52 protein-coding genes (1 of these 52 only partly in view) are annotated in these 55,344 nt (G+C 71.2%); 31 read left to right on the top strand and 21 right to left on the bottom strand.

Annotated features, from left to right (window positions below):
* The 3 genes from Acy02nite_RS03870 to Acy02nite_RS03860 form a co-directional block, all read left to right on the top strand.
* Positions 1 to 1,171: the 3' portion of an MFS transporter gene (locus tag Acy02nite_RS03870; protein ID WP_203738390.1), read on the top strand. 431 nt of this gene lie to the left of the window's left edge; 1,171 of the gene's 1,602 nt are visible here — the last part of the coding sequence; the start codon falls outside the window, past its left edge; the stop codon is at positions 1,169 to 1,171.
* Positions 1,172 to 1,245: 74 nt separating this feature from the next.
* Positions 1,246 to 2,835 carry a methyl-accepting chemotaxis protein gene (locus tag Acy02nite_RS03865; RefSeq protein WP_203738389.1) on the top strand — a complete coding sequence of 530 codons (1,590 nt, stop codon included), beginning with the start codon at positions 1,246 to 1,248 and terminating at the stop codon, positions 2,833 to 2,835.
* A 67-nt stretch (positions 2,836 to 2,902) separates the two neighbouring features.
* A complete protein-coding gene (locus tag Acy02nite_RS03860; protein WP_203738388.1) occupies positions 2,903 to 3,409 on the top strand; it encodes a GAF domain-containing protein in 507 nt (168 codons plus the stop codon).
* On the opposite strand, the gene Acy02nite_RS03855 is transcribed toward Acy02nite_RS03860, so the two are convergent.
* Positions 3,393 to 4,034 carry a maleylpyruvate isomerase N-terminal domain-containing protein gene (locus Acy02nite_RS03855; protein ID WP_203738387.1) on the bottom strand — a complete coding sequence of 214 codons (642 nt, stop codon included), beginning with the start codon at positions 4,032 to 4,034 and terminating at the stop codon, positions 3,393 to 3,395. The genes Acy02nite_RS03860 and Acy02nite_RS03855 overlap by 17 nt on opposite strands.
* A gap of 51 nt (positions 4,035 to 4,085) precedes the next feature.
* Between Acy02nite_RS03855 and Acy02nite_RS03850 the strand changes: the two genes are divergently transcribed.
* Genes Acy02nite_RS03850 through Acy02nite_RS03825 form a run of 6 tightly spaced genes read left to right on the top strand, consistent with a single transcriptional unit; the run spans position 4,086 to position 9,948 of the window.
* Positions 4,086 to 4,505, top strand: a complete 420-nt coding sequence (locus Acy02nite_RS03850) for a hypothetical protein (RefSeq protein WP_203738386.1) — start codon at positions 4,086 to 4,088, stop codon at positions 4,503 to 4,505.
* A 43-nt stretch (positions 4,506 to 4,548) separates the two neighbouring features.
* Positions 4,549 to 5,613, top strand: coding sequence for a carbohydrate kinase family protein (locus Acy02nite_RS03845; protein WP_203738385.1), 1,065 nt, complete (start codon positions 4,549 to 4,551; stop codon positions 5,611 to 5,613).
* Positions 5,614 to 5,615: 2 nt separating this feature from the next.
* Positions 5,616 to 6,527 (top strand): carbohydrate ABC transporter permease, encoded by a 912-nt coding sequence (locus Acy02nite_RS03840; protein ID WP_239174165.1) that lies wholly within the window; start codon positions 5,616 to 5,618, stop codon positions 6,525 to 6,527.
* A gap of 2 nt (positions 6,528 to 6,529) precedes the next feature.
* Positions 6,530 to 7,345: a carbohydrate ABC transporter permease gene (locus Acy02nite_RS03835; RefSeq protein ID WP_203738384.1), complete on the top strand. Its 816-nt coding sequence runs from the start codon at positions 6,530 to 6,532 to the stop codon at positions 7,343 to 7,345.
* Positions 7,346 to 7,349: 4 nt separating this feature from the next.
* Positions 7,350 to 8,633 (top strand): ABC transporter substrate-binding protein, encoded by a 1,284-nt coding sequence (locus Acy02nite_RS03830; protein WP_203738383.1) that lies wholly within the window; start codon positions 7,350 to 7,352, stop codon positions 8,631 to 8,633.
* Between the two features lies 1 nt (position 8,634).
* On the top strand, positions 8,635 to 9,948 hold the full coding sequence (locus tag Acy02nite_RS03825; RefSeq protein WP_203738382.1) for a family 4 glycosyl hydrolase: 1,314 nt from the start codon (positions 8,635 to 8,637) through the stop codon (positions 9,946 to 9,948).
* Here Acy02nite_RS03825 and Acy02nite_RS03820 read toward each other — a convergent pair.
* A complete protein-coding gene (locus Acy02nite_RS03820; protein ID WP_203738381.1) occupies positions 9,936 to 10,322 on the bottom strand; it encodes a hypothetical protein in 387 nt (128 codons plus the stop codon). The two genes, Acy02nite_RS03825 and Acy02nite_RS03820, sit on opposite strands and share 13 nt — an antisense overlap.
* Positions 10,323 to 10,506: 184 nt before the next feature.
* Here Acy02nite_RS03820 and Acy02nite_RS03815 point away from each other — a divergent pair, with 184 nt between their 5' ends.
* Positions 10,507 to 10,830 (top strand): hypothetical protein, encoded by a 324-nt coding sequence (locus Acy02nite_RS03815; RefSeq protein WP_203738380.1) that lies wholly within the window; start codon positions 10,507 to 10,509, stop codon positions 10,828 to 10,830.
* Between the two features lie 80 nt (positions 10,831 to 10,910).
* Here Acy02nite_RS03815 and Acy02nite_RS03810 read toward each other — a convergent pair whose 3' ends face one another.
* Positions 10,911 to 12,065, bottom strand: a complete 1,155-nt coding sequence (locus tag Acy02nite_RS03810; protein ID WP_203738379.1) for a fatty acid desaturase family protein — start codon at positions 12,063 to 12,065, stop codon at positions 10,911 to 10,913.
* A 43-nt stretch (positions 12,066 to 12,108) separates the two neighbouring features.
* Entirely contained in the window at positions 12,109 to 13,215 is a 1,107-nt protein-coding gene (locus Acy02nite_RS03805; RefSeq protein ID WP_203738378.1) for a ferredoxin reductase, read from the bottom strand.
* A gap of 77 nt (positions 13,216 to 13,292) precedes the next feature.
* Here Acy02nite_RS03805 and Acy02nite_RS03800 point away from each other — a divergent pair, with 77 nt between their 5' ends.
* From Acy02nite_RS03800 to Acy02nite_RS03780, 5 genes are all read left to right on the top strand, one after another.
* Positions 13,293 to 14,489, top strand: a complete 1,197-nt coding sequence (locus tag Acy02nite_RS03800) for a PucR family transcriptional regulator (protein ID WP_203738377.1) — start codon at positions 13,293 to 13,295, stop codon at positions 14,487 to 14,489.
* A 143-nt stretch (positions 14,490 to 14,632) separates the two neighbouring features.
* A complete protein-coding gene (locus tag Acy02nite_RS03795; RefSeq protein ID WP_203738376.1) occupies positions 14,633 to 15,298 on the top strand; it encodes a YqeB family protein in 666 nt (221 codons plus the stop codon).
* Positions 15,295 to 16,491 (top strand): sensor histidine kinase, encoded by a 1,197-nt coding sequence (locus Acy02nite_RS03790; protein WP_203738375.1) that lies wholly within the window; start codon positions 15,295 to 15,297, stop codon positions 16,489 to 16,491. Before Acy02nite_RS03795 ends, Acy02nite_RS03790 begins: the two co-directional genes overlap by 4 nt.
* 178 nt (positions 16,492 to 16,669) lie before the next feature.
* On the top strand, positions 16,670 to 17,392 hold the full coding sequence (locus tag Acy02nite_RS03785; protein ID WP_203738404.1) for a response regulator transcription factor: 723 nt from the start codon (positions 16,670 to 16,672) through the stop codon (positions 17,390 to 17,392).
* A 13-nt stretch (positions 17,393 to 17,405) separates the two neighbouring features.
* Positions 17,406 to 17,588: a hypothetical protein gene (locus Acy02nite_RS03780; protein WP_203738374.1), complete on the top strand. Its 183-nt coding sequence runs from the start codon at positions 17,406 to 17,408 to the stop codon at positions 17,586 to 17,588.
* Positions 17,589 to 17,864: 276 nt separating this feature from the next.
* Here the strand turns inward: Acy02nite_RS03780 and Acy02nite_RS47595 are convergent, their stop codons facing one another.
* The 7 genes from Acy02nite_RS47595 to Acy02nite_RS03750 form a co-directional block, all read right to left on the bottom strand.
* Complete coding sequence (locus tag Acy02nite_RS47595) at positions 17,865 to 17,984, bottom strand: MYXO-CTERM sorting domain-containing protein (protein WP_369009910.1); 120 nt, start codon at positions 17,982 to 17,984, stop codon at positions 17,865 to 17,867.
* 124 nt (positions 17,985 to 18,108) lie between these two features.
* Positions 18,109 to 19,437 carry a pectate lyase family protein gene (locus Acy02nite_RS03775; RefSeq protein ID WP_203738373.1) on the bottom strand — a complete coding sequence of 443 codons (1,329 nt, stop codon included), beginning with the start codon at positions 19,435 to 19,437 and terminating at the stop codon, positions 18,109 to 18,111.
* A gap of 51 nt (positions 19,438 to 19,488) precedes the next feature.
* Complete coding sequence (locus tag Acy02nite_RS03770; protein WP_203738372.1) at positions 19,489 to 19,824, bottom strand: cupin domain-containing protein; 336 nt, start codon at positions 19,822 to 19,824, stop codon at positions 19,489 to 19,491.
* Positions 19,802 to 20,899, bottom strand: a complete 1,098-nt coding sequence (locus tag Acy02nite_RS03765) for a Gfo/Idh/MocA family protein (protein ID WP_203738371.1) — start codon at positions 20,897 to 20,899, stop codon at positions 19,802 to 19,804. The genes Acy02nite_RS03770 and Acy02nite_RS03765 overlap by 23 nt, the downstream gene beginning before the upstream one ends.
* Positions 20,896 to 22,350 carry a mannitol dehydrogenase family protein gene (locus Acy02nite_RS03760; RefSeq protein ID WP_203738370.1) on the bottom strand — a complete coding sequence of 485 codons (1,455 nt, stop codon included), beginning with the start codon at positions 22,348 to 22,350 and terminating at the stop codon, positions 20,896 to 20,898. Before Acy02nite_RS03760 ends, Acy02nite_RS03765 begins: the two co-directional genes overlap by 4 nt.
* On the bottom strand, positions 22,347 to 23,759 hold the full coding sequence (gene uxaC, locus Acy02nite_RS03755; RefSeq protein ID WP_203738369.1) for a glucuronate isomerase: 1,413 nt from the start codon (positions 23,757 to 23,759) through the stop codon (positions 22,347 to 22,349). The genes Acy02nite_RS03760 and uxaC overlap by 4 nt, the downstream gene beginning before the upstream one ends.
* Positions 23,760 to 23,830: 71 nt before the next feature.
* Positions 23,831 to 25,120 carry a Gfo/Idh/MocA family protein gene (locus Acy02nite_RS03750; RefSeq protein WP_203738368.1) on the bottom strand — a complete coding sequence of 430 codons (1,290 nt, stop codon included), beginning with the start codon at positions 25,118 to 25,120 and terminating at the stop codon, positions 23,831 to 23,833.
* Positions 25,121 to 25,330: 210 nt separating this feature from the next.
* Here Acy02nite_RS03750 and Acy02nite_RS03745 point away from each other — a divergent pair, with 210 nt between their 5' ends.
* From Acy02nite_RS03745 to Acy02nite_RS03725, 5 genes are read left to right on the top strand one after another with little or no spacing between them, the layout of a single operon-like run.
* Positions 25,331 to 26,356, top strand: a complete 1,026-nt coding sequence (locus Acy02nite_RS03745) for a LacI family DNA-binding transcriptional regulator (protein WP_203738367.1) — start codon at positions 25,331 to 25,333, stop codon at positions 26,354 to 26,356.
* A gap of 9 nt (positions 26,357 to 26,365) precedes the next feature.
* On the top strand, positions 26,366 to 27,649 hold the full coding sequence (locus tag Acy02nite_RS03740) for an ABC transporter substrate-binding protein (RefSeq protein WP_203738366.1): 1,284 nt from the start codon (positions 26,366 to 26,368) through the stop codon (positions 27,647 to 27,649).
* A 5-nt stretch (positions 27,650 to 27,654) separates the two neighbouring features.
* Positions 27,655 to 28,629, top strand: coding sequence for a carbohydrate ABC transporter permease (locus Acy02nite_RS03735; protein ID WP_203738365.1), 975 nt, complete (start codon positions 27,655 to 27,657; stop codon positions 28,627 to 28,629).
* Positions 28,629 to 29,486 (top strand): carbohydrate ABC transporter permease, encoded by an 858-nt coding sequence (locus Acy02nite_RS03730; RefSeq protein WP_203738364.1) that lies wholly within the window; start codon positions 28,629 to 28,631, stop codon positions 29,484 to 29,486. Before Acy02nite_RS03735 ends, Acy02nite_RS03730 begins: the two co-directional genes overlap by 1 nt.
* Entirely contained in the window at positions 29,483 to 30,076 is a 594-nt protein-coding gene (locus Acy02nite_RS03725; protein WP_203738363.1) for a hypothetical protein, read from the top strand. The genes Acy02nite_RS03730 and Acy02nite_RS03725 overlap by 4 nt, the downstream gene beginning before the upstream one ends.
* 244 nt (positions 30,077 to 30,320) lie before the next feature.
* Here Acy02nite_RS03725 and Acy02nite_RS03720 read toward each other — a convergent pair whose 3' ends face one another.
* Positions 30,321 to 30,788, bottom strand: a complete 468-nt coding sequence (locus Acy02nite_RS03720; RefSeq protein WP_203738362.1) for an Lrp/AsnC family transcriptional regulator — start codon at positions 30,786 to 30,788, stop codon at positions 30,321 to 30,323.
* Between the two features lie 142 nt (positions 30,789 to 30,930).
* Here Acy02nite_RS03720 and ald point away from each other — a divergent pair, with 142 nt between their 5' ends.
* Entirely contained in the window at positions 30,931 to 32,049 is a 1,119-nt protein-coding gene (ald, locus tag Acy02nite_RS03715; RefSeq protein WP_203738361.1) for an alanine dehydrogenase, read from the top strand.
* Positions 32,050 to 32,180: 131 nt separating this feature from the next.
* Here ald and Acy02nite_RS03710 read toward each other — a convergent pair whose 3' ends face one another.
* A complete protein-coding gene (locus Acy02nite_RS03710; protein ID WP_203738360.1) occupies positions 32,181 to 32,900 on the bottom strand; it encodes a hypothetical protein in 720 nt (239 codons plus the stop codon).
* Positions 32,901 to 33,051: 151 nt separating this feature from the next.
* A complete protein-coding gene (locus tag Acy02nite_RS03705) occupies positions 33,052 to 33,774 on the bottom strand; it encodes an NUDIX hydrolase (RefSeq protein ID WP_203738359.1) in 723 nt (240 codons plus the stop codon).
* A 123-nt stretch (positions 33,775 to 33,897) separates the two neighbouring features.
* Here Acy02nite_RS03705 and Acy02nite_RS03700 point away from each other — a divergent pair, with 123 nt between their 5' ends.
* The gene (locus Acy02nite_RS03700) at positions 33,898 to 34,821 is read left to right on the top strand and encodes a 5'-methylthioadenosine/S-adenosylhomocysteine nucleosidase family protein (protein ID WP_203738358.1); all 924 of its coding nucleotides are present in this window, start codon (positions 33,898 to 33,900) and stop codon (positions 34,819 to 34,821) included.
* Positions 34,818 to 36,794 (top strand): hypothetical protein, encoded by a 1,977-nt coding sequence (locus tag Acy02nite_RS03695; protein ID WP_203738357.1) that lies wholly within the window; start codon positions 34,818 to 34,820, stop codon positions 36,792 to 36,794. The genes Acy02nite_RS03700 and Acy02nite_RS03695 overlap by 4 nt, the downstream gene beginning before the upstream one ends.
* An 86-nt stretch (positions 36,795 to 36,880) precedes the next feature.
* Here Acy02nite_RS03695 and Acy02nite_RS03690 read toward each other — a convergent pair whose 3' ends face one another.
* The gene (locus Acy02nite_RS03690) at positions 36,881 to 37,594 is read right to left on the bottom strand and encodes a DUF1963 domain-containing protein (protein WP_203738356.1); all 714 of its coding nucleotides are present in this window, start codon (positions 37,592 to 37,594) and stop codon (positions 36,881 to 36,883) included.
* A 360-nt stretch (positions 37,595 to 37,954) separates the two neighbouring features.
* Here Acy02nite_RS03690 and Acy02nite_RS03685 point away from each other — a divergent pair, with 360 nt between their 5' ends.
* The 3 genes from Acy02nite_RS03685 to Acy02nite_RS03675 all read left to right on the top strand — a co-directional run bounded on the left by Acy02nite_RS03685 (position 37,955) and on the right by Acy02nite_RS03675 (position 41,682).
* A complete protein-coding gene (locus tag Acy02nite_RS03685; protein ID WP_203738355.1) occupies positions 37,955 to 38,770 on the top strand; it encodes a hypothetical protein in 816 nt (271 codons plus the stop codon).
* 225 nt (positions 38,771 to 38,995) lie between these two features.
* Complete coding sequence (locus Acy02nite_RS03680; RefSeq protein ID WP_203738354.1) at positions 38,996 to 39,379, top strand: hypothetical protein; 384 nt, start codon at positions 38,996 to 38,998, stop codon at positions 39,377 to 39,379.
* Complete coding sequence (locus Acy02nite_RS03675; RefSeq protein ID WP_203738353.1) at positions 39,376 to 41,682, top strand: TrbL/VirB6 family protein; 2,307 nt, start codon at positions 39,376 to 39,378, stop codon at positions 41,680 to 41,682. The genes Acy02nite_RS03680 and Acy02nite_RS03675 overlap by 4 nt, the downstream gene beginning before the upstream one ends.
* Positions 41,683 to 41,733: 51 nt before the next feature.
* Here the strand turns inward: Acy02nite_RS03675 and Acy02nite_RS03670 are convergent, their stop codons facing one another.
* Positions 41,734 to 42,177, bottom strand: a complete 444-nt coding sequence (locus Acy02nite_RS03670; protein ID WP_203738352.1) for a hypothetical protein — start codon at positions 42,175 to 42,177, stop codon at positions 41,734 to 41,736.
* A 105-nt stretch (positions 42,178 to 42,282) separates the two neighbouring features.
* Between Acy02nite_RS03670 and Acy02nite_RS03665 the strand changes: the two genes are divergently transcribed.
* A complete protein-coding gene (locus tag Acy02nite_RS03665; protein WP_203738351.1) occupies positions 42,283 to 42,648 on the top strand; it encodes a hypothetical protein in 366 nt (121 codons plus the stop codon).
* A gap of 65 nt (positions 42,649 to 42,713) precedes the next feature.
* Here the strand turns inward: Acy02nite_RS03665 and Acy02nite_RS03660 are convergent, their stop codons facing one another.
* The 3 genes from Acy02nite_RS03660 to Acy02nite_RS03650 form a co-directional block, all read right to left on the bottom strand.
* Complete coding sequence (locus Acy02nite_RS03660) at positions 42,714 to 43,721, bottom strand: LacI family DNA-binding transcriptional regulator (RefSeq protein ID WP_203738350.1); 1,008 nt, start codon at positions 43,719 to 43,721, stop codon at positions 42,714 to 42,716.
* A 596-nt stretch (positions 43,722 to 44,317) separates the two neighbouring features.
* The gene (gene gap, locus Acy02nite_RS03655; protein WP_203738349.1) at positions 44,318 to 45,310 is read right to left on the bottom strand and encodes a type I glyceraldehyde-3-phosphate dehydrogenase; all 993 of its coding nucleotides are present in this window, start codon (positions 45,308 to 45,310) and stop codon (positions 44,318 to 44,320) included.
* A 52-nt stretch (positions 45,311 to 45,362) separates the two neighbouring features.
* Complete coding sequence (locus Acy02nite_RS03650; protein WP_203738348.1) at positions 45,363 to 46,310, bottom strand: GlxA family transcriptional regulator; 948 nt, start codon at positions 46,308 to 46,310, stop codon at positions 45,363 to 45,365.
* Positions 46,311 to 46,542: 232 nt separating this feature from the next.
* Here Acy02nite_RS03650 and Acy02nite_RS03645 point away from each other — a divergent pair, with 232 nt between their 5' ends.
* Positions 46,543 to 47,550: a LacI family DNA-binding transcriptional regulator gene (locus tag Acy02nite_RS03645; protein ID WP_203738347.1), complete on the top strand. Its 1,008-nt coding sequence runs from the start codon at positions 46,543 to 46,545 to the stop codon at positions 47,548 to 47,550.
* Positions 47,551 to 47,714: 164 nt separating this feature from the next.
* Here Acy02nite_RS03645 and Acy02nite_RS03640 read toward each other — a convergent pair whose 3' ends face one another.
* Positions 47,715 to 49,190: a serine/threonine-protein kinase gene (locus tag Acy02nite_RS03640; protein WP_203738346.1), complete on the bottom strand. Its 1,476-nt coding sequence runs from the start codon at positions 49,188 to 49,190 to the stop codon at positions 47,715 to 47,717.
* A 127-nt stretch (positions 49,191 to 49,317) separates the two neighbouring features.
* On the opposite strand from Acy02nite_RS03640, the gene Acy02nite_RS03635 reads away from it, so the two are divergent.
* Positions 49,318 to 49,992, top strand: a complete 675-nt coding sequence (locus Acy02nite_RS03635; protein ID WP_203738406.1) for a hypothetical protein — start codon at positions 49,318 to 49,320, stop codon at positions 49,990 to 49,992.
* Here the strand turns inward: Acy02nite_RS03635 and Acy02nite_RS03630 are convergent.
* On the bottom strand, positions 49,989 to 51,005 hold the full coding sequence (locus Acy02nite_RS03630; protein ID WP_203738345.1) for a hypothetical protein: 1,017 nt from the start codon (positions 51,003 to 51,005) through the stop codon (positions 49,989 to 49,991). The two genes, Acy02nite_RS03635 and Acy02nite_RS03630, sit on opposite strands and share 4 nt — an antisense overlap.
* A 157-nt stretch (positions 51,006 to 51,162) precedes the next feature.
* On the opposite strand from Acy02nite_RS03630, the gene Acy02nite_RS03625 reads away from it, so the two are divergent.
* Positions 51,163 to 53,013, top strand: a complete 1,851-nt coding sequence (locus Acy02nite_RS03625) for a sensor domain-containing diguanylate cyclase (protein ID WP_203738344.1) — start codon at positions 51,163 to 51,165, stop codon at positions 53,011 to 53,013.
* A complete protein-coding gene (locus Acy02nite_RS03620; protein ID WP_203738343.1) occupies positions 53,010 to 55,298 on the top strand; it encodes a putative bifunctional diguanylate cyclase/phosphodiesterase in 2,289 nt (762 codons plus the stop codon). The genes Acy02nite_RS03625 and Acy02nite_RS03620 overlap by 4 nt, the downstream gene beginning before the upstream one ends.
* Positions 55,299 to 55,344 lie beyond the last annotated feature (46 nt).

Genomic DNA, 55,344 nt, shown 5'->3' with positions numbered 1-55,344 from the left:
GGTCTTCCCGCCGAAGCGGTTCGGCATGGCGGTCGGCATCTGGGCGATGGTCTCGTCGGTCTCCACCGCGCTCGGGCCGATCGTCGGCGGGCTGCTCGTCCAGCACGTGGGCTGGGAGTCCGTCTTCTACATCAACGCGCCGATCGGGGTGATCGCGCTGATCGTCAGCGCGCTGGTGCTGCCGGAGAGCAAGAGCCCGACGGGCCGGCACCGGTTCGACGTGGCCGGTGTGCTGCTGCTCGCGATCGGGCTGCTGGTCCTGGTGTTCGCCGTGGTCAAGGGCGAGGCGTGGGGCTGGGGCTCGGCGCGGACGCTCGGCACGATGGCGGCCGGGCTGTTGATTCTGATCATCTTCGGCTGGTTCGAGACCCGGCTGGAACATCCGCTGCTCCCGATGCGGCTCTTCCGCAGCCCGGCGCTCACCATCGGCGCGATCATCACCGCGATCAACTTCTTCACGCTGCTCGGGTCGATCTTCTACATCATGCTGTACCTGCAGAACGTCCGCGGATACAGCCCGGTCTGGTCCGGTGTGCTGACCCTGCCGCTCAGCCTCGCCTCGGTGGTCGCCTCGCCGCTCGGCGCCGCGCTCACCGACCGGTTCGGCCCTCGGCTCTCGATGCCGCTCGGCATGGTGCTGCAGGGCGCCGCGTCGTTCGGCCTGATGGCGCTCGGCACGCACTCCGGCTACTGGGCGATGTGGCCGTCGTTCATCGGGCTCGGCCTCGGCGTCGGCATGGTGATGGCCGCGTCGAGTGAGGCGATCGTCGGCAACGCCCCGGTCAAGGACGGTGGCGTGGCCGGTGGCCTGCAGGCGACCATGCTGCAGATCGGCGGGGCGCTCGGCACCTCGGTGCTGATCTCGATCATCAGTGCCCGGGTGAGCGGCACCCTCGCCGGCTCGCTGACCGAGGCGGGCGTGCCCGCCCCGCTCGCCGAGGGCCTGACCGCGGCGAAGGACGTGGTGGCGATGGGCATCGCGCCGGTCAGCGCGGATCTGACCGGGAACGTTCGCGCCGCGGTGATCGAGGGCGCCGGCACGGCGTTCCTGCACGGCGTGCACGCGGCGGCCCTCGTCTCCGGCGTGCTCTGCCTGCTCGCGGCGGTGGTCGCGGTCGTCGGCATCCGGCGCGGGGCGAAGCCCGAAGGTGTCGTCCCGCCGGCACACTGACCGATTCGTGCACCTCTGAGTGGCGGGCGTGGCCCGCCACTCAGCCGGACGGTTCCCGTGCCGAAAGGTGAGGTATGAGGCAGTTCTGGGCGGATCTCAGCGTGAACGTCAAGATCATGGTGGCGATCGGTGTCGCCGCCGTCGTGGCTCTGGTGATCGGGACGACCGGCCTGCGGGCACTCAGCCGGGCCAGCGGGTCGGCCACCGGCATCTTCGAGGACAACGTCGCGAGCGTCACGGTGCTCGGCGAGCTGCAGAACGCCATGACCCAGTCCCGCCTCGACCTGACCAACCAGGCGATCTACTCCGACGCCACGAACAAGGCCAAGTACGAGCAGGCGTTCAGCGACGACCTGGAGGTGGCCGCCGGCGCGCTCTCCCGGTACGAGGCGGCCAGCCCGGCCGGTGACGCGGCGGTGATCGAGAAGCTGGACAGCACCTGGCGGCAGTACGTAGAGGTGGCCCAGAAGCACCTCATCCCGCTGTCCCGGGCCGGCGACCTCAGCGGGTGGCAGCAGGTCCGGACCGAGCAGGTCACCCCGCTGATCACCACGCTCAAGGAGACCCTCGCCGAGCTCAGCGAGGCGGAGCGGGCCGACGCGGCCGCGGCCGCCGCGGAGGCTCGCGACGGCTACGAGGACAGCCGGCTCGACTCGATCCTCGTCCTGACCATCGGCATCCTCGCGGCGCTCGCGCTCGGGGTCATGGTGGCCCGGGGCATTGTCCGCGCGCTGCGCCGGGTGACCACCGTCTGCGAGGGCCTCGCGGCCGGCGATCTCACCCAGAGCACCGGCATCACGTCGGCCGACGAGCCGGGACGGATGAGCCGCGCGCTGGACGCCGCGATCCTGCGGCTGCGCGAGACGGTCAGCACCATCGGCGACTCCGCGGTGACCCTGGCCAGCGCGTCCGAGGAGCTCACCGCGGTCAGTTCGCAGCTGGAGAGTGGCGCCGGCGACGTCGCCGAGCGGGCCGGCTCCGCCAGCGCCGCCAGCGCGCAGGTGAACGCCGGCGTCCAGTCGATCGCCGCGGGCGCCGAGCAGATGAGCGCCTCGATCACCGAGATCGCGTCGAACGCGGCCGAGGCCGCCCGGGTCGCGACCGAGGGCATGAGCGTGGCCGAGCGCACCAACCGGCAGGTCGCCGAGCTCGGCGCGGCCAGCGCGGAGATCAGCGACGTGGTCCGGCTGATCACCACCATCGCCGAGCAGACCAACCTGCTCGCCCTGAACGCGACGATCGAGGCGGCCCGCGCCGGTGAGCTGGGCAAGGGCTTCGCGGTGGTGGCCGGCGAGGTCAAGGAGCTCTCCCAGCAGACCGCGCGGGCGACCGAGGAGATCACCGCGCGGATCGGCGCGATTCAGGCGTCGAGCACGTCGGCGACCTCGGCGATCGGCGAGATCACCGAGGTCATCCAGCGGATCGGCGACTACACCACGACGATCGCGTCGGCGGTCGAGGAGCAGACCGCGACGACCGGGGAGATGAGCCGCTCGGTCGCCGAGGCCGCGTCGGGCAGCGGCGAGGTGGCCCTCACCGTTACCGGTGTGGCGCAAGTCGCTGCCGCGACCGCCGAGGGAGCGCGCACCACGCAGCAGGCCGCGGCAGACTTGACCAGGCTGGCCGGTGACCTCACCACCCTGGTGGGTGGTTTCCGTCACTGACCCTCAAGTCTGGTCCCGCCGTGTCGTCGTTCCCGGCAACGGCGCGTCATCCCCCGGGGAGGTTCCGATGAAGACCGATCTCTACGACCGCCTGGCCGAGCCCGCCCGGCTGACCGAGCTGGCCCGCTACGACCTCGCCGACACCACGCTGCGGGCCACGCTGGACGAGGTGGCCAAGCGCAGCGCCAAACTGCTCGAGGCGCCCGTCTCGCTGGTGTCGGTGCTGGGCGCCGACGCGCAGCAGATCGTCGGCGCCTACGGGCTGCGCGACTGGGTCGCCACGCCGCAGGGCGCGCCGGCCGAGTGGGCGGTGTGCAGCCGGACGGTGCTCAACGGCGAGCCGTACTGTGTGGCCGACTTCAGCGACGACCCGGTGCACGCGGCCAACCCGTTCCTGGCCAGCACCGGGCTGCGCAGTTACCTCGGGGTGCCGCTGGTGGCGCCGGGCGGGGTGATGCTCGGGGCGCACTGTGTGGTGGACACGCGGCGGCGCATCTACACCGGCGTCGACCTGGCCGTGCTCTCCGACAGTGCGGACGAGGCGATGGAGGCGCTGCTCACCTTCCGGCGCTGAGCACGTCACCCTGCCAGCGCCAGGACGTCTGCCGGGGGTGGCCGGGCAGCTCCGTGCGGCCGGTCGCCCAGAGCAGCGCCGGCCACGGCTCGAAGCCGGACGGCGCGTCCGGGAAGAGGCGTCGCAGGACACGGGCGCACACGTCCGCCTCCGGCGTCCACCGGAATGTCATCGTCCGGGCCAGGTCGTGCAGGTGGACCAGCACCTCGACGACGCCCATCGCGGCGAAACCCGAGGCATCCGAGATTCCGTACGGATGAAAGGCCCGCCGTGACGCGGGACTCGACCGGACGACGGCGGCGAGCAGGCCCCCGGCCGCGTCGAGCACCTGGAGCAGGCCGTCGACGCCGTGCTCCGGGTCGACGTACACCGTGAGCGCGGGCGCCGCCGGCCGGCTCCGCCGGTAGCCGAACGGCACGTAACGGTCGGTGGGCGGCTCCTCGGCGGCGAGCTGGCCCGCGTAGGCGAAAAGGTCGTCGGCGACGTGCTCGACCGTCTCCCAGCAGGACCAGTCGAGGTCGCCGGCCGGGGCCTGCCAGTCCTGCCCGGCGACCTCTCGCAGCGCCACGACGGCCTGCGTGACCACCGTGCGCACGTCGCCGGAATCCACAAGTGAATCACCCATGGCGCGGAAGCTATCGCAAAAGTGTCGTACCCCGCGCGCATCATCGGCGGTATGGGAGAAGCAGCCATGCCGATCCGCCGCCGGATCGAGTTGTCCATCGCCGAGACCCGCCTGCGTTTCCAGCAGCTGGTCCGGCTCACCGGGCTGACCGGCCAGGTCACCGTCGTGGTCGACGGCGGCCGCCCGATCGCCGCGATCGTCCCCGCCGCCGACGTCCTCGAGCCTGCGCCTCCGCCGTCGCCCCCACCGCCCCCACCGCCCCGCCCGGCCGCCGAGAGCAGCGCCGGCTGGCTCCGCCGGATCGAGAAGGTGCGGGAGGACGTGCGCCGCCAGCACGCCGGCCGGATCCACGAGTTGTCCCAGGCGCTGGACGAGGCGTGGCGCATGCTGGACCAGCTCCACCCGCCGGGCACCGACCGGCACGTCGACACCCTGCGTGCGGCCCACGGAGACCTGCGCCGGACTCGATGATCAATCTCCACTTGACCTATCGGGGCGGAGGTAAGATCGGCCAATGGCGCGCCAGCTCGATCTGTTCGTCCCCGGGGTGGTGTTCCTTGACGTCATCTTCACCGGGCTGCGTGAGCTGCCCGGGCCCGGCACCGAGGTCCGGGCCTCCGGCATGGGGTCGTGCCCCGGCGGGGTGGCGAACCTCGCCGTCGCGGCCGCCCGGCTCGGCCTGCGCACCGGGCTCGGCACGGCGCTGAGCACCGACGCCTACGGCGAATTCTGCCATCAGGTGCTCAGCCGCCAGGAGGGAATCGATCTCTCCGCGTCCCGCCGGCTCGACGACTGGCACTCGCCGGTCACCGTCTCGCTGGCCTATGACCGCGACCGCAGCATGATCACGCACGGGCATCCGCTGCCGACCGACGACGAGGGCCTGGTCAACGGGCTGCCCGCGGCCCGCGCGGCGGCCGTCAGCCTGGGCGGCTCCAGCACCGCGTGGGTGCCCCGGGCGAGTCGCAACGGCACGCTGATCTTCGCCGATGTCGGCTGGGACGAGACCGATCAGTGGGATGTCGACGCGCTCGCCGTGCTGCCCGACTGCCACGCGTTCCTGCCGAACGCGGTCGAGGCGATGCGCTACACCCGGACGGACACCCCGGGCGCCGCTCTCGACAAGCTGGCCGGCCTGGTCCCGATCGTGGTGGTGACCGACGGCGGGGACGGCGCGCTCGCTGTCGACTCGGCGACCGGGGAGGTGGCGACCGTGCCGGGCGTGCCCGTGGAGGCACTCGACCCGACCGGCGCCGGGGACGTCTTCACCGCCGGGTTCATCGCCGGGACGGTCGGCGGGTGGCCGCTCGCCGACCGGGTGGCCTTCGCGAATCTGGTGGCCGCGCTCTCGGTGCAGCATTTCGGCGGGTCGCTGTCGGCGCCCGGCTGGGGGGACATCGCCGACTGGTGGCAGGCCACGCTGCGGGCCGCGGAGCAACGGCATCCCGAGTCGAGCGAGGGGGAGCTGGCGCGGCGCTTCGCGTTCCTGCCCGACGTCATCCCGCCGGGGAGGCGGAACGCCGTGCACCGGGCGACGGCGACGATCGCGCGGCTCTCCGACGCGCACGCCGAGCCGTGACGGTGGCTCCCGCACGCCGGGCCGTGCCGGCGGCTCGCGCACGGCCGGGCCGGTCGCGGCGGGACACGCTCACGGGTCTCGCGTTCCTGGCGCCCAGCCTGGTCGGGGTCGGCGGTTTCCTGCTGGCGCCGGTCGTCGTCGTGCTCGGCATCAGCCTCACCCGGTGGGATCTGATCGACCCGGCCCGGTGGACCGGCCTCGACAACTACCGGTCGATCCTGGGCGACCCGGCGTTCGGCCGATCGCTGGCGGTCACCGCGGTCTTCGTGCTGCTGGTCATCCCGCTGCAGACCGCGCTCGGCCTGGCCGCCGCCCTGCTGCTCGATCAGCGGCTGCCCGGTTCCACCTGGTTCCGCGCGATCCTGGTGCTGCCGTGGATCAGCGCCCCGCTCGCGCTCGGCGTCGTCTGGCGCTGGCTCTTCGACCCGTCCGACGGCGCGATCAACGAGTTGCTCGGCCACCGGATCGAGTGGCTGACCAGCCCGGCGCTCGCCCTGCCGTCGGTCGCCGCGGTCACCATCTGGACCAATGTGGGCTATGTGGCGCTGTTCTTCCTGGCCGGCCTCGCCGGGATCCCCCCGCAGTACGGGGAGGCCGCCCGCATCGACGGTGCCGGCCCGTGGCAGGGCCTGCGGCGGGTCACGCTGCCGCTGTTGCGCCCGACCACGTTCTTCGTCCTCGCGACCGGCGTGATCAGCAGCTTCCAGGTGTTCGACACGGTCTACGCGATGACCGGGGGCGGGCCTGCCGGGCGCACCGAGGTGGTGGCGTACACGATCTACCGGGAGGCGTTCGTCAACTTCCGGATGGGCCGGGCCGCGGCCATGTCCGTGGTCCTGTTCCTGCTGTTGATCACGGTGACGATCGCCCAGCAGACGTACTTCCGCCGGCGCACGACGTACGAGATGGGGTGATCATGCGCCGTGCCGTGCTGACCTACCTCGCGCTGAGCCTGGCCGCGGTGGTGATCCTCGCGCCCTACCTGATGAGCGTCCAGACGTCGGTGAAGACGCCGCGGCAGTTCGCGCAGCAGCCGCCGCTGGCCCCGCCCCGCCCGCCGACCGGGGAGAACTACGCGGAGCTGACGGTCGGCGGGCACACCCTGATCCCGCCGCTGGTGATCACCGTCCAGGTCGTGCTGGTGGTCGTTCTCGGACAGCTCGTCTGCTCGGTGCTGGCCGCCTACGCGTTCGCGCGCCTGGACTTCCCGGGCCGGGACGCGATCTTCTGGGTGTACCTGGCGACGCTGATGGTGCCGGCCGTCGCGGTGCTGGTGCCCCGGTTCGTGCTGCTCAGCGAGGCGGGGCTGGTGAACACGTTCTGGGGGATCGTGCTGCCCTCGATGTTCGGCTCGCCGTATGCGATCTTCCTGCTGCGCCAGTTCTTCCGGGCCGTCCCGCAGGAGCTGCTGGACGCCGCGCGGATCGACGGGGCCGGGCATCCACGGGTGCTGCGGCACGTGATGCTGCCGCTGAGCCGTCCGGTCCTGGCCACCCTGCTGATCATCACGGCGGTCACCCACTGGAACGACTTCCTCTGGCCGCTGGTGGTCACCAGCGGCGCGCGCTGGGAGGTGCTGACCGTCGCGGTGGCCGGCCTGCAAAGTCAGTACCAGGGCAATTGGACCCTGGTCATGGCCGCCACGACACTCGCCACGATGCCGCTGCTCGTGCTCTTCACGATCTTCCAGAAGCACATCGTCAAGTCGATCACCATCACCGGGATGAAGTGAGCACATGCGACGACTGTTCCTGACCATCACGGCCCTCCTGCTGACCGCGGGCTGCTCGATCGCCGGCAACGACGACGCCGACGGGAAGACCACTGTCACGTTCCGGCTCTGGGACGAGCAGGTCGCCACGGCGTACGAGCAATCCTTCGCGGCCTTCGAGAAGACACATCCGGAGATCACCGTCGACGTCCAGGTGGTGCCGTGGGCCGACTACTGGACCAAGCTGCCCGCCGACGTCGCCGCGGGCACGGCCGCCGACATCTTCTGGACGAACACGTCCAACTTCGGCCTCTACGCCGACAACGGGCATCTGCTGCCCGTCGACGTCAGCGGCGACTGGACGAAATCGGTCGTCGACCTCTACACGCGCGGCGGAAAGCTGTGGGGCGTGCCGCAGCTGTGGGACTCGATCGCGCTCTACTACAACAAGGACCTCGTCACGAAGGCCGGTGTCGACCCGGCGGCCCTGACCTGGGATCCGTCCCGTCCTGACGACCCGTTCCGCGCGGCGCTGCGGCGGCTCACGGCCGACGGCGCGGGCCGGCATCCCGGCGAGGCGGGCTTCGATCCCAAGGACATCACGACGTACGGGTTCAACGCCGCCCTCGACCAGCAGGCGATCATGTGGGATTTCGTGGGGTCCAACGGTGGCACCTGGCAGACGGGTGACGCCTTCACCTTCGCGGACCAGCCGAAGACCGCGCAGGCCGTGCAGTACGTCGTGGACCTGATCAACAAGGAGCACGTGGCCCCCTCGGCCGCGGACACGAACACCAACAGCGACAAGGCGCTCCAGCTGTTCACCCAGGGCCGGATCGCGCTGTTCCAGTCGGGGCCCTACCACCTGAAGGCCGTCCATGACGGCGCCGGCTTCCCGTGGGGGATCGCGCCGCTGCTCGACGGCCCGGCCGGCCGGGTCGGCGTGGTGCACGGCGTGGCCGCTGTCGCGTCGGCGAGGACCGCGCACAAGGAGGCGACCACCGAGGTGCTGAAGTGGATCGGCTCGGCGGACGGGCAGCGGCCGATCGCCGCGGGCGGCTACGCGTTCCCGGGGGTCACCTCGGTGCAACCGGCGTTCGTCGACCATTGGCGGCAGCGGGGCGTGGACCTGCAACCGTTCCTCGACTCGGCGGGCGGGACGACGTTCCCGGCGCCGGTCGGCCCGCGCGTCGGGTCCGGCGGGACGGCGTATGCGCCGGTGCTGCAACAGGTCTTCCTGGGGCAGCTCGGCGTCGTGGACGGTCTGCGCAAGGCGCAGAACGCGGGCAACGAAGCGATGAAGGGCTGACATGCGGCTGACGATCCTCGGCGGTGGCGGGTTCCGCGTTCCCCTGGTGTACCGGGCGCTGCTGGCCGACCCGGAACGGACCATCACCGAGGTGGTCCTGCACGACGTGGACGCCGGGCGCCTCGACGCGATCGGGCGGGTGCTCGCCGCGCTGGGCTCACTGCCCGTGCGGACCACCACCGATCTGACGGAGGCGCTGACCGGGGCCGCGTTCGTGTTCTCCGCGATCCGGGTCGGCGGGCTGCGCGGGCGGGTGGTGGACGAGCGGGTCGCGCTGGCCGCCGGCGTGCTCGGGCAGGAGACGGTCGGCGCGGGCGGCATCGCGTACGGGCTGCGCTCGGTCCCGGAATCCCTCCGGATCGCCGCGCTGACCGCCGAGGTCGCGCCGGACGCCTGGCTGATCAACTTCACGAATCCGGCGGGGCTGGTCACCGAGGCGATGTCCGGGCTGCTCGGCGATCGGGTGATCGGGATCTGCGACTCGCCGACCGGGCTGGTGGACCGGGTGCTGCGGGCGCTCGGGGCCGACCCGGGCGAGGTGCGGATCGATTACGCGGGGCTGAACCATCTCGGCTGGCTCTACGGCGTGCACGACGCGGCTGGGCGTGACCTGCTGCCGGGGCTGCTCGCCGACGACAAGCTGCTGGAAACGATCGAGGAGGGCCGGCTCTTCGGCAACCTGCGCGAGCTGGGAGCCGTGCCGAACGAGTACCTGCACTACTACTACGACCCGGCGGGGACCTTCGAGGCGCTGCGCTCGGCGCCCCGGACCCGTGGCGCGTTCCTGCTCGAGCAGCAGGAGCGGTGCTATCACGACATCGCCTCGCGGGAGCCGCTGCAGGCGTGGCGGGACGCGTGGCGGGAGCGGGAGGCGACGTACATGTCGGAGAACCGGTCGCTGACCGGCGCGGGGGAGCGCGAGCAGGACGAGTCGCGCCCGGCGGGGTACGAGGGGGTGGCGCTGGCCGTCATGCGGGCGCTGGCCCGGGACGAGCCGGCGACGCTGATCCTGAACGTCCGCAATCGGGGGACCCTGTCGATCCTCGACGACGACGCGGTGGTCGAAGTGCCGTGCCGGGTCGACGCGCGCGGGGCCGTGCCGTTGCCGGTGGCTCCGCTGCCGGGGCACGCGGTGGAGCTGGTGCGGGCGGTGAAGACCACCGATCGGCTGATCCTGTCCGCGGTCGCGACGGGCTCGCGGGACGCGGCGGTCCGGGCGATGGCGGCGCATCCTCTGGTGGGGGACGCGGAGCTGGGCGCGCGGCTGGTCGACGCCTACCGGGCCGAGCTGCCGGAGCTGGCCTACCTGGCCTGATCCGGAGCACGTCCGGCGGCCGCCAGGCCGACCCTGGTGATCACGGCGTAGACCTGGCTGGCGGCCAGTGCGCCCAGCAGCGCCCCGCCCACGTTGCCGGGCAGTCCGGCGTCGGGGATCGGGAGGGTGCCCAGCCAGACGACCGCCGCGGTGACCGCGGCGGCGGCGCAGGCGATCCGGCGATGCCGGTCGCCGCCGTTGTACAGGGCGCAGGTCGACCAGATCAGCACGCTGACGCCGACGAAGTCACCGACCGGACGCCCGGCCAGGCCGATCAGGACGGTGGCCGCGATGGCCAGCCCCGCGCCGGTGGCGGCGCGGCGCAGAGTCACCCACCCGGAGACGGCGGGGGCCGGGGCGGCGTCGGTGACCATCGAATGATCTTGGGGCCTGGGGGTTGCCCGGGGATGTCCGGAAGTTGAACAGTCTCTCCGGATCCGGCTCCCGTGGAAGGTGGCGGGCCGCGGACGTCGCCGGGAACCTCTGGCGCTTCGGGGATACCGACGAGTAACCTGCGAGGACCTTGGTGGTCGTCGATGGGTGCAGGGGGTGGGCCGGGTGCCGCACGTCGAGGTCTCCGCCGGGACCGTTCTCCTGCTGCTGGGCATGATCGTGCTGGTGGTGCAGCCGGGCGCGATCCCGTTCACCTACGCCGTGGCGACCCGTCATGTGCGGCGCGGCGGGCAGCGGCCGCCACTCGTCGCGACCGGGGCCTACCTGCTCGGCTGCCTGTTCACGCTGGTGTGCGTGGCCGCGTTCTTCTGCTCGGAGTTCCCGATGCTGTGGGCCGCGGTGCTCGGTTACGTGCCGATGTGGCTCTTTGCCTACCTGATCCTGAGGCAGCCGGACGTGCAGCCCGGCGGGCGGCACCTGCGCGGCTGACCGGCGGCGATCGGTCCGGGGCCACAACGAGTCCAGGCCGCAGCCGGGTGGGGCTGCGGCCTGAACGGATCCGGGGTGGATCAGGCGGTGGCGGGCTCGGTCGCCGGGATGCGCGGCGGGCGCGAGTGGTCCGGCGCCGCGGTCGGTTTGCGGTTCGGCAGGGAGAGGCGGATGACCTTCGCCCACGCCGACGCCACCTGGACCGGGAGCGGCCCCGTCACGTACGGCAGATCGTACTTCTCGAAGAGTGCCCGCACCTTGACCGCGACCTCGGCATAACGGCTGCTCGGCAGGTCGGGGAAGAGGTGGTGCTCGATCTGGTGGGACAGGTTGCCGGTCATGATGTGCATCAGCTTGCTGCCGGAGATGTTGGCCGAGCCGAGCATCTGCCGCAGGTACCACTCGCCGCGGGTCTCACCCTTGATCGAGGTGCGCTCGAAGGTGGAGACGCCGTTCGGGAAGTGACCGCACATGATCACCGAGTGGCTCCACAGGTTGCGCACGATGTTCGCGGTGAAGTTCGCGGCGATCGTGTGCAGGAAGGACGGGCCGGACAGCGCCGGGTGGATGATGTAGTCCTTCAGCACCTGGCGGCGGATCTTGCGGCCGACCGCCTTCACGTTCGCCTTGAACTCCGGGTCGCTGCGGCGCTTCTTGGACTTCAGGTTGCGGCCCAGGTTCAGGTCGTAAGCCGCGATCCCGTACTCGAAGAAGAGCGCGTTGATGAAGTTCCACAGCGGCTGGGCCAGGAAGAACGGGTGCCATTTCTGGTTCTCGTCGACCCGCATGATGCCGTAACCGAGGTCGTTGTCCTTGCCGACCACGTTGGTGTACTTGTGGTGGATCTCGTTGTGCGAGTGCTTCCACTGGTCGGCCGGGGTGACGTGGTCCCACTCCCAGGTCGTGGAGTGGATCTTCGGGTCCCGCATGAAGTCGTACTGCCCGTGCAGGATGTTGTGGCCGATCTCCATGTTCTCGAGGATCTTCGCCACCGAGAGGCCGGCCGTGCCGACGATCCAGGCCGGCGGGAAGAGCGAGAACAGCAGGACCGCCCGGCTGCCCATCTCCAGGCTGCGCTGGACCTTGATCACCTTGCGGATGTAGGCGGCGTCGCGTTCCCCCCGGTTCGCGAGCACCTCGTCCCGGATGGCGTCCAGCTCGCGGCCGATGGCCTCGATGTCCTCGGCGGTCAGGTGGCCGATCGGGTTCACTTCCTGGCGTTGCAGAGTCGTCACGAGTTCCTCTTGTTCTCTACTGGGGGGTCGTGATCAGGAATGGTCAGGCGTCCAGGTGGCACGGCCCGGCGGCGGCCGAGATGCACGTCTGGACGAGCACGTTGTCGCCTTCCACGGCGGTGGTGACGGTGCCGTCGCGCATGTCGCGGACGATGCCCTCGCGCATCGGCAGCACGCACGAGTAGCAGATGCCCATCCGGCAGCCGGACGGCATGAGCTGCCCCGCCGCCTCGCCGGCGTCCAGGATCGACACGCCGCCCGGCGCCTCGACCGTCGTGCCGGAACGCTCGAAGGTGACAGTGCCACCCTCGCCGGCGACCAGCACCGTCGGCCGGAACCGCTCGACGTGCAGGCGCTGCGCGGCGCCCGCCTCGGCCCAGTTCTCCGACAGGGCGTCCAGCATCTCGCCCGGGCCGCACGCCCAGGTCTCGCGCTCGAAGCGGTCGGGGACCAGCATGTCCAGGTCGGCCGGCTTGAGCCGCCCGTCGGCGCCGGTGTGCCGCTCGATCAGCGTGATCCGGCCCTGCTCGGCGAGAGCCCGCAGGTCGGCGCCGAAGACCACGTCCTCGGCGGTGCGGGCGGAATGCACGACGACCACGTCGGTGAGCTCGTGGACCAGGCTGCGCAGGATGCCCATGACCGGCGTGATCCCGCTGCCGGCGGTCACGAACAGGCTCTTCGCCGGGCGCCGGCTCGGCACGACGAAATCGCCGGCCGGCAGGTCCAGGTTCATCACCATGCCGCGGCGGGCGTTGGCCAGCAGATAAGAGCTGACAACCCCGTCGCGTACGGCGTTGACGGTCACGCTGATCCGCCCGGAGGGCTGCCCGGCCGGGCTGCTCACCGAGTACGAGCGCCACAGGCGGATGCCGTCCACGTCGACGCCGAGACGCACATACTGCCCCGGCTCGTGCGGGCGCCAGCCGCGGCCCGGCCGCAGCTCCAGGGTGACCGCGTTCGCGGTCTCCCGGTGAACCGCCTCGACCCGGGCGCGCAGTACGTTCGGATTGCGCAGGGGAGCGATCACGTCGAGGTAGTCGGTCGGCACCACCGGAGTGGTGATCAACTCGACGACCCGCCACGCGCCGTTGCGCAATGTCTGTGTAACAGCCACGTGAACAAGACTGCTGGTTCCGACGAACGAAAGCATGACCAGGGGAAGTGAATCGAAGCGCCATAATTGTTCGGCGGAGACAAGCGCCGGACCTGAAACCTGGGGAGCCCTGTGTGATCGAGCCCTTGCGTGACGTCCGGTCGTACCAGTTGCCGGACGATCTCGTCCATCCACTGCGGCAGGGGCTGGCCGAGGTCTCCGTGCAGACCATCGCGGCCATCACCGAGGAGGTGCCGGCCTACGCCGAGGCGTTCGCCGGAGTGCTCGGCCACAAGATCGAGCGTGCGGTGCAGGCCGCGCTCGGCACCTTCCTGAGCCTGGTGGCCCGCTCCAGCGGCGACCCGGGCACCCCGCTGGCGTCGGCGCTGGAGGGAGCGTACGCGCTGGGCCGCGGCGAGGCACGGTCGGGCCGCAGCCTCGACGCGCTGCTCTCGGCGTACCGGGTCGGCGCCCGGGTCGCCTGGCGGGAGCTCGCGGCGATCAGCGTCCGCTGCGGGCAACCGGCCGCGACCATCGCGGACTTCGCCGAACTGGTCTTCGCCTACATCGACGAGCTGTCCGCGGCGAGCGTCGCCGGGCACGCCGACGAGCTGGCCACCACCGGCCGGCTCCGGCTGCGCCACCTGCAACAACTCGCCCAGGCGCTGGTCGCGGGGGAGCCGGTGCACGTGCTGCAGGCCGCCGCCGAGCGCGCCGAGTGGACGCCGCCGCAGACCCTCACCGCCATCCTGCTGCCGGAACGCTCGGCGCGCTCGCTGATCGACCTGCTCGACCCCCGGACGCTGCCGCTCGCCGGCGCGCTGCCGGACCTGCCGGAGACCGCGGTCCTGCTCGTGCCGGACCCGCAGGGCGCCTCCCGCCCGCATCTGACCCGGCTGCTGACCGGCCACAACGCGGTGATCGGCCCGGCCCGGCCCTGGCTGCGGGCACAGGACTCGGTCGAGCGTGCCGTCCGCGTGCACCAGCTGCACACGCCCGTGGGCAACACGGTGGTCGACACCGAGGACCACCTGGCGGAGCTGGTCGTCTCGGCGGACCCGGTCGCCCTGGCCGACCTGCGCGAGCAGGCCCTCGCGCCGCTCGCCGGGGAACGCGGGACCGCGGCGGCGAAACTCGTCGAGACACTGCGCAGCTGGTTGCTGCACCACGGGCGGCGCGAGGACGTGGCGGCGGAGCTGTTCGTGCACCCGCAGACGGTGCGGTACCGGATGGCGCGGCTGCGGGAGTTGTACGGGGAGAAGCTGAAGGATCCGCAGTGGGTGCTCGCGCTGACCATCGCGCTTGCGGTGCCGGTTCCCGAGACGTCGTGACACGTCCTGACACGTCCGCCGGGGGCCGGTTCCCGAGACGTCCTGACGCGCCCGTGCGGAGCCGGCCGGAGTCGTATACCAAAGTTCGGCGTCCCCTACTTTCGGCCGGTGGCAAGGCATCCGGGGCCGGTTAGCGTCGGGGCATGAACAGGGAGCTCGACTTCACGCCGGTGGACCGCGTGCTGGTGGCGGCCGGGCCGGCTGCGGCCGGGCTGCTGCTCGCGGCGGTGCTGCCGATCGCCGCGCGGTGGCTGCTCGGGCTGCACATCGTGTTGCCGTTCCGGGCGATCGTCCGGGTCATCGGGGCGATCGACCGGCCGTGGGAGCTGGCGATCGAGGCGGCGGTCCTGGTCCTGGCCGGGCTGTTCGTCACCGTCGTGCTCTTCGAGCGGCTCGTCGTCGTCACGGTCGACCCGGTGCAGGCACGGCTCGGCGAGACGGTGATCCCGCGCAACGACGTGGCGGCGCTCTATCCGGAGGGGGACTCGCTGGTCGTTCTCGACCGGGAGTCCCGGCAGGCGGCTCGGTGCATGACCCGGGCGCGGCGCGGGGCGCTCGCCGAGGCGTTCCAGCAGTTCGGCTATCCGTGGCGCGACACCGATCCGTACGCGAATCTCTACCAGCCCTGGAATTCCGCCGCGGACTCCCTCCCGCCGGCCGTCGACGCGGTGCTCGCGGCCCGGGCCGTCGCGGTGCGCAAGAAGGCCGCCAAGGAGGCCGGGGAGCTGCGGGCGACGCTGGAGAAACTGGGATACGCGGTCCGCGACGACGGCGGCAAGCAGTTCTGGCGTCCCCTGGTGCGCTCGTGAGCCGGGTCGAGCGGGCGCTGGCGGCGTCCGGCGAGCGGGTCTTCGACCTGGTGGCGATCGGGGCGTCCGGGTTCGCCGCGCTGGTGATCGCGGGCGAGGCCGAGTCCTCCGGGCGGATCAGCGGGGACGCGACGTTCGTCAACCTGGTCCTCGCGGCGCTGGCGACGCTGGCGCTGTGGTGGCGGCGCTCGCACCCGGTCGCGGTCGCCGCGCTGTTCGTGCCGGTCCTGGTCGTGACCGACTTCGTCGGCCTGGCCAGCCTGGTCGCGCTCTACACCCTGATCGTCCGGCGCCGCGGCCGGGTGATCCCGGTGATGCTGGCGCTGCACCTGCTGGCCGCGGTCGCCTACAGCGTGATCCGGCCCGACCCGGCCCTGGCGCCGCCGGTCGAGTTCCTGTTCACGCTGGCGTTCCTCACCGCGACCGTCGCCATCGCGGTCGCGATGCGCGCCCGGCGGGATCTGGTCGAGGTGCTGCGGGAGCGCGCGGCGCGGGCGGAGGAGGAGACGAGGATCCGTGCCGAGCGGCTGCGCGCCCTGGAACGCGAGCGGATCGCGCGCGAGATGCACGACGCGCTCGCCCACCGGATCTCCATGGTCAGCCTGCACGCCGGCGCCCTGGTGATCCGTCCCGACCTCACGCCGGAAGAGGTGGCGAAGGCGGCGACGACCATCCGGGACAGCGCACACCAGGCGCTGGAGGATCTGCGCGAGATCCTCGGTGTGCTGCGCGTGGGGGACAGCGACGGTCTGCGCCCCCAGCCGGGGATCGAGCGGCTGGACGAGCTGGTCGAGGACGCGCGGGCCGCCGGTGTGCCGGTGGAATGGGCCAACGACCTGGGGGACTCCGTGACCGGGGCGGGACTGGGGCGCACCGTCTACCGCCTGGTTCAGGAAGGCCTGACAAATGCCGGAAAACACGCTTGTGGTACGCAGGTCCGCCTCGTCCTGTCCCGCACCCGCGACGACCTGCTGCACGTGCTGGTCGCGAATCCGTTGTCCCCGGCGAACAACGGTGGCGTGCCGGTCGGGAGCCTGCCGGGCGCCGTGCCCCCCGGGGCCGGCGCGGGGCTGGTCGGTCTCGCCGAGCGGGTGGAGCTGGCCGGTGGCCGCTTCGAGCACGGCATCCGCCGCGACCCGGACGGCGTGCTGACGTTCCGGCTGGAGGCGTGGCTGCCATGGCCGGAGTGCTGAGCCGGGTGGTGTGGTGGTCGCCGTTGCGCGCGGCGCCGAGCCGGGTGGTGTGGCGGCCGCCGTTGCGCGTGGCGCTGAGCCGGGTGGCGTGGCGGTCGCCGTGGTCGGTGACGCCGCGCGGGGTGGTGTGGCGGTTACCGTGGTGGACCATGTCGGGCGGAGCGGTGGGGCGGTTACCGTGTCCGGCGTGATCCGGGTGCTGATCGCGGACGATGATCCGCTGGTGCGGGTGGGGCTCGGGCTGGTGCTCGGGGCCGGGCAGGACCTGACGATCGTCGGCGAGGCCGGGGACGGCGCCGAGGCGGTCGAGCTGACCCGGCGGCTGCGGCCCGACGTGGTGCTGATGGACATCCGGATGCCACGGATGGACGGGCTCGCCGCCACCCGGGAGATCCGGCGTGCCGGGCCGGAGCCGGCAGTGATCGTGCTGACCACCTTCGACACCGACGAGCACCTGCTCGGGGCGTTGCGGCTCGGGGCGAACGGGTTCCTGCTCAAGGACATCGCGCCGGCGTCGATCCTGGACGCGGTGCGGCGCGCGGCGGCCGGCGAGTCGATCCTCGCGCCGTCGGTGCTGCCACGGCTGATCGGCTACGCGGTCGGCCGGGACGAGAAGGCGTCGCGGTCACCCGGTGGCGGCGGGGCGAAAGGATCCGACGCGGCAGGGCGGGCCGGCGGGGATGACGTGGCACGGCGGGCGCGGGCCGCTCTGGAACGGCTCAGCGAACGCGAGCGTGAGGTTGCCGAGGCCGTGGCGACCGGCGGCTCGAACGCGGAGATCAGCGCCGAGCTGCACATGAGCGTGGCGACCGTGAAGGCGTATGTGTCCCGGCTGCTGGAGAAGCTCGGCTGCGCCAACCGGGTGCAGGTCGCGATCCTGGTGCACGAGTCCCGGCGATGACACGATGGAGGACATGGAGAACGAGCCGATGACGGCCGAGGAGGCCGAGCTTTCCCGGGTCGAACGGTTCGGCGCGCTGCCGCCGCGCGTCCGGCCGGACGACATGGTCGAGCTCGCCGAGACACGCAGCGCGCAGGGCCGGCCGGTGTCCGCGCTGAACGAGGACGAGCAGGCGATCCGTTACGCCGCAGGCTGATCGCGCGGCGCGCAGCTGGGTGCGGGCGTGTGGGCGATCCGTTACGCCGCAGGCTGACCGGTGTGATCGGGCCGGTGCCGACCCGGGGCAGGGTGCAGCCCACGCCCGGCAGTTGGCGCTCACAGTTGCATCAACGCCCACCCCCGCCAGCTCCAGCACTCACCCCCGCATCCCGGCTGGCGCTCATGGTCGGAACAACGCCCGGAAACAACCCTCAGCACCAGCCGAAGCCCGGCGGCTGGCGCTCACGGTTGGAACAACGCCCCAAAACAACCATCAGCACCAGCCGGGGCGGCGGCGCAGCGGGGCGGCGGCAGCGGCACCGGCAGCGGCGGCGAGTGCGGGTTCTTCGATCGGGTCGGGCGGCGGCGCGGGGGTGGCCCGGCACCGGGGAATGGTCGCGGGCCGCGAGGCGGGCGTGGCTTCTGCGTGGGTGGGCCCTTATCGGCGTACCGGAAAAGAAAGCGGAAGAGGACCGCCCGCGCCGCGGCAGACAGGCGGTCCTTTCCGTGGGAATGCGTCAGGCGAGGCTGAGGCGGCCGGCGCCGGATTGCGCGTCGACGACGGCCGGGACCTGGGCGGTCGGGGTTAGCGGGCCGGGCCGCAGCGTCGGCGTCCAGCCGGCGTCGGTGCCCAGGTCGGGGTCGTGGGTGGCGTTGAACTCGTCGAGCAGGCTGACCGGTGTGATCGGGCCGGTGCCGACCCGGGTCAGGGTGCCTTTCTCGGTCATCGCCGTGCCGCCCCAGTTGTAGACGACCGCGTCGAGCGGAATGTCGGCGCTACGCAGGAAGAAATTGTTCTCCGCGTAGATCGCCGAATAGACGCCGGCGCCCCAGGAGTACTGATAGGCGTCCTCGTCGGTCTCGTAGTAGTAGTTGTCGTAGACGTCGACCTGGCCGAACCGCACCCGCGGCGCGCGCTGGCCGACATTGGCGAACTTGTTGTGGTGAATCGTCACCCGCAGCTTTCCGACGTCCGCGCCGACCGTGTTGGTGGAGCCGATCAGCATCGTCTTGTCGTGTTCCTGGAAGACGTTGTAGGAGATCGTCACCAGGTCGGAGGCGCGGATGACGTCGAGCGCGCCGTCGTGCACCTGATAGGGGCGGCCGAAGTACTCCGGCTGCAGCGAGTCCACATTGTTGCCGTCGCTGAACGTGTTGTGGTCGGCCCAGACGTGCGTGGCGCCGGTCAGCGTGATCAGGTCGTAGGCGGAATTCCAGTTACCGGCCGCGCCGTCGGTCGGATCCCACAGCGGGAAACAGTCGGCGGCGTCCTCCAGGCGCAGATTGCGGATGATGACGTTGTCGGCGCCGGAGACGAGCAGATTGAGGCCGACGAGGCGGGCGTTCGCCAGTCCGAGAATGGTCGTGTTGGACGGCACTTTGAGCTGGACGTCGAGCGCCTGGTTCTTGGCCGACCGGACCCGGGCGTCCTCCAGCGGACCGGCGGGTTTGGTGGTGACGCCCTGGTAGGCGGCGAGGAACGCGTCGAGCGAGTACTCCGGGTCGGCGTAGGACGCGCAGTCACCGTTGGGCCGGAGAGTGCCCGCGACCAGCACGATCCTGGGCGCGGTGCCGGTCGCGGCGAGCGCGGTGGCGAACTCGTCACGGGTCCGCACGACGTAGACGCGATCGTCCGTGGCGGCCGATCCGCCGGTGGTCCCGGCGGCCCATCCGTCATTGACGGGGAGCACGTCCCGGGCGATAGCGGGGACTTTCGCGGCGGCGGAAGCGGAAACGGTGGCGGCGGAAGCGGTGGCGGCGGAGGCGGGAATGGCGGAGGCGGGAATGGTGGTGACGCCGGCGAGGAGAAGGCCGGACGTCACCGCGAGAGCGGTTCTTCGAAGCATCGTCACTCCAGAAGCGACATCAGCGGAATCAGCGGAATCAGCGGATTGAGGTCAGGAAACGGGCTCCAGATGCATCCATACGAAGATCAGCGGCTCGTCACCCCGGCTGATCAGGTGGTGGTCCTCGCCCGGTTCGAAGAGCACCGCCTCGCCCGCCCGGAACTTCTCCACCTCGTTCCCGTCGACCTCGATCGCGCCGTTTCCCTGCACGATCACGAAGATCTCGGGAACGGTGTGGACGTGCCGCCCGGGTTCGTCGTGGGTGCGGAAGTTCGGCTCGGCGTAGACCCGGAATCCGCCCTTCTGCACGACGTGCCCGGGCAGCACGCTGGTGAAAGTCGGCCCGCGGTGGTGTGCTTCGAGTTCAGCGATGCTCAGCTTGCGCATGGGTTGCTCCTTCCTGCGATGACAGCGACACCCGATGCGGGGGAACCGCCCACGGAATGTCGCTTTCGGACGGCAGGAGGCCGGTGGCGGCGACCTGCCGGACGAGCTGATCGATACCGGGCAGGGTCATCCCGCCACCGTCGGGGTGCGGGGTCGTCACCGGGATCCGCGCCGGCGGCGGTGACGCGACGATCGCCGCGGCGACGGCGGTGAACGTCCGGGTCCGTTCGAGCGGCGCTATGAGCGGTCCGCCGCTCAGCAGGTTGCCGAGAAGGCCGATCCGACCGGGGATCTCGGTGTATTCGGGGTTGCCGGGCAGCCGCACCCGATCCGTCGGGTACTCCAGCACCGCGTCCCCGGCCCGGATCTCCCCCGGGACGAAGACCGCCGACGCCAGCGACACCGCCGCCACCACGCGCCGCCCGGCGGAATCGGTCAGCCGCAGGAACGTACAGTCATCGGTCTGGATGTCCCGGGTCCGGTACCGCTCGATCTCCATCCGGGAGGGCTCGAACCCGTCGGCGACGGCGAGCGCCTGCATCAGGGCGTGCGCGAACGGGTTGACCAGCGCCCCGTCGAACGCCGCCTGTTTCCCGGCCCACGGCGCCCGCCGGTAGTAGGTGTCCGGCCGCCACCAGGCCCCGGCCGCCGAGACCAGCGCCGCGCCGGGACCGACCGCCGTGCGGAAGGCCGCGAGCGCCGCCGAGCCGAGCGCCTGGAAGCCGACCTGGACGCGGCGGCCGCTCTCCGCGATCGCCGCCGCCAGTCGCGCATGCTCGGCGAGGGTGGTGACCGGCGGTTTCTCCAGCAGCAGGTCCGCGCCGGCGGCGAGGCAGTCCAGCGCGAGCGGCAGGTGGGTGTGCGGCGGCGTGCAGATGATCACGGCGTCCGGCCGGGTCGCGGCGAGCATCGCCCGATGGTCGTCGAAGAACGGGACCCCGGGTTCGGGCTCGACCGGGTTGCGATCGCACAGCGCCGCGATCTCCAGGACCCCACGACCGGCAAGATCCTTGAGCGTACGGCGATGGGACGCCCCGTGCCCCCCGGCGCCGATCAGCGCAACCCGCGCCGTCATCGTCCCGCCGCGGCGATCGTCGCAGCCGCTCCGTGCCGCGCGAGCTCTCCCGACCAACGGACCAACTCCGTCCGCAGTTCGGCGTCGCCGGCCAGCGAGGTGGGGAACACCTCGGAGAGCCCGAGCAGCGCGTCGACCAGCCCTTCCGGCGTGTCCGGAGCCTCGCGGAGAACAGCCCTGATCCGCCCGGCGAGCGGGTCGTCGAGCGGCAGCGCCGACCCGTCGTCCGCGTAGCCCCGGGCGAAGCGCATCCATCCGGCGAGCACCAGCGCGCCCCACACCGGCACGTCACCGTCGCGGCGCCGGTCGGCGATCGTCCCGAGCAGCCGGTGCGGCAGCTTCTGCGTGCCGTCCATGGCCACCTGATGCGTACGATGGCCCAGCTCGTGGTTGGCGAATCGGTCCAGCGCCGTCTCGCCGTACTCGAGGACGGTCACGCCCGGCGGCGGAGTGATCGACGGCGCGATGTCGTCGGCGAGGAACCGCCGCAGGAAGCCGCCCATCCCGGGCAGCTCCAGCGCCTCCGAGATCATCTCCCGGCCGGCCAGCGCGCCGAGGTACGCGCAGGCGGAGTGCACCGAGTTCAGCGCCCGCAGCTTGAGCATCTCCCACGGCGCGACGTCGGTCGTCATGATCGCCCCGGCGGCCGCCCAGTCCGGTCGCCCGCCCGGGAAGCGGTCCTCGATCACCCACTGGTGGAACGGCTCGGCCACGACCGGCACGCTGTCGGACGCGCCGAGCGCCACGGCCGCGCGCCGGACATGCGCCGCGCTGGTGGCGGGCACGATCCGGTCCACCATGGTGGCCGGGAACTCCACGCCGTCCGGCAGTGATCCGCCGGCCACCTCCAGGGCCTGTTCGACCATGCCGCGGATCCGCGGGCCGTTGTTCTGCAGGTTGTCGCAGCACAGCACGGTCAGCGGCGCGCGGCGGGTGAGCAACGCCCGGGCCAGCAGCGCGGGCACACTGGTCGGCGGCGCGTCCCCGGTCAGCTGGGCCCGTAGCTCGTCGTCGAGCAGCAGTTTCCCGTCCGGTCCCATCCGGTACGCCTTCTCGGTGACGGTCAGCGACACGATCCGGATCCCGGGGTCGGCGATCGCGGCGAGGACGCCGTACGGGTCACCGGCCGCGTGGCCCAGGCCGGACAGGATGCCGATCGCGCGGGCGTGGTCCCCGCCGGCACCGCCGACCGTGAGCACGCTGTAGAGCCGGTCCTGGGCGCGGAGCTTGTCGAGGACGTCGCGGGAGCGCGGCGCGACGCCGACGATCCCCCAGTCCCCGCCGGCCGCGGCGACCGCCGCCTCGGTGTAGACGGCCTGGTGGGCGCGGTGGAAGGCGCCGAGCCCGAGGTGCAGGATGCCGGGCCGGACGTCGCCGGGCCGGACCGCGGGACGGTTCTCGGGCGCGAGCCCGGCAAGGGCGGCCAGTCCCAGGGTGGTCGTCACGGTCATGCCGGCCCGTCCAGCCGGAAGACCTTCTTGGGCAGGTGGTACGCCAGGTCGGCGATGGTCTCGGCGGCCTCGTCGAGCGGCAGCCGGTCCTCGGCGACGAGCCGGGCGAGGAAGCCGGCGTCGATCCGGCGGGCCACGTCGTGCCGGGCCGGGATGGAGCAGAACGCCCGGGTGTCGTCGACGAAGCCGGCCGTGTTGTAGAACCCGGCCGTCTCGGTCACCGTCTCGCGGAATCGCCGCAGGCCTTCCGGGCTGTCCAGGAACCACCACGGCGCGCCGAGGTAGAGGGCGGCGTAGCCACCGGCGAGCGGGGCCAGCTCGCGGGTGAACGCGGTCTCGTCGAGCGTGTAGAGCACGATCCGCAGGCGCGGGTCGTCGCCGTACCGGTCGAGCAGCGGGCGCAGGGCCTGGACGTACTCGGTCGCCGAGGGGATGTCGCCGCCGACGTCGCGCCCGTGCCGCGCGTGCAGCGCCCGGTTGTGGTTGCGCACCGACCCCGGGTGCAGCTGCATGACCAGGCCGTCCTCCAGGGACATCCGGGCGAACTCGACGAGCATGTGAGCCCGGAACGTCTCGGCGTCGCGCGCGTCGGTCCCCCCGCCGAGACCCTTGCGGTAGAGGACGGCGGCCTCGGCCTCGGTCAGATCCGCGGTGGCGGCGGTCGGGTGGCCGTGGTCGGAGCTGGTGGCGCCGGCCGCGACGAACAGCTCGCGGCGGGCCCGCAGAGCGGCGAGGAATCCGGGGTACGTGCCCACGTCCTGCCCGGTGAGCTCGCCGAGCGCCGCGACGCGGTCGGCCCAGCCGGCCCACTCGAAGTCGACCAGGTTGTCCGGGCGGAACGTGGTGATCACCCGCCCGCCGGGGCCGCCCCACCCGTCGGCGGCGAGTTTCGCGTGCACCGCGAGGTCGTCGATCGGGCTCTCGGTGGTGGCGAGGACCTCGATGTTGAACCGGGTGAACAGCGCCCGCGGCCGGTACTCCGGCTCGGCCAGCCGGGCGGAGACCTCGTCGTAGATCTCGTCGGCGGTGTCCGCGCCGAAACGCTTCTCGATGCCGAACACGTCGGCGAAGACCTTCTCGGTCCACAGCCGGGACGGCGTGCCGCGGAACAGGTGCCAGTTCGCCGCGAGCAGCCGCCAGATGGCGCGCCCGTCGGTCTCCACCTCGCTGCCGTCGACGCTCGGCACGCCCAGCCGCGCGGGCGGGATGCCCTGGCTGGCCAGCATCCGGGTCACGTAGTGGTCGGGCACCACGAACAGCCGGGCCGGGTCCGGGAACGGTTCGTCGTTCGCCAGCAGCGCCGGGTCGACGTGCCCGTGCGGGCTGATGATCGGTAGATCACGGGCGTGGGCGTAGAGCTCACGCGCGATCTCGCGCTGAGTCGCCTCAGCAGGGAACAGCTGGTTCACTCGATCTCCTCGGGATCAGGGGCCGGGTCGGCGGATCACGCGGGGCTGCGGAGGGGGCCCCGTTCGATCCGTCAATCCAACTCCAGGAGGTCTTGCACGCGGACGGCCTGTCCGGATGCCAGGCTTTCGTTGGCGGCCAGGCCGGTGAGCAGGGCACGGGCGCCGTCCACGGCGTTCGCGGTACGCCCGAGCGGGTCGACGGGCGCGTCCGGCCGGAGCAGGTCGGCGAGCATGCGCACGTCAGCTCCACCGTGCCCCTGCCGGGAGTACCCGTCCACCTCGATCTCACGCGGCGGCGCCCAGAACGGCCGGATCAGCAGTCTCCGCCAGCCCTGCTCGGCGTTCGAGAGGGAGCCGGGCTCGCCCTTCACCCCGGCCGCGGCGGAGGGCGCGACGTGGTCGGTCTCGACGACCTCCAGTTCGAGGCGGCCCCGGCTGCCGTTGAACATCACCCGGTAGCCCTCCCACGGCGCGTACGCCGTGAGGTGGTAGCTCATCGACGCGCCACGGGCGTACTTCACCAGCACGGCCATGTCGTCCTCGATGGTCACGCCGGGCGCGAAGACGTTGCGGTCGCGCAGGTAGCCGTCGTGCTCCTCGGCCTCCAGGTAGAGCTCGCGCATCGTCGGCTCGTCGGCCATCCGCAGCGCGAACGGGTCGCCCTCGGCCGCGGCCGCGCCGTGCGCGCGCTCGTAGTCCCGGGCGTAGCCGTGCCGCCGTCCCTGCTCGCCGTAGAAGAACAGCCGCCCGGCCGCGAAGACGGTCTCGGGAGCGTCGTCCAGCCACCAGTTGACCAGGTCGAAGTGGTGGCCGGCCTTGTGCACGAGCAGGCCGCCGGAGTTCTCCTTCTCGCGGTGCCACCGCCGGAAGTAGTCGGCGCCGTGCCGCACGTCGAGCAGCCACTCGAAGTGCACCGAGCCGATCTCGCCGATCTCCTGGAGCTCGCGCTTGACCGCCTCGTGCAGAGGGTTGTAGCGGTAGTTGAAGGTGACCCGGACCTTGCGGCCGGTCCGGCGCGACGTCTCCAGGATCCGCCGGCACGAGGCCACGTCCGTGGTCATCGGCTTCTCGGTGATCGCGTCGCAGCCGGCTTCCATGGCCGCGACCAGGTACTTCTCGTGATACCTGTCCACCGTGGTGACCAGCACGACGTCGACGCGCTCGCGCTGCAGCATCTCGGTGAAGTCGGCAGCGTCGTACACGGGAATGTCGAGATCGAAGCGTTTCTTGTAGACCGCCGGCCGCGCCGGGTTGGTGTCGGCGAGGGCCACCAGCTGCGCGACGTCGGCGTGGTCACTGGTGAGCGCCCGGATGAACATCCCGGCCCGGGAGCCGGCCCCCACGAGGGCGAAGCGAGTCAAGACGCCTCCATTCGGCAAACGTTTGCAACAGATTAGGGAGCAGATGACGATCCAAGTCAATGCGTGGCCCAGGAATGTCCAGTTTTGCGGTATCTACGTCATGCCTCGGCAACAGAAGTGACATCGAAGGGCGTTGACACGACAGCAACCGTTTGCATTAATGGCTCCACCAGAGAGAGCCGGATCACATTCCGAGACGGGGGAGGCAGAGTGGCTGTGACCATCCGGGACGTCGCCAAGGCGTCCGGAGTGCACATCTCCACGGTCTCGCGCACCTTCTCGGCGCCGCACCTGGTCAACCCCGAGACTCGCACGCGGGTGCTGGCCACCGCGGAAGAACTGGGCTACCGCCCGAACCGGGCCGCCCGGGCGCTCATCACCGGACGGACCCACAACATCGGCCTGATCGTGGCCGACATCGCCAACCCCTTCTTCCCGCCCATGATCAAGGCGGCCGAGACCCATGCGCGGCGGCGGGACTACCACGTCTTCGTCGCCGACACCGACGAGGACCCGGTTGTGGAGACCGACCTCGTCCGGGCCCTGGCCAAGCAGGTCGACGGGATTCTGCTCTGCAGTCCCCGGATGAGCGACGACCAGATCGAGCAGGTGCGCCGCGAGGTGCCGCTGGTCGTTGTGAACCGGTTGATCGACGGGCTCCCGGCGGTGGTGATGGACGTCGGCACGGGCGCACGCTCGGCCGTCCGCCATCTCCTCGACCTGGGCCACCGCCACCTGCTCTACCTGTCCGGTCCGCGCGGGTCGTGGACCAACCGGGAGATCCGCAAGGCCGCCGGGGCAGCAGCCCGGGCCGGCGGCGCGGAGTTCACCGTCCTCGGTCCGCACGTGCCGGTCTCCCAGGCCGGCGCGGACGCGACCGGGGCGGTGCTCGCCACCGGCGCCACCGCGGTGCTCGCCTACAACGACCTGATGGCCATCGGCCTGCTCCAGGCGTTGCAGGACCGCGGGGTCGCCGTCCCCGAGCAGATCAGCGTCGTCGGTTTCGACGACATCGCGACCAGCGCGCTGGTCCGCCCGACCCTCACCACCGTGGCGAACCCGACCGCGGCCGCCGGGCGCGCCGCCGTCGACATGCTGCTCCAGCAGGGCGACGACGGCGCCACCGGGCAGGTCACGCTCCGGACCGATCTGGTCATCCGTAACTCCACCGGGCCCGGGCCGTACGCCCCGGCCGGCGCGACCACAGAACAGGTCGCCGTATACGCCAAGGAGTGACCCATCCTCATGACCGCACCCCGAATGTTGTTGCGCGGCCTGATGGCCGCCGCTCTTGTCCTGCCACTGGCCCTCGCGGGCTGCGGCGGTGACGACGACTCCAGCGCCGGCGGGAAGACCGAGCTCACCTTCTTCTGGTGGGGTGGCGAGGCCCGGGCCAAGCTGACCCAGCAGGCGCTCGACCTTTACACCTCCAAGCACCCGGACGTCACGTTCAAGACGACGTGGCAGGCCAACCAGGGTTACTTCGACAAGCTGGCGACGCTGACCGCCGGCTCGGACGCGCCGGACATCTTCCAGATCGACGACAACTACCTCGCGGAGTACGCGACCCGCAACGTCACCGAGGACCTCACCAAGTACAAGGACTCGGGCAAGCTCGACGTCACGAAGTTCCCCGAGAGCCTCTGGAAGTACGGCGTCGTCAACGACAAGCTGGCCGGCCTCGCGTTCGGCGAGAACACCCAGGGCCTGGTCTTCAACAAGACCAAGCTGGAGGCCGCCAAGCAGGAGCTGCCGAAGACCGGCATGAGCTGGGGCGACCTGATCACCTGGGCGCAGAAGGCCGGGACCGCCACCAAGATCCCGGGCACGATGGATCCGAGCGCCGACTACAAGGCGTTCTGGGTGTGGCTGCGGCAGAACGGCAAGCAGTTCTACAACGGCAGCCAGCTGGGCTTCACCAAGGACGACGTGCAGAAGTGGTTCGAGCTGTGGAAGGGTGCCCGCGACGCGAAGGCCACCCCGACCGCGGACGTGATCCACGAGGGCAACGCCACCGACATCACTAAGCAGACAGTGGTCACCGGCAAGGCGCTCACCTCGTGGGTGTGGGCCAACCAGATGCCGGACATCCAGAAGAACACCAAGGACGAGCTCGGCGTGGTCGCCTACCCCGGTGACCCGTCCGCGCAGTGGGCCCGCGCCTCGATGTACTTCTCGGTCTACCGCGGCGGCAAGCACAAGGACGCCGCCGTCGACGTGATCAACTTCCTGGCCAACGACCCGGAGGCCGGCAAGATCCTCGGCACCGACCGTGGCCTGCCGTCCAACCTGGACATCCGTACGCAGGTCGCGGCGACGACCACCGACCCGGCGATGAAGGCCTCCATCGCACTCGAGGACGAGCTGCTCAAGAAGTTCGGCCCGTCGCCGAGCGTCCCGCCGAAGGGCCACAGCAAGGTCAAGACCGAGCTGATCAAGGCCGCCGAGGCAGCCCAGTTCGCCACCCTCACGCCGGACAAGGCCGCCGAGCAGTTCTTCAGCGCCGCCCAGGCCGCGGTCTCCGGGTGAGCAGTATGTCCGTCACCACCCGGCCGGCCCAACCCCGGCCGCAGTCCGGTCCCGCCGCTCACCAGCGGCGGGGCCGGCCCGCCCGGCACCGCGACGACGGGCGCGCCGGATACCTCTTCCTCTCCCCGTGGCTGCTCGGGCTCGCGCTGGTCACCGCGATCCCGATGCTGGTGTCGCTCTACCTGAGCTTCACGAACTACGACATCCTCAGCGAGTGGTCCGACATCAAGTGGGTCGGGCTGGCGAACTACCGCACGATGTTCACCGACGACCCGGCCTTCTGGCACGCGGTCAAGGTGACGCTGGTGTTCGCACTGATCGCGACGCCGCTCAAGCTGGGCGCGGCGCTCGGCGTGGCGCTGCTGCTGAACAAGTCGTTCCGCGGCGCCGGGGTCTTCCGCGGCCTGTTCTACCTGCCGTCGCTGCTGGGCGGCAGCGTCGCCGTCGCGATGATCTGGCGCAGCATCTTCGACCGGACGGGCGCGCTCAACGCGTTCCTCGGCTGGTTCGGCATCGAGGGCAAGGCCTGGGTCAACGACCCGTCGACCGCGCTCGGCACACTGATCCTGCTGGCCATCTGGCAGTTCGGCGCTCCGATGGTGATCTTCCTGGCCGGCCTCAAGCAGGTGCCGACCGAGCTCTACGAGGCGGCCGAGGTGGACGGCGCGGGCGCGTTCCGCAAGTTCCTCAGCGTCACCCTGCCGATGCTCTCCCCGGTCATCTTCTTCAACCTGGTGCTCGAGACGATCCACGGCTTCCAGGGCTTCACCTCGGCGTTCGTGCTCTCCGGCGGCACCGGCGGCCCGGTCGACTCGACCCTGATGTACACGCTGCAGCTCTACCTCAAGGGCTTCGGCCAATTCGAGATGGGCTACGCCTCGGCGATGGCCTGGGTCTTCCTGCTCACCATCGGCCTGGTCACCGCGGTGCTGTTCCGCACCGGCCGGTTCTGGGTCCACTACTCGGACGGAGACGACTGATGGTCAGCGTGACCGCCGGCCGCAGGCCGTTCATCACCCCGCGCGCCGTGATCCTGGTGCTGCTCACCGCACTCGTGCTCTATCCACTGGCGTGGATGCTGGGCAGCTCGTTCAAGGCGCCCGAGGAGATCCTCAACAACGTCTCGGTGCTGCCCGACACGTGGACCCCGGCCAACTATCCGGACGGCTGGAGCCACTTCGACGTCGCGTTCGGCCGCTTCTTCCTGAACAGTTTCATGGTGGCGACGCTGACCGTCGTCGCGAACTGCACGTCGTGCCTGCTCGCGGCGTACGCGTTCGCCCGCCTGCGCTTCCGGATGCGCGGCTTCTGGTTCGCCATCATGATCGGGACGCTGCTGCTCCCCAGTCACGTGCTGATCGTGCCGCAGTTCGTCATGTTCCGCTCGTTCGGCTGGGTCGGCGGCCCGTGGCCGTACCTCCCGCTGATCGTGCCCCATCTGCTGGCCACCGACGCGTTCTTCGTCTTCCTGATGGTCCAGTTCATGCGCGGCATTCCGCGCGAGCTCGACGACGCCGCGAAGATCGACGGCTGCAGCGCCTACTCGATCTTCCGTTACGTGGTGCTGCCACTCTCCCGGCCCGCACTGGTATCGACGGCGATCTTCTCCTTCATCTGGACCTGGAACGATTTCTTCCGCCAGCTGGTCTACCTTTCCGACCTGGAGAAATACACTGCGCCGGTCGCGTTGACCCTCTTCATCGACTCGACCGGGCAGTCAGCGGTCGGCCCGATGTTCGCCATGTCGGTGCTGTCCCTGGCGCCGGTGTTCCTGTTCTTCGTCGCCTTCCAGCGGTTGCTGGTCGAAGGCATCAACACGACGGGCCTGAAGGGATGACGATTCCGCGGACGGAGTGGCCCGCGGAGGAGGCGCCCCCGGCGCGTGCGGACTGGCGTGACCGACTGGCCCTCGCCACCGACCTGGCCCTGATCGGCATCGGCACGACCGTCCTCGCCCTGCCGGTGATCACCGCCCCCGCGGCGCTGGTCGCCGGCTCGGCGGCGGTCCGCGGCCGCTACCTCGACGGCCGGATCCCGTCCTGGCGCCCGCTGCTGCGGATCTACCGTCGCGGCCTCCTGCCCGGGCTCGCCGTCCTGCTGATCGTTGCCGCGCTGATCCTGGACCTGGCCGCCGTCCGCGGCGGCCGGGTTCCCGGCGGCACGCCCCTCTTCGCGCTCACCACGGCCGTCACGGTTTGGCTGTCCGGCGTGGCGGCCGTGACCGTGGCCGCCCTGGGCCGCACCCCGGACCTCCCGTGGCGCGAGGCCGCCCGCTGGGCCTGGAACCAGCCGAGATGCGCCGCGGCCCTGGCGGTCACCAACCTCCTCGCGATCTTCCTGGCTCTGGTCGTCCCGGCGACGGTGCCGCTGGTGATCGGCTTCCACCTCTTCGCGACCCACATGCTGACCGACCGCCTCAGCCGCTGATCGAACGCTTCAGCCGCTGATCGAAGGTGACGACGGTCACTGCGGACAACGCCGGTGACCGTCGCGACCACTTGGTGGGTGACCCCACACCACCGAGCAGCGACGAGGACCGGTGCGCATCCCTTCAGCTCCCCGCCCGCAACGGCCCTACCCACCACGGCCCCCACGGCGGCCGCCCCCGCCGCCCCGGCGACCGCCCACCCCCTGACCGTCTCCGGCGGGGCCGGCACCACCGGCGAAGCCTTCAGCTGCCGCGGCGGTGCTCGAAGATCAGGTAGGTCTCGGTGCCGGCGATGAGGCGCGTGCCGCTCAGGCGCTCGGTGATGACCGAGCGGAGGTCGTCGACGTCGGCCGCCGCAACGTGCAGCAGGAAGTCGTAGTTGCCGGAGACGAAGAAGACGTCGCGGACGGCCGGGATGCCGGCCAGCGACTCCGCGAACTTGCCGATCGCGTCGCGCGCGTCGGAGCGGATCCGCACGGCGATCATCGCCTGGATGGGCCGGCCGATCCAGGCGGGGTCGACATCGGCATGAAAGCCGCGGATGGCGCCGAGCTCACGTAACCGGCGGATCCGGGTCAGACACGTCGACGGCGCGATGCCGACGCGCTCGGCCAGGGCGTTGTTCGGCATGCGCCCGTCGGCGCGGAGCAGGCTCAGCAGCTCCAGATCGACGTGATCCAGACCTCGAACATCCTTCGGCAGATCCGTCATGAGGCACCGTTCAGTCGAAGCAAATGCATCAACAGGCAACTGGGCAGAATCTTGTTCGCCCCACTTGCCCGCTCACTGCACATCGTTTCACTCTAACCGCATCAGGCGTGATCCCCATGACGCCGGGCGAGAGGACATCCCCATGCACATCGGTGTGCCGACAGAGGTCAAGAACCACGAGTACCGGGTGGCGATCACGCCCGCGGGTGTGGTGGAGGCCGTCCGTCACGGGCACGAGGTCCTCGTGCAGGCCGGCGCGGGGACCGGCTCGGCGATCAGCGACGACGACTACGTGGCGGCCGGCGCCCGGATCCTGCCCGACGCTGACGCCGTCTGGGACGCCGCCGACATGATCCTCAAGGTTAAGGAGCCGATCGCCGAGGAGTACCACCGGCTGCGCGCCGGGCAGGTGCTCTTCACCTACCTGCACCTGGCCGCCGACGCCGAGGGCACGAAGGCGCTGCTGCACAGCGGGACGACCGCCATCGCGTACGAGACGGTGCAGCTCGCCGACGGCTCCCTGCCGCTGCTGGCCCCGATGTCCGAGGTCGCCGGCCGGCTCGCCCCGCAGGTCGGCGCGTACAGCCTGATGCGCAACAGCGGCGGCCGCGGCGTCCTCCCGGGTGGCGTGCCCGGCGTCGCCCCCGCCAAGATCACGGTGATCGGTGGCGGCGTGTCCGGCGTGAACGCGGCGACCATCGCGCTGGGGCTCGGCGCCGAGGTGACCGTTCTTGATCTGAGCATCCCGCGGCTGCGGCAGATCGACGCCCAGTTCGGCGGGCGGATCAAGACCCTGGTCTCCAGCTCGTACGCAATCGAGCAGTCCGTCCTCGAGGCCGACATGGTCATCGGCGCGGTGCTGGTGCCCGGCGCGAAGGCCCCGACCCTGGTCAGCAACGCGCTGGTCAAGCGGATGAAGCCGGGCTCGGTGCTGGTCGACATCGCGATCGACCAGGGCGGCTGCTTCGAGGACTCGCACCCCACGACCCACCAGGACCCGGTCTACCAGGTGCACGGCTCGGTCTTCTACTGCGTGGCGAACATGCCGGGCGCGGTGCCGAACACGTCGACGTACGCGTTGACGAACGCCACCCTGCCGTACGTGCTGCGCCTCGCCGACCTGGGCTGGAAGGACGCGCTGCGGGCCGACCCGGCGCTCGCGTCCGGCCTCAACGTGCACGCCGGCACGCTCACCAACGACCTCGTCGGCTCAGCGCTGGGCCTCCCCACCGAGTCCGTCAGCTCGGTTCTCGCGGCCTGATCCGACCTCCCCGCGCGCCCTCCGTCATCGCTCACCGATGGAGGGCGCGCCCCCTTTGATCAGAGGGCGCGCCCCGATCCGATCGATCAGCGGCCGGTGGGCGAGTCGGCGGCGCACTCCGGTCCGGCCGGTCACTGGATGGGCAGGCAGTCCTTCGCAGTCACGGCGTTACGGTTGGTCCGGGCGAACTGGCCGCCGCTGTACTTGTACTGGTAGGTCAGCTTCAGGTCGGGGCACGCGGCCGGGGCCATCTTGCTCCTGCCGTACGCGGTGATGGTGAGCACCCGGTCGCTGACCTTCAGGGACTGGACCGCCGGGACGTCGGTCGGGCCGAGGTCGCCGAGCAGGGTGCCGATCCGCTTCGGCTTCTCGCCGCCGGCGGCCCCGTCGAAGATCTCCACCGTGCTCGGCCAGTACGACGTGATCGCGGTGCAGCTACGCGCCACCAGGACGTCGGCCACACCGTCGCCGGTCAGGTCACCGGTGGCCATCTTCTGGACCTCGACCTCCTGCTCCTTGTTGGGGCAGGGCTTGAGCGCGCCGAACCAGTTGCCGCCGTCGCCGGGGTCGCCGACCGGGGCGGGCTTCGCGGTCTTCACCGGGACCGTGGCCGGCTTCGACGTCGCGGGCGCGCCACCCGGCGTCCCGGTGGACACGCCGGCCGGTGCCTCGCTGGGTGCGCCACCAGGCGCCACGGCGGACGCGCCGGCCGACGCCTCGGCGGGTGCCCCGGCGGTCGCGGAGGTCGCTGCTCCCGGAGCGGCGGGGGCCGCGACCGGCTTGTCGCCGCACCCGCCGGCGAGCAGGGCGAACGCGGCGGCACCGGCGAAAACAACGATTCTGGTACGCATGATGGCAGTCCCCGTGAGTCTGTCGCGGCCGTCCGTCGCGGTCCGTCTGCACAGGACTCTATGAAGGATCAGGAGACGCTACGTCACGCCTTCGTGCCACACCGTCGCGTGCCCCGCCGCGTGGCGGCACCCGCTCTGTGGCGGCGTCGGACTACCGATCGACGGAGATGGCTTCCAGCTCCGGCCCGCCGTTGCTGCGCAGAATGGGCGGATTCAGCGTTTGCTGATCACCGCGTCGATAGAGGGCTGCGGGCCGGCCTAGCTGCGGAATGCGTTTCTGGCCGGTGGCCTCGATGAATCCGGCGGTGTTGAGAACCTTGCGGCTGAAGTTTCGCGGGTCGAGGGGCTGATCCCAAACGACCTCGTAGACCTTACGCAGGTCTCCGACGGTGAAGGTCGGTCCGCAGAACGCTGTCGCCAGCGTCGTGAACTCCAGCCGGGTCCGGGCGCGCTCGACGGCATCACGCAGGATGTCATCGTGATCGAAGGCCAGCCGACTTTGGGCTTTCGAGATCGGAACCCACAGCGCTGAGGCGGCGTCCGATCCGGCCTCCGGGGCCGGCAGGTCCGGCGCGATGGTGAGGTAGGCGACGCTGACGACACGTCCCCTGGGGTCACGATCAGGACGTCCATAAGTGGCAAGTTGTTCGAGGTGCATGTCCCGGCCGTCGAGGCCGGTCTCTTCTCTCAGTTCCCGTACGGCGGCGGCGCGCAGGTCCTCGCCGGCACGCAAGAAGCCGCCAGGCAGTGCCAGGGAACCGAGGAACGGTTCCTTCCCTCTGGTGATGACCAACACGTGGAGGGCGTTGTTCCGCACCGTGAGAATCGCGAGGTCGACCGCGAGTCGCAGCATGGCGTGATCCCGCGCAGTCATACTCGCAGCATAGCGATTAGTGTCTGATTGACACAAACTCATGCCATGTGTCGGAATGCCCACCCCGGTGGGTTTGCTGGCCGAACACTTACTGTGTCTTTGACACTAAGTTAGCTTGAGCCCATGAATGAGCATCGATGGAAGCCGTCGCCCATCATCCTCCTGACCGCACTCGACCTGGAATACGAGGCTGTCCGTGCTCGGCTCACCGACATCCGGCGTACGCCTCGCGTCGCGGGCACCCGGTTCGAGGCCGGCTCTCTGCCCGGAGGCGTGGGCGACGCCATCATCGTCCTCACCGGAATGGGTAACCACTCGTCGGCAGTGATCGCGGAACGTGCCATCAGTACCTTCGAACCTGCGGCGATCCTGCTCGTCGGAGTCGCAGGCCGACTGAAAGCGAGCCTTGACCTGGGCGACATCGTGGTTGCGACGCACGTGTACGGCTACCACGGTGCTGCCGCCCGAGCCGGCGGGTTGAAGTCACGTCCCCGGGTCTGGGACATCGATCACGGCATCGAGCAGGCCGCTCACCAACTGCGCCGTCAATACGATCGAGAACGAGCCGCGCGTCCCGCAGCGGATTCCCCGCAAGTGCATTTCGGCCCGATAGCCTCTGGCGAGGTCCTGCACGACGCACCGGCGTCGGATCCGCTGTCCTGGATCAAGGAACACTACGAGGACGCGATCGCCATCGAGATGGAGGCCGCGGGTTTCGCGAAGGCGGGACAACTCAACGCTGTGCCGGGAGCGGTGATCCGGGCAATCAGCGACGCAGCCGATGGGACCAAAGCACAGACTGACGGTGACTACTGGCAGGACCGCGCCATTCGGACCGCCGCGGCCTTTGCCGTCACGCTGGCTGCCGATCTGGCTGTCGACCATGCTTCGGAGACGGCGGCAGCGATCACCGATTCGAGCGGGATTCAGGTGAAGACACGTGGTGGAAGCCACGGCGCGGTGGCCGGGATCATCCACGGCGGTGTGCACAACTCCCACCTGGGCTCTGCGGCGGCCCGACGTGCCGAGGAGCCGGGGCAACCGTGAGCCAGGCTCCCGTCGACGCGAAGGTTCGCACTGAAGGCGGCAGCCACGGCGCGGTGGCCGACACCATTCATGGCGGCGTCCACAACAACTACTACGAGCTTCCGCCCCCGGAAGCCTCCCTCGAAGAGAAGCTGGAGTCCGCGCTCCGGTTTCTGAGATCCGGTCAGCCGACGACCGCCAGGAGGCTGTTGGACGAGGTCATCGCGGAGGACCGGGATTCGGGAGAGATCTGCTTCCACTGGCTGCTTGCCTTCTTCGGTGGCCGGACATTCTGGGAGCTTTCCGAGGAGGAGTCCGAGCGGGTGATGACCGAGCTCAAGCGGATCGTCGAACTGCCTCGAAGTAGGTGGTCCGCCGGAATCGGCGTCATCCAGCGGCTTGTGCTCGCCGGCCGGTCAAGGCCCGACGAGCCATTCGAGGGAACCGGCATCGAGGCTGACCTCAACAGTTTGCCGACTGATCTCAGCGCGGCGATCCGAACGCACCTGGAACGCCTTATCCAAGGCTCGCTCAAGGACGAGCTGTGGCACCGGGACGTCCAGGAGGCGCAAGCCAATCAGAAGGCGGGAAATCGGCGCACCCGGGTCTGGAAGTTCTTCGAGCCCGACCCTCGGCCGCCGCGAATCTGCCCGGTGCGCGGGTTCGTCGCCTCACCGGTGGTCAGGGCCTCAGCGGGAATCTCCACCACCGTGGTGATCGTTGCGTCGGGAACTCTCGGCTGGCTCGTCGCGCAGCGCGGTGACGTCTCCGCGACGGTAGCCCTGGTGGGCCTAGTGGTAACCGTCGGGATCGCCCTCAGGCTCGGAGTGGAATGGCGGTTCCGCGACGAGGCGCTACGGGCGAGCGAGCGGGAACGCCGCGCTGTCCGCTTCAGCTATGACGCGTTGCGCCCGGGCGGCTTCGCTGATCAGGTCGACCGCCTGTATCGCAGCTACGTCCGGCGCTTCGCACCGTCGGATGACCGGGAGCGCAGGGCCTGGCTCGATGCCACCGAGATTCCATTGTCCCGGCTCCGCAACGATCTGGTGGAGGCATACCGGGAGCGGGAGGTCGGTGCCGACGAGATCAAATGGCTTGTCCGTTTTCAGGTCAGGGATATGCGAATCCGTTGGACGAGAGGCGAGGAACTCGATCCGCGGCCGGGTGTACCAGCACGGCTCAGGCTGGCCGCCGGAGCAGACGCGGTCCTGTCGCTGATCGCCCTGGCATGGGTTACGCAATCCGCCCTGAGACAGGATGTTCTTCGTGCCACCGGCGCGGTTCTCGTCCTCGCGCTCGCTGGAGCGGTGGCGTTCATGCTCGGACTCCGGATTCTGGCGGACCACAAGCATGTTCGTGTCAGAAGAATCGATCGTGAGCGGCGGCTGGAGCAGTACAACGCCGAGTACCGACGCTGGCTGCAACGGCTGGCCGATCGGCCGACCGACACGCAAATGGCGCAATGGCTCGACTGCGATCGTCGCCTGCTGCTGAACCGGGCTATCGAGGAATACCGGCTGAAGTGGAGCGACATCCAGGCATATGCGTCGCTGGAGGCGCGAGGACGGAGCAGCCGGAAAGCGCGGGTCAAGAATGGGCCGTGGCGTTACACGCGATATCGATTGCTGGTCTTTCTTCTCACTTCGGACGGTGTTCGGCAACTGACCACTGAGCTGGACTTCGAGGACGCGAAATTCCTGCGCTGGGAACGGACCAACTACCGGTACGACGCCGTCGCAGCCGTTCAGGTGTCGGTGCGTGATGACGAGGCCAGCGAGTTCCATCTACACCTCGTCAACGGCGCCGACATCGAGGTGGCGGTGACCGAGAACGGCCGTCCGGGCGTGGACGAAGATCCTCGGGTGCTGGCTGATGCCGTCCAGGACGCTACCGGGCTGCGGCACGCGCTGTTCGTCCTCGAAGGTATCGCCGCCGAGGGGCGACGCTGGTGGAAGGGTGCTGCATATCGCCGCGGCGCTGGCTCGCGAACATGACCGGCGGGTGGCGCTGTGGGCGGTGTGGGAATGGGGGAGTGATCAAGTGGCGGTGGTCGGTGGGCCGGGGCGTACAGGGAAGGGAGTCAGGCGACCTCGTAGGAGCGGCGGACGTTGGTGGTGCGGCCGGCTCGCAGGTCGGCGTCGGTGATCCAGAACGTCACGCTCACCACTTCGCCCCACTGCGTGCCCTCCTCGGCCTCCACCTGGAGCAACGGGCGATGGCCGGTGACTTCGGGGCCCTGCTTGTCGTGGTGGCCGAGCAGGCGGTGGCGCGGGGCGGGCAGGAGTGGGGCGATGTCCTCCCACAGGTCGATCAGGTCGCGGGTCGGGAGGCCCAGCGTGTCGACGGCGGCGTCCTGCCAGCTGGGCAGCGCGGCGAGTGGGGTGGGCGCCAGGGGGAGCGGCGGGATCGTGCGGCGGTGGGCCGGCAGCGTGGCGACCGGGGCGTTGGCCACGTGCAGGACCCGGCACGCGTCGTCACCCTCCGTTCCCGAGTACGGCGCGGCGAAGTCCTCGTCGTGGAAGAACAACAGCCGGCCCTCGTCGGTGAACGGCCACGCGCCGCCGAGCAGCTCGGCCGCTTCGGCGCAGTCGATCTGGGCCAGCATCAGCATGGGGGTGCCCTGGTAGAGGGGCCAGTCGAACGCTGCCACTGAGGGGTCGCCGCCGAACGCGCTCCAGCCCTCGTCGGCCAGGACGTAGCCGACGGACGGGCGGGCCATGTCCAGGTAAGCCGTCGCGGTCTCCGGGCTGAGACGGGTGCGGACGAGCGCGCGGACCTCGGCAGGGAGATTCATGGTCGCCGAGTCTGACACAGAGTCACCGGGGACGTGGCTGTGCCGGTGGTCACGGCCACCGCGATGGCGGTGGGCACGGCTACCGCGATGGCGGTAGGCGCGGGCACCGTGATGGCGGTGGCGCCGGGGCGGCCCGGTGCCGGGCGGGCGTCGCGGATGCGGTGGCGGGCGGCGCTCGTGAGGTTGCCCGGGGGTCCACATCCGTACCAGAGGAGGGGATTCGCAGTTGAAAGTGGAGGCGATAAGTCGCGCCTTAAGACCGCAGTCCCATGATCCTTAAGTTTTCCTTTAGTTCGATCCGGCTTGGGAGCGTTCCCGTAAGGACGGGTTGAGAACGTGATCCGAGCAGGAGGAAGCACAATGAAGCGCTACCGGAGTAACGCGGGCGGATCCAACGTCCGGCGCTGGCGGGTCGCCGGCATCGTCGGCGTCGCGGTCGTTCTGGCCGGTGTCGGGCTCGGCGTGGCGAACGCGGCGACCTCGGAGGCCGTGCCCACCGTGAACTGCCCGCAGGTCGCGCCGCAGTTGCCGGCCGTCCCGGCCTCGGCCAAGGCCGAGGTGGAGCGCAACCTGGCGCTGCTGAACACCCAGATCCAGGAGGCGAACAAGCGCCTCGCCACGAGCGTCGGTCAGGGTGGCCCGAACTTCATCCAGAACGCGATCCTCGGCCCGCTGAAGGACAAGCGCGCGTCGACGATCGACCGGATCGCGATCTCGATCGGGCGGACCGCGGCCAAACCGAACCTGCCGGTCGACTCGCTCGCCACCTGCGGCCTGAACCAGAACGGCGGCGGCAACGCGGCGCCGGAGCCGGCCGCGGTGACGGCGGCCCCGGCCGCGAACGCCGGATCGAACGGCTCGACCGGAGCGGCCACCGGCGTCCCGACCGTGAACTGCCCGAACGTGAGCGGCGCGCTGCCGGCCGTCCCGGCGTCGGCCAAGGCCGAGATCGAGCGGAACCTGGCCCTGCTCAACACCCAGATCCAGGAGGCCAACAAGCGTCTGGCCAGCACCGTGGGCCAGGGTGGCGCCAACTTCATCCAGAACGCGATCCTCGGCCCGCTGAAGGACAAGCGCTTCTCGACGATCAACCGGATGGAGACCGCCATCGGCCGGGCCGCCGCGAAGCCGGACCTGAACGCCGAGGGACTGTCCACCTGCGCGCTCCAGAAGTAACGCATCTGTAGGGAAGGGGCCCTTCGGGGCCCCTTTTTGCGTGTGCGGGCGGGGGTGAACGCAGGTGCGCTGACGGGTGACGCCGGTGCTCGCCGCTCGTCGCGTGGGGGAGCATGCGGATAGCTGTCGGATAGCACTGTGGTCGCGTGGCTTTCGCGTACGACCCCGGATACGTGATAGAAATCCGCGTTCGCAAGAATGCCCCGACGACGAGGAGGGTCCGCCGTGCCAGGCAGCGCACGCACGATCACCGGCAGCAGCGTGATCGTGTACCTGGCGGTCAGCCTGCGGTCCCGGCTCCGGGCGCACGCCGCCGCGACCGGGCGATCGCACACCCAGATCGTCTTCGACGCGCTGAACGACACGCACCCCCGCCTGGCCGAGCTCGCCGGCACCCCCATGCCGGTGGACGGCCTTTTCGTGGCCCAGCGCTCCGGCCGCCGCCAGCATCTCGAGGACCAGGTGCAGGTGTCGATCCGGCCGAACCAGGAGAACCTGGCCGTGATCGACGGGCTGGCCGGCCGGCACACCGACGGCAACCGGTCCGCGCTGATCGCGGCCGCACTCGACGCGTACCTTCCGGTTCCTATGAAGGGCCTCCCCGTATGAAGCAGTTCAACGAACAGATCGCCACCTTCTGGACGGACTATGCGGCCCTCGTGGCGCTGGCCGGCGGTCTGCTCGGCGTCCTCCTGCTGATCAGCTTCGCCGTCTGGGCGAAGCGGTCGGGCAAGCCGCTGCGCCCGCTCGCGCTGTCGTTCAGCATGAACCTGGCGCTGCTGCTCAACGCGGAGGGCATGTGGGTCATCGCGACCGAGCAGCTGAACCTGCCGCGCCTGTTCGCGGTGCTGGTCTTCGCGGTCTTCGAGATCTGCTTCCTGACCGCCACCTCGCTCGCCGCCGAGCAGTACCGGAACACCACCGTGTACGGCCCGGACGGCAAGATCGAGACGCCCGGTCACCCCGGCCCGATGCTGTGGATCGCCGCGCTGATCGCCGGGGTCTCCGGCGTCATCGTGGCCAGCAATGCGGTCACCGGCACCGAGAAGCTGCTGCGCCTGGCCGTGCCGTGCGTGATCTTCCTGATGTGGTGGGCGGCGCTGACCGCGGCCGGGCAGCGGGTCCGTCGTGGCCGGTTCGCGTACAGTCCGCGGCGTCTCGCCGAGCGATGGGGCTGGCTCATCCCGGACGACGACCCCGACCTGGAGCGGATGGCGTCCGAGCGGCAGCTGCGGCGCATGGTGGTCAACCACCACCGGGTCAGCTCCGGCCGCTGGCCGAAGGCGTGGTGGCGCAGCCGCCTGCTGAAGGACGCCCGGACCGCCGGGGAGCCGGTGGTGGAGGACGTGGTCGAGCAGCTGGCGCGGATCCAGCGGGTGATGGATCTGCTGGTGCCGGGCGACAAGCCGGTCGTGGCCCGCGCGGTTCCGGCCGCCGCCGGTTCGGCCGCCGCCGGTTCGGCCGCCGCCGGTTCGGCCGCCGCCGGTTCGGCCTCCGCCGCTCCGGTCGAGGCGGCTCCGGTGCCGCCCGCGATCACCGTGGCAGCCGCTGCCGCCGGTGCCGAGCCGGTGATCCAGAACGGTCAGGCGGCCCGTCCGGCGCAGCCCGTGCAGCCGGTGCAGTTCGTGCCGCCGGTCGCGCCCGCCACGACGGTGTCGCCGACGGTCGCGCAACTCGCCGCCTGGGTGAACTCGACGGCGGAGTCGCCGGTGGTCGCTCAGGGGTCGCTCGGGGAGCGGCTGGCGGCGGCGGTCACCCCGGAGGAGATGCTGGGGATGCCGGTGCCACCGGACGGCGCCGCGGTGACGAACGGTGTCGCGTCGGCTAACGGCGTCGCGTCGGCCAACGGTGTCGCGTCGGGGAACGCTGTTGCGTCAGGGAACGGCGTTGCCGAAGTTCCGGGGCAGCGACGCCCGTCGGAGGACCTCGCGCCGGGCAGTTCCACGTCGGCCACGAATGGGCAGCTCCCGGCAATCGCCAATGGACAGCCGGCGGCGGCGAACGGCGGCCCGGGCGACGTGTCCGGCGGCGTTCCCGCGGTGCTCGGCTCGATCGGTGCGGCGGCCGCGCCCCGGCCGTTCGTCTCCACCGCGCAGGTGCCCCAGACCAACGGCACCAACGGCACCAACGGCGCCAACGGCACCAACGGCGCCAACGGCTCGAACTCGCAGCAGCCCGCGGTCCCGTCCTGGGCGGCCACCCCCACCGGCGCCCAGCGGGCCGTCACCATCGTCGGCTCCCCGTGGTGGCGCCTGGCCGTCGAGCGCCTCGCCCGCCTGGTCGCCGCCGAGATCACCCCGGACAACCTGCCCGAGATGACGTACAACCGGGTCGCCGAGCTGGTCAAGAACCTCGCGCCGCGGGTCCCGGACCTCGGCGAGGGCGTCGTGCGCTCGTTCGTCAACGACTACGTGCGGGAGATGAACGGCGAGCCCGGCGACGCGGCGTTCCCGTGGCGCGACCTGCTGCCCGAGCCGGTGACCGTGCAGGTCGGCACGGCCGCGTGGATGCAGGAGATCGAGGACCTGCGGGCGGCTCTCATCGAGGAGATGGAGAGCAGCGACGAGACCGACCCGCGCGAGCTGGCGATCATGCTGAAGCCGAACTTCTCGCGGCTCGACGACGAGAGTGTGCGGGAGTTCGTCAACGACTACGTCTCCGCGCTGGGCGGTCAGCCGACCGGTGGCGACCAGCCGTGGCAGCACCTGCTGCCCCGGCCGCAGGGCGGTCGCGGCCCGAGCGACGAGGAGATCGTCGAGCAGTTCGGCCCGCAGTTGCACGAGCACCTGCGCACCAAGGGGAACCTGACCCGTTACCGGGTCACCGCGGTGACCGGGGTCAAGAGCCCCGCCCGGGCGGACCGCATCAAGGCGATCATCGAGAACCAGGCCGCCGAGAGCACGCCCGCCTGATTGCTCCGTACGGGAGAAGCGGCTCGGGAGAATGTCTCCCGGGCCGCTTTCTCAATCCAGGAGCCACGTCGTCAGGCTGCTGCCGTAGGGCGAGGCGGCGAGGATGATCAGAATCAGCCAGATCGCGGTGAGGACGGCAACCTGCGTGAACGTGCGCCGATCGCCGAGCCGCCACGTGTGCACCATGGTCGCGCCGCCGAAGAGCAGCATCGCGAAGCCGAGCGGATAGACGAACCAGGCGATCAGCCGGCAGACCCCGACGATCCACACCAGTGGGTTCCACACGGAATCCGGCCCGATGAGCATCGAGTCCTTCGGATCGCCGAGCCGATCGAGCCCGGGGTGCAGCACCGCGCCGGGATCACCCACGTGCACGGCGGCCAGGATCAAGATCCCGAAACTGCCGATCAGGTACGCGATGAGCAGCGCGAACTGCGTCCAGAACACCGCCCGCCCGGCGGCCGGGACACGGCGGACTTGCTCGACGTCGGTCACCCGCGCCAATGTACCGGTCCACCGATCGGTGGAGTACTGGCTCCACCCGCCGCTCGGGAGATCGGGCGAGCCGCGGCGACCCCACGCGTTGCGAAGCTCGTCGTCATGAAGAACAACGTGGTCCCGTTCCTCGGCCTGTACGTCGCCCTGAGCTTCTCGACGGTGGGAGCGACAGTCGCCCTGCACTTCAACACGACGCTCGTCATCTCCGACGCCGTCTGGATCCGCGGCGCGATCGTCGCCGCGTCGTCGCTGCTCACCCTCTATCTCGGGCTGCGGGCGCTCGGCGGCGACCGGAGGATGCTGCGCCGCCTGCGGATCGTCACCGCGATCATGCTGGCCGCCACCGTGGTGGTCGTCGCGGTCCCGGGCCTGTTCCCGCTTTGGTTCACGATCGACCAGCTCGCGAGCGGCCTGCTTCTGCTGCCCGTGGTGATCGGCGTCAACCAGCGGCCCGCGGTGCGGCTCTGAGCAGTCCCGGCCCGTTGAGCAGCCCGGCCCGTTGAGCGGGTGCGGCCCGTTGAGCGGGTGCGGCCTCAGGCAGGCGCCGCGCAACTCTCCCGCCAGATCAGCTCGGCCGGAGCGGGCTCGGAAGCCGGCACCGCGTCGTCGCCCAGCGCCAGGGCCATGGCCCGCTCACCCATCCCGACCAGCGGCAGCCGGACCGTGGTCAGCGTCGGCGTCATGTCCCGGGCGATCGGCATGTCGTCGAAACCGGTCACCGAGATCTGCCCCGGCACCGAGATGCCACGCTCGCGCAGAGTCGCCAGGGTGCCGACCGCCATCGAGTCGTTCAACGCCAGGATCGCGGTCAGGCCGGGCGCGGCGGCGAGCAGCTCGGCAGCCGCGGCGGCACCGCCGTCACGGGTGAAGTCGGCGTAGACCACGTGCTCCAGCGCGACCTTCGTCTCGGCGGCCGCGCGCCGGATGCCCGTGAGCCGGTCCGTCGTCGTGGTCAGGGTGCGCGGGCCGGCGATCACGCCGACGCGCCGGTGGCCCAGAGCGAGGACGCGACAGCCCAGCTCGTACGCCCCGGCCTCGTTCGCCGGCAGCACCGCGCTGCCGACCAGCTCGTGCCGGCCGATCACCGCGACCCGGCCGCCGCCCTGCTGATACGCGTTGAGCTCACCGTTGAGCCGCGCCGTGAACTCGTCGTCGTGATAACCCGAACCGGCCAGGATCAGCGCGTGCACCTGCTGGGCGCGCAGCAGCGCCACATAGGCCAGCTCACGCTCCGGCTCCCGGTAGCTGTTGCAGATCACCAGCAGCCGGTCGTGCGCCGCCGCCTGCCGTTGCAGACCACGCGTGATCTCGGCGAAGTACGGGTCCGACACGTCGTGCACGATCACGCCGACCGCCGACTTGCGGGGCCGTGCGACGTTCTGCGCGTGCGCGTTCGGCACGTAGTGCAACTGCGCGACAGCCGCCAGCACCCGCTCCCGGAGCTCCGGCGCGACCTTCTTCACGCTGTCGTTGATCACGCGTGAGACCGTGGCGGGGGAGACCCCGGCCAGCCGGGCCACATCTGCCAGGGTGACCGCCATCCGCACAGCATAGAGAAACCTTCGCCCCGGTGTTGCAGCGCCACTTGCAGTGCCGATCTTTTGCCCGTACGCCGCGAGCCCCGCCCCGCTCCAGGCCGCGGCCGCGACTTCCGGTGGACCCGCTCACGCGATGCTCGCCCCGCTCCAGGTAGCGGCCGCGGCTGCGGGTTCCGGCTGGTGCTCATGGCTGCTATTCGTGCCTCATAACAGCCATGAGCACCAGCTGGGACCGTGAGCCGCGCCGCTGCCTGCTAACAGCGTCGGCTCGCGGACGGCCGCGACCGAGCGAGCTGCTCGCTCTCGTGGCGCGGGGCCCGATTCCGGCTGGTCCTCATGGGCGTTATGAGGCACGAATAACGCCCATGAGGACCAGCCGGAACCCCCAGCCGCGGCCGGGGCCCGGACCACGGCGGGGGTCGCGCGGGCACGGGCGGGGCTTGGTCGTGTCGCCTGGGGACGGGCGCCGAGAACTTCGTACGCCGGCATGGTTGTGCGGAAGAAGAGCGGCGACGGCGCGGCCGGGATCAGCGGGACCCGGCCGCGACGTCGCGGGGTTCAGCGGCTGAGCAGCGGGAGTGTGTCGGTGTCGCGGGGGTTCAGCGGCCGAGCAGCGAGAGTGTGTCGACGACGCGGTTGGCGAAGCCCCACTCGTTGTCGTACCAGGCGACCACCTTGACCAGGCGGCCGTTCGCGCTGGTGAGCAGCGAGTCGAAGATGGACGATGCCGGGTTGCCGGTGATGTCGCTCGACACCAGCGGGTCCGCCGAGAACTCCAGGATGCCGCGCAGCGGGCCGGACGCCGCGGCCTCGAACGCGCTGTTGATCTCCTCGGCGGTGACCGGGCGTTCGACGATCGCGTTCAGCTCGACCAGGGAGCCGACCGGGACCGGGACGCGCACGGAGTAACCGGTGAGCTTGCCGGCGAGCCGGGGCAGAACCTGACCGATAGCGGTCGCGGCGCCGGTCGTCGTCGGGGCGATGTTCACCGCGGCGGCCCGGGCCCGGCGCAGGTCACGGTGCGGGCCGTCCTGCAGGTTCTGCTCCTGGGTGTAGGCGTGGATCGTGGTCATCGAACCGGTCTCGATCGTGGCCAGGTCGTCCAGCACCGACGCGATCGGCGCGAGACCGTTGGTGGTGCAGGACGCGTTCGAGACGACGTCGTGCGCGGCCGGGTCGTAGCCACCGTGGTTCAGGCCGTACGCGATGGTGATGTCCGCCCCCTTGGACGGCGCGCTGACCAGCACTTTCCGGGCGCCCGCGGTGAGGTGGGCGCGGGCGTCGGCGGCCGCGGTGAAGCGCCCGGTCGACTCCAGCGCCACGTCCACGCCGAGGTCTTTCCAGGGCAGGTCCTCCGGCGTACGGACCTTGGTGACCTCGATCCGGCGGCCGTCCACGACGAGGTGGTCCTCGTGGGCCTCGACAGTCCCGGCGAACCGCCCGAGCGTGCTGTCGTAGCGCAGCAGGTGCGCGAGGGTGCCGGAATCGGTCAGGTCGTTGATCGCGACGATCTCGACGTCGCTGCCGGCGGCCGCGCGCAGGACGTTGCGGCCGATGCGTCCGAAACCGTTGATGGCGACTCTTGTTGTCATGCCTTCAGCCTGCTGTTGTGTTCAACGAGGCGGCAGGTGGCGGACCGCCACGTCACGCAACTTTGCCGCCAAACGTCTTGCGGTACTCGCTCGGCGGCGTGCCCAGGATCCGCTGGAAGTGCATGCGCAGGTTCGCGCCGGTGCCCACACCGACGCGCGCGGCGATCTGGTCGACCCCGAGGCCGGTGCGCTCCAGCATCTCCCGGGCCAGGTCGACGCGGGCCCGCAGCACCCACTGCATCGGCGTGTAACCGGTGTCCTCGACGAAGCGCCGCCCGAATGTGCGCTCCGACACACCGGCGTGCCGGGCCATGGCGGTCACGGTGAGGGGCTCCTCCAGGTGGCGCAGGGCCCACTCCCGGGTCGCCGCGAACACGTCGCCGAGCGGCTCCGGGATGCTCCGCGGGACGTACTGGGCCTGGCCACCGCTGCGGTACGGCGCCGCCACCATCACCCGGGCGATCCGGTTCGACGCCTGCACCCCGTGGTCGCGGCGGATCAGGTGCAGGCACAGGTCGAGGGCGGCGGCCACCCCGGCCGAGGTCAGCACCTGCCCCTCGTCGACGAAGAGCACCCCGTCGTCGACGGTCACCTTCGGGTACTCCCGGGCCAGCGTCGGCGCCATCTGCCAGTGCGTCGTCGCCCGCCGGCCGTCCAGCAGACCGGCCGCGGCCAGGGCGAACGCGCCGACGCAGGTGGAGACCATCCGGGTGCCCCGGAACGCGGCGGTCCGGAGCGCGTCGAGCACCCGGGGATCGATCGGGCCAGCCGGGTTCCGGAAGCCGGGCACGATCACGGTGTCCGCGGTCTCCAGCGCCTCCAGGCCGGCGCCGACGTGGTAGTCCAGGCCGTCCCGGCCGGGCACCGGGCCGGCCTGGACGGAGCACGGCACCACCCGGTAGTCCAGGCCGTGCCGGGGAGCGAAGACCTGCGTCACGACACCGACGCCCAGCGGCGACGGCCCGGGCAGGATCAGCATGGCCACGGTATGTGCTCGCATGGGGACCACTCTGCCCGGCGGTGGCAGTTCCCGGAAAGTGGCTGTCCGGGCGGCAACCGCAAGGATTCCGCCACCGTCAGGGTGTGTTTTCATGCACCCGGCCGCACCATGAAACAGCGCGTACGGGCGAGAGCGCTCCCGCGGTCCGCAAGTCGACCACTAGAATCACTGGCCCGGCGGCGTGGCGGTTGTACTTTGTCCTAGCCGGTGACCGTGGAAAGGACGGCTGGCGATGAGGGACAACAGCAACCGTTCGGCCGGGCGGCCGACCTTGGAGGAGGTCGCGGCCCGGGCCGGCGTCGGCCGCGGCACGGTTTCCCGGGTCGTGAACGGCTCGGCACAGGTCAGCCCCAAGGCTCGCAAGCTGGTGCAGGACGCGATCGACGAGCTTGGTTACGTTCCCAATCGGGCCGCGCGGGCGCTCGTCACCCAGCGAACCGATTCGATAGCCCTGGTCGTCTTCGAGTCGGGGGAACGGTTCTTCGCCGAGCCGTTCTTCGGGCGGATCGTCCAAGCCGTGTCGTCGGTACTGGTCGCGCGCAACCTGCAGATGGTCCTGATGATCGCGCAGGCCCCCGAGGAGCGCCGCCAGCTGGAGGGGTACCTGACCCGCCAGCACGTGGACGGCGCGCTGCTGCTCTCGCTGCACGGCGACGACCCGCTGCCGATGATCCTCGAGGAGCGCGGCGTCCCGACCGTCCGGGCCGGGCGCCCGGCGCACCCCGGGCCGTCCAGCCTCGTCGACGCGGACAACCGGGGTGGGGCCAGGGCCGCCGTGACGTACCTGCAGGAGCAGGGGCGGCGCTGCATCGCGACGATCACCGGGCCGATGGATACCGCGCCGGGCATCGACCGCTACCAGGGCTACCGTGACGTCGTCGGCGAGGGCCCGGCCGCCACCGGTGACTTCGGCGAGATCAGCGGCGCGATGGCGATGGAGTGGCTGCTCACCAACTATCCGCAGCTCGACGCGGTGTTCGCGGCCTCCGACATGATGGCCGCCGGGGCGCTGCGGGTGCTGCGGCGGGCCGGTCGCCGGGTGCCGGAGGACGTGGCGGTGGTCGGCTTCGACGACTCCGTGATCGCCCGGCACACGGATCCGCCGCTGACCAGCGTCTATCAGCCGATCGAGCAGATGGGGCAGGAGATGGTGCGGCTGCTGCTGGCGAAGCTGGACGGCGAGCCGGTCGAGCACGAGACCGTCCTGCCCACCCGCCTGATCCTGCGCGGCTCGGCCTGAGCCCGCGCGCGTCGCCCGCCTTGCTGGCGGTGAGGGCTGTCCTGGGGGCCTGGGCCAGCCGTGAGTGCCAGCTGTCGCTTGGTGGCTGGCGGTGACGGCTGTCCTGGGGGGCTGGACCAGCCGTGAGTGCCGGCCGGAGCGGGACGTGCGGGCTCGGCGGCGGGTCAGGCCTGGGCTTTGCTCAGGTCGTCGAGGCGGCTCTGCAGGATGGTGGCCTGGGCCGGGGTGAGGGCGCGCTCGCTCAGTCGCTGGCGGACCTTCTTGCGCAACAGGTCGACCTCACGGCGAAGGTCGGGATCGTCCCGCGTGGCCAGTTCGCCCAGGATGTTCCGGAAGTCCTGCGCCACGTCCTCACGGATCCCGCCCGACCTCTCGCCCTGCTCCACGGCGCTCTGCACCCGGCCGAGAGCCGCCTCCACGGTCAGCGTCGCCGCGGGCGGTGTCGTCGCCTTCTTCGGGGCCGGCGCCGCCGAGGACGGCGCCGCGGCGGGCGCGGAGCTGACCGCCGGGCTCGCGGGCGGCACCGCGGCCGGCGGCTGACCGGCCAGATCGTCACCGGGCCGGGTGACCGCGTGAGCCAGGGCGAGGAACGCGATGGCGGTGGCCCCGAGCGCCGCCCCGACGGCGATCTTCCGGCCGCGGGCAGGCCGCTCGTGAAGGCTCACGTCCGGAACCCGGGCCTGTCCGGCGGGCCGCGCCCCGGGCACGGTCCCGTTGCCCGGGGTCTGCCCGGCGGAGCGCCCCTCGGGCACCGTCCCGCTGCCCAGGGTCTGCCTGGCGGGCCGTGCACCGGGCAGCGGCACGGTGGGTGCCTTCTTGTCCTCCGACGGCGCCAGCTCGGCCAGGGTCTTCCACGCCTCGGCCGCTGACGGCCGCCGCTCCGGATCGTCGTCGAGGCACCGGTGGATCAGGCCGGTGAGCGCCCCGGGCAGCCCGGGTGGCAGCGCCGCGGGCCCGCTCTGCCGGGCGAGCGCCAGCTCCTCCCAGGTGTCCACACTGTACGGCGGCTCCCCGTCGACCATCTCGAAGAGGAGCACGCCCAGCCCGTACAGGTCGGTGGCGGGCTCGGCCGGTTTCCCGTCGAGGCGCTCCGGTGCCGCGTACGCCGGTGTCCCGAACGTCGCCCCGGTGTCGTCGTCGTCCGGCTCGCCGACGCCCGCGCTGATCCCGAAGTCGAGCAGTTTCACCCCGCCCGGGCAGAGCATCACGTTGCCCGGCTTGATGTCGCGGTGCACCACCCCGGCGGCGTGCGCGGCCGCGAGCGCCCCGGCGACGGCGGCTCCCACCGCGGCGGCGGCCGGCCACGGCATCGGCCCGTCGCAGAGCCGGGCCGCGACGGTCTCCCCGGCGAGCAGCTCCATCACCACGAACGGGACGACCGAGCCGTCCGGGCGGACCGCCTCCCGGTAGTCGTGGACGGCCGCGATGCCGGGGTGCGAGAGCCGGGCGGCGAGACGCGCCTCACGCCAGGCCAGGTGCGCGGCACGGATGTCGCCGGCCGGGAGCTTGACCGCGACGGGACGGTCGAGCAGCTCGTCGGTGGCCCGCCAGACCTGCGCCATGCCGCCCGTCTCGATCAAGGTGACGAGGCGGTACCGCGAGACCAGAAGGGCACCCGGCGCCGGCCAAACATCGTGCATGCCCGGAACATTCGCCCAGTCCGGGTCCGCGTGTCAACCGGCAACCGATTCGCACCCGGTCGAGCGGGCCGGCCGCAACGCGCGTTCTCGACAGTAAGAACTCCCCCGATCACGAGGAGTTCCGAACATGCGCATGCGTCGTATCGCTGTGGCCGTCGCCGTGGCCGCCGCCGTCACCGTTCCGGTCGCGTCCACCGGGATGGCCGCCTACGCCGCCAAGCCGGGCTCCTCACCCGCGGCGACGAAGCCCGCCCCGACGAAGCCCGCGCCGGCGAAAGCTGCGCCGGCGAAGCCCGCCCCGGCGAAGAAGAGCCCGCCCAAGAAGGTGGTGAAGGTCGCGTTCACCGCCTCCGGCAAGGTCACCGCTGTCGCCGCCGGCCAGGTCACCGTGGCGGTCAAGGGCGGGACCAAGGACGTGAAGGGCCGGACCGTCACGATCGCCGTGCCGTCGAGCGCCCGGGTCCTGCTGAACGGCAAGCGGGTCGCGGTGACCGCGCTCGCCGCCGGTTACCAGATCACGATCACCGGCACCCGGGTCGACGCCGTCTACACCGCGGCGAAGGTCGAGGCGAGCGGCAAGGTCGTCAAGCCGTCGCCGAGCAAGTCCCCGGCCCCGACCACGTCGCCGAGCACGCCCCCGGCCCCGACGAGCTCGCCGAGCACGCCGACGACGTCGCCGGCCCCGACGGCATCGCCCAGCACGCCCCCGTCCGCGTCGCCGAGCACCTCGCCGTCGGAGGAGCCGGGCGAGGCCGAGCCGGACGACTCGGCCGACCCGTCGGACACCCCGGCCGAGGATTAGTCGACGGTCCTCGGGAGGGTTGCGGCGGCCTCGCGCAGCGCGGCCGCCGCGACGGCGTACCCGTTGCTGGTGTACGTCCGTGACAGCGTCCCCGGGATCGTGAAGTACGCCGCGGACAGCTTCGCCGGGTCGGTGGCGAGTTCCCCGCGCGCCGGCACGTCGTTGCCGTCGTCCCAGCCCCACGGCGCGTTCGCCGAGTTGGTGCCGCAGCCGTAGGTGCCGGTGCCGCAGCCGCCGGTGGTGTCGCCGGCGAACGTGCCGAGCGACGCGAACAGTGTCGGGTTGCCGCGCTGTGCCCACATCCCGCCGGACGCGAAGATGTCGATCAGTTTGTACCGCACGTCCCGGTCGTCGGTGCCGGACGGCGCCTCGGCCGTGGTCGACGGGTAGTAGACGAGCCCGTCGCCGTTGATGGTGTACTGCGGGTACGCCTTGAGCCCGTGCCCCTTGGCCTCCTGCGCGGTGACCGGGTGTGCCAGCCCGTCGTGCGGGTTGGTCTGCGTCCGCAGCGTCCCGTCGATGGTCTCGCCGCCGTTGGTCCACGTGCTCCCGGCGGGGGTGTACGAGTAGAAGTCGCTGTGTGCCACGGTGACCGCCGCGCGCAGGATGCCGTAGTCGCTGCCGTCCTTCTCGATCACTTCGAGCAGGCCTTCGCCGTCGTTCTCGTGCTCGGTCTCGAACAGCGGGTGGTCGACCCAGTCGCGCGGGTGGAAGAAGAAGTACGTCAGGTACCAGTGCGTGCTCGTCTCGACGACCGAGTAGTACGCGTACGCCGTGACGTCCTTGCCCGCGTTGTCCCAGTTGTTGCGCCCGTTCAGGTCGCCGTCGAAGTCGTACCGCGTGAGGTAGTCGGATTTGCCGGCCAGTGCGTGATCGCCGGTCGCGTCCACGTCCTGGTAGTGGATGGGCGCCCAGCGCAGCGCCAGCGCGGCGTTGCTCACCGCGGCCCGCGCGGGGGCGGCGAACGCCGTGGCCAGCACCAGCCCGGCAATGATCGCACCGCTTCGTCGCATCGACTGTCCCCTTTGCCAACAGATTCAGATGTATGAATCAAAGAGGCTGATGGTGACGGTGAGGCGAAGTTCTCTTCAAGGCCGGACGCGGAAACCCTAAACGCGCGGAGCTCTTCGCCGATCGAGGGTCAGACGGGAACCGTGGACGGGTGGGAGAGTGGTTGTGCTCTGGCGTGACCGGGTGCTGGCCCCGCTGGTCCTGCTGACCGTGACGGTGTGCGGCTTCTACGCGCTCGACCTCGGCAGTGACCGGCAGAAGCTGGTGCTGTGCTGGATCATCGCGCCGCTCACCGACCTCGGCACGTTCCTGCTGTCCCGGCAGCTCTACCGCAATCCGGACCTCGCCCCGGCCAACCGCCGGTTCTGGCGGGCGATGGGCGTGGCCGGTCTGCTCTTCGCCGCCGGCGACAGCTATCAGCTCGGCTCGGTCCTCAGCCATCCGGGCCGCACCGGCCTCGAGCTGACCGCGCCGCAGAGCCTGCTCGGCGTCCTCGGCGTGGTCCTGGTCTGCGTCGTCGGCCTGCTGCACCCGAGCCGCTGGTGGTCACGCGACGCCCGGATCCGGGTCGCGCTGGACGCCGCCATCATCCTGAGCGCCGCCGGTTCGGCCATCTGGTGCGTGCTGACCCGGTCGAGCATGGCGCACGCCGGCCCGGCCGGATACGCGGCCTCGATCTTCGGCTGCGGCATCCTGCTGGTCGGCGGTTTCCTGGCCGTCAAGCTCGGTCTGAGCGGCTCCAGCCCGATCGCCTGGCAGGCCGCCGTGCCGCTGGTGATCTGCTGCCTGGTGCAGGCGGCCGCCAACGCCCTGCTGCCCAGCGAGAGCCTGCGCGGGCTGACCCTGCCGGTCCTGCTGGTCCTGGTGCCGTGCCTGCTCACGCTTCTCGCGCCGCGGCTGCAGACGGTGGCCGTCCGGTCCCGGAGGATCGCGCCCGGCCGTGCCGCGGCCGCCGGCCGGCGGCGCTACAGCGTGCTGCCCTACCTGGGCACGGTCATCTGCGCGGTCGCCCTGATCGCGGTGCTGACCGGCCAGGGCCTCGGACTCTCCGCGTGGGGCGCGCTGATCGGGCTGCTGCTCAACGTGGCGCTGGTCGTCGCACGGCAGATGCTGGCACTCGCCGAGAACAACACCCTGCTCGACCGGCTCGACGAGAGCCTCGCCGAGATCCGCCGCCGGGAGCGCCGGCAGGAGGCGCTGCTGCGGCACGCCTCCGACATCACCGCGATCATCGGCACCGACGGCATCGTCAAGTACATGAACCCGGCCGTGGAGCGGGTCGTCGGCGGCTCGCTCGACGAGTTCCTGAACCGCAACTGGCTCGACCTGATCCACCCGGGCGATGCCGGGCGCGTCGCCGCGGAGATGGACAGCGTCTTCGCCGAGCCGGGCGCCAAGGCCGCGTTCGAGCTGCGCGTCCTGCACGAGGACGACTCCTGGCGCTGGCTGTCGGTGGTCGCGGTGAACCTCGTCGCCGAGCGCGGCATCGGCGGCGTCGTGATGAACGCCCGGGACATGACCGAGGAGCGCGAGCTGCGCGAACGCCTGCGTTTCCAGGCCGGGCACGACGCGCTGACCGGGCTCGCCAACCGGCGTCAGTTCACCGATCGCCTCCGTGCGGCGGGCACTGCCGAGGTCACCGTCCTGCTCGTCGACCTCAACGGCTTCAAGCAGATCAACGACACGTACGGCCACGCCGCCGGCGACGCCGTCCTCCGGCACGTCGCCGAGCAGCTGCTGGCCGGCACCGGCGAGGACGACCTGGCCGCCCGGCTGGGCGGTGACGAGTTCGCGGTGCTGGTCGGTTCCGGCGCGGGGGCGGCGCGGGACCTCGCCGGGCGGCTGCGTGCCGCGCTGGCCCAGCCCGTCGAGGTCGGCGGGCAACGCCTCACGGCCGGCGCCAGCATCGGCGTCGCGACCGGTCCCGCGGACCGGCCCGACCACCTGCTGCACCTCGCCGACCTGCGGATGTACGCCGACAAGCAGCGCTCCCGGGAGCTCACGTCATGACCAGGCCCGTGCGTCATGTCGCCCTCACCGGTGTGTTCGTGCTGCTCAGCACCCTCTGGTACGTGCTCTGGACGGTCACCGGCTTCGGCCCGCTCTCGGTCGGCTACCTGTTCATGCCGCTCGCCACCGGCGTCGCCGTGTTCGCGGTGCGCGCTCTGCGCCGGGAGACGACCGACCCGGTCGGCCGCCGGTTCTGGCGTGCCCTCGAAGCGGGCTGCGTGCTGGTGACCGCCGGATTCGCGATCCTCGCCGTCGCGGCCGTCGTCTCGACCCCGGAGCTGCCGGACATGCCACCGGCCGGCGCCGCGTTCGCCGGGGCCGGGCTGCTCGCCTCCATCTGGGCGGTGGCCCGGGTGCCGCTGGGCGTGCACCACCGCCGGGAACGGGTCCGGCAGTGGCTGGACCGCACCATCGCCTTCCTCGGCTGCGTCACGGTCCTCTGGCACTTCGGCGTGCTGCCGCTGGTGACCGCGGACGAGCAGTGGACGCCGGCCAGCCTCAGCATCCTGATCCTGGCGTTCGCGTTCGCCGCCGGGGCGATCACCAAGGTCTCCTACATCGCCGGCGGGCCCGTCGACCGGATCGCCGTGCGCACGGTCGCGGCGACCGGCCTGGCCGTGGGCGGGGTGGCGCTGCTGGACGGGAAGTTCGGCTACGCCGGGATCCTGCCCGGGCAGACGCTGTGCATGCCGCTCATTCCGCTGCTGGTGACGTCCGGGGTGTACCTGCAGCGCCGCGCCACCGGTCGGCCGCCGCGCGGCCGCGGCAACGTCTGGCTGCCCTACCTGGCCGTGCTGGCCGTCGACCTCCCGCTCGCCGACGTGCTCCTGAGCCCGCCGGTGCGGGACGGGGTCCCGGAGGGCCGGCTCGTCGTCGGGTCCGCGGCCGCCGTCACCGCGCTGGTCCTGGCCCGCCAGTTCCTGGCCAACCGGGACAACGTGCGGCTGCTGCGCGAGCGCGAGGCCTCCGAGGCCCGCCTGCAGTACGAGGCGACCCACGACGCCCTCACCGGCCTCGGCAATCGCGTGCTGTTCAAGCAGCGCCTCGATCAGGTCCTGACCGGCGACGGCGCCACCGTGCTCCTCGTCGACCTCGACGACTTCAACACGGTCAACGACTCGCTCGGCCACGACGTCGGCGACGAGCTGCTGATCGCGTTCGCCGGCACGCTGCGCGCCGCGGCCGGTGAGGACGGCGAACCCGCCCGGCTGGCCGGTGACGAGTTCGCGGTGCTGATCACCACGCCCGGGCAGGACCGTGCGGTGGTCGAGCGGATCATGACGGCGATCGGCGCGCCGATCAGCGCGCACCGGCTGCTCGTGCACGCCAGCGCCGGCATCGCGTCGGCGCCCGCCGGGACCCCGGCCAGCCACCTGCTGCGCGACGCGGACGCGGCGATGTTCACCGCCAAGCAGCGCGGCAAGGCCAACTGGGTGCGGTACGCCCCCGGCATGGAGAAGCCCGCCCAGGCGCACGCCCAGCTCGGCGGCGACCTGCGCCGCGCCCTGGACGCCGGCGAGTTCGCCCTGGTCTACCAGCCGATCGTGCACCTGGCCACCGGGCGGGTGGTCGGCGTGGAGGCACTCGTGCGGTGGTTCCACCCGGACCGCGGCATGGTGTCACCGGCCGACTTCATCCCGGCCGCCGAGCGCACCGGGCTGATCGTGCCGCTCGGCCGCTGGGTGCTGCGCGAGACGTGCCGCCAGGCCGCCGCGTGGATCGCCGAGTTCGGCCCCGGCGTGCTGGAGAAGGCCGCCCCGAACGTCTCCGTCCGCCAGCTCCACGACCCCGACTTCGTGGCCGACGTGCGCGCCGCGCTCGCCGACAGCGGCCTGCCCGCGCGACGCCTCGTCCTGGAACTCACCGAATCCGCGGTGCTGCGCGGCCACCAGGTGCTGCGCGTGCTGCACGAGTTGCACGACATGGGGGTGCGGCTCGCGCTCGACGACTTCGGCACCGGAGAGTCGTCGCTCAGCCTGCTCCGGGCGTTCCCGGCCGCGGTCGTCAAGCTGGACAAGTCGTTCGTCGACCACATCGAACTGGACGAACCCGGCAGCGCCGCCGCGAACGCCCGCCAGGCCGTCGCCCGCGCGGTCGTCCAGCTCGCCGACGCTCTCGGCCTGGACACGGTCGCCGAGGGCATCGAGAACCAGGAGCAGGCCGACCGGTTGCTCAAGCTCGGCTACACCGTCGGCCAGGGCTACCACCTGGGCCGTCCGGTCAGCGCCGCCGAGCTCACCGCCCGCCTCGCCGCCGAGCAACGCTCCGTCCCCGCCGCCGCCTGAAGATCAAATTCTTCATTGCCTGCCTCCGCTGTGGTCCGGACCGCCG

Origin of the sequence: Actinoplanes cyaneus (assembly GCF_016862095.1) — a bacterium.
Classification (GTDB): domain Bacteria; phylum Actinomycetota; class Actinomycetes; order Mycobacteriales; family Micromonosporaceae; genus Actinoplanes; species Actinoplanes cyaneus.
This window is presented reverse-complemented; position numbering and strand designations above follow the sequence as displayed.

Excerpts from the sequence above, each read along its gene's own strand:
- Acy02nite_RS03865 (WP_203738389.1), top strand. The coding sequence starts at position 1,246 with ATGAGGCAGTTCTGGGCGGATCTCAGCGTGAACGTCAAGATCATGGTG.
- Acy02nite_RS03860 (WP_203738388.1), top strand. The coding sequence starts at position 2,903 with ATGAAGACCGATCTCTACGACCGCCTGGCCGAGCCCGCCCGGCTGACC.
- Acy02nite_RS03855 (WP_203738387.1), bottom strand. The coding sequence starts at position 4,034 with ATGGGTGATTCACTTGTGGATTCCGGCGACGTGCGCACGGTGGTCACG.
- Acy02nite_RS03850 (WP_203738386.1), top strand. The coding sequence starts at position 4,086 with ATGGGAGAAGCAGCCATGCCGATCCGCCGCCGGATCGAGTTGTCCATC.
- Acy02nite_RS03845 (WP_203738385.1), top strand. The coding sequence starts at position 4,549 with ATGGCGCGCCAGCTCGATCTGTTCGTCCCCGGGGTGGTGTTCCTTGAC.
- Acy02nite_RS03835 (WP_203738384.1), top strand. The coding sequence starts at position 6,530 with ATGCGCCGTGCCGTGCTGACCTACCTCGCGCTGAGCCTGGCCGCGGTG.
- Acy02nite_RS03830 (WP_203738383.1), top strand. The coding sequence starts at position 7,350 with ATGCGACGACTGTTCCTGACCATCACGGCCCTCCTGCTGACCGCGGGC.
- Acy02nite_RS03825 (WP_203738382.1), top strand. The coding sequence starts at position 8,635 with ATGCGGCTGACGATCCTCGGCGGTGGCGGGTTCCGCGTTCCCCTGGTG.
- Acy02nite_RS03820 (WP_203738381.1), bottom strand. The coding sequence starts at position 10,322 with ATGGTCACCGACGCCGCCCCGGCCCCCGCCGTCTCCGGGTGGGTGACT.
- Acy02nite_RS03805 (WP_203738378.1), bottom strand. The coding sequence starts at position 13,215 with ATGCTTTCGTTCGTCGGAACCAGCAGTCTTGTTCACGTGGCTGTTACA.
- Acy02nite_RS03795 (WP_203738376.1), top strand. The coding sequence starts at position 14,633 with ATGAACAGGGAGCTCGACTTCACGCCGGTGGACCGCGTGCTGGTGGCG.
- Acy02nite_RS03780 (WP_203738374.1), top strand. The coding sequence starts at position 17,406 with ATGGAGAACGAGCCGATGACGGCCGAGGAGGCCGAGCTTTCCCGGGTC.
- Acy02nite_RS03775 (WP_203738373.1), bottom strand. The coding sequence starts at position 19,437 with ATGCTTCGAAGAACCGCTCTCGCGGTGACGTCCGGCCTTCTCCTCGCC.
- Acy02nite_RS03770 (WP_203738372.1), bottom strand. The coding sequence starts at position 19,824 with ATGCGCAAGCTGAGCATCGCTGAACTCGAAGCACACCACCGCGGGCCG.
- Acy02nite_RS03765 (WP_203738371.1), bottom strand. The coding sequence starts at position 20,899 with ATGACGGCGCGGGTTGCGCTGATCGGCGCCGGGGGGCACGGGGCGTCC.
- Acy02nite_RS03760 (WP_203738370.1), bottom strand. The coding sequence starts at position 22,350 with ATGACCGTGACGACCACCCTGGGACTGGCCGCCCTTGCCGGGCTCGCG.
- Acy02nite_RS03740 (WP_203738366.1), top strand. The coding sequence starts at position 26,366 with ATGACCGCACCCCGAATGTTGTTGCGCGGCCTGATGGCCGCCGCTCTT.
- Acy02nite_RS03735 (WP_203738365.1), top strand. The coding sequence starts at position 27,655 with ATGTCCGTCACCACCCGGCCGGCCCAACCCCGGCCGCAGTCCGGTCCC.
- Acy02nite_RS03730 (WP_203738364.1), top strand. The coding sequence starts at position 28,629 with ATGGTCAGCGTGACCGCCGGCCGCAGGCCGTTCATCACCCCGCGCGCC.
- Acy02nite_RS03725 (WP_203738363.1), top strand. The coding sequence starts at position 29,483 with ATGACGATTCCGCGGACGGAGTGGCCCGCGGAGGAGGCGCCCCCGGCG.
- Acy02nite_RS03720 (WP_203738362.1), bottom strand. The coding sequence starts at position 30,788 with ATGACGGATCTGCCGAAGGATGTTCGAGGTCTGGATCACGTCGATCTG.
- ald (WP_203738361.1), top strand. The coding sequence starts at position 30,931 with ATGCACATCGGTGTGCCGACAGAGGTCAAGAACCACGAGTACCGGGTG.
- Acy02nite_RS03710 (WP_203738360.1), bottom strand. The coding sequence starts at position 32,900 with ATGCGTACCAGAATCGTTGTTTTCGCCGGTGCCGCCGCGTTCGCCCTG.
- Acy02nite_RS03705 (WP_203738359.1), bottom strand. The coding sequence starts at position 33,774 with ATGACTGCGCGGGATCACGCCATGCTGCGACTCGCGGTCGACCTCGCG.
- Acy02nite_RS03700 (WP_203738358.1), top strand. The coding sequence starts at position 33,898 with ATGAATGAGCATCGATGGAAGCCGTCGCCCATCATCCTCCTGACCGCA.
- Acy02nite_RS03690 (WP_203738356.1), bottom strand. The coding sequence starts at position 37,594 with ATGAATCTCCCTGCCGAGGTCCGCGCGCTCGTCCGCACCCGTCTCAGC.
- Acy02nite_RS03685 (WP_203738355.1), top strand. The coding sequence starts at position 37,955 with ATGAAGCGCTACCGGAGTAACGCGGGCGGATCCAACGTCCGGCGCTGG.
- Acy02nite_RS03675 (WP_203738353.1), top strand. The coding sequence starts at position 39,376 with ATGAAGCAGTTCAACGAACAGATCGCCACCTTCTGGACGGACTATGCG.
- Acy02nite_RS03665 (WP_203738351.1), top strand. The coding sequence starts at position 42,283 with ATGAAGAACAACGTGGTCCCGTTCCTCGGCCTGTACGTCGCCCTGAGC.
- Acy02nite_RS03660 (WP_203738350.1), bottom strand. The coding sequence starts at position 43,721 with ATGGCGGTCACCCTGGCAGATGTGGCCCGGCTGGCCGGGGTCTCCCCC.
- gap (WP_203738349.1), bottom strand. The coding sequence starts at position 45,310 with ATGACAACAAGAGTCGCCATCAACGGTTTCGGACGCATCGGCCGCAAC.
- Acy02nite_RS03650 (WP_203738348.1), bottom strand. The coding sequence starts at position 46,310 with ATGCGAGCACATACCGTGGCCATGCTGATCCTGCCCGGGCCGTCGCCG.
- Acy02nite_RS03645 (WP_203738347.1), top strand. The coding sequence starts at position 46,543 with ATGAGGGACAACAGCAACCGTTCGGCCGGGCGGCCGACCTTGGAGGAG.
- Acy02nite_RS03640 (WP_203738346.1), bottom strand. The coding sequence starts at position 49,190 with ATGCACGATGTTTGGCCGGCGCCGGGTGCCCTTCTGGTCTCGCGGTAC.
- Acy02nite_RS03635 (WP_203738406.1), top strand. The coding sequence starts at position 49,318 with ATGCGCATGCGTCGTATCGCTGTGGCCGTCGCCGTGGCCGCCGCCGTC.
- Acy02nite_RS03630 (WP_203738345.1), bottom strand. The coding sequence starts at position 51,005 with ATGCGACGAAGCGGTGCGATCATTGCCGGGCTGGTGCTGGCCACGGCG.
- Acy02nite_RS03620 (WP_203738343.1), top strand. The coding sequence starts at position 53,010 with ATGACCAGGCCCGTGCGTCATGTCGCCCTCACCGGTGTGTTCGTGCTG.